This is a genomic window from Curtobacterium sp. VKM Ac-1376 (assembly GCF_015351025.1).
Lineage (GTDB): Bacteria > Actinomycetota > Actinomycetes > Actinomycetales > Microbacteriaceae > Curtobacterium.
The window spans coordinates 1-53,941 of record NZ_JADKRV010000017.1; the positions used below are offsets into that span (position 1 = coordinate 1).

At 68.0% G+C, this 53,941-nt stretch carries 54 protein-coding genes; 30 read left to right on the forward strand and 24 right to left on the reverse strand.

Annotated features, from left to right (window positions below):
* Nucleotides 1-365: 365 nt before the first annotated feature.
* Nucleotides 366-908: a TetR/AcrR family transcriptional regulator gene (locus ITJ56_RS15200; protein ID WP_194631472.1), complete on the reverse strand. Its 543-nt coding sequence runs from the start codon at nucleotides 906-908 to the stop codon at nucleotides 366-368.
* Nucleotides 909-998: 90 nt separating this feature from the next.
* On the opposite strand from ITJ56_RS15200, the gene ITJ56_RS15205 reads away from it, so the two are divergent.
* Both ITJ56_RS15205 and ITJ56_RS15210 read left to right on the forward strand, forming a co-directional pair.
* Nucleotides 999-2,009, forward strand: a complete 1,011-nt coding sequence (locus tag ITJ56_RS15205) for an NADP-dependent oxidoreductase (RefSeq protein WP_228518001.1) — start codon at nucleotides 999-1,001, stop codon at nucleotides 2,007-2,009.
* On the forward strand, nucleotides 2,006-2,425 hold the full coding sequence (locus ITJ56_RS15210) for a nuclear transport factor 2 family protein (RefSeq protein ID WP_194631473.1): 420 nt from the start codon (nucleotides 2,006-2,008) through the stop codon (nucleotides 2,423-2,425). Before ITJ56_RS15205 ends, ITJ56_RS15210 begins: the two co-directional genes overlap by 4 nt.
* A gap of 371 nt (nucleotides 2,426-2,796) precedes the next feature.
* Here ITJ56_RS15210 and ITJ56_RS15215 read toward each other — a convergent pair whose 3' ends face one another.
* The 4 genes from ITJ56_RS15215 to ITJ56_RS15230 form a co-directional block, all read right to left on the reverse strand.
* Nucleotides 2,797-3,702, reverse strand: a complete 906-nt coding sequence (locus ITJ56_RS15215) for an alpha/beta hydrolase (RefSeq protein ID WP_194631474.1) — start codon at nucleotides 3,700-3,702, stop codon at nucleotides 2,797-2,799.
* Between the two features lie 215 nt (nucleotides 3,703-3,917).
* Nucleotides 3,918-4,835 carry a hypothetical protein gene (locus tag ITJ56_RS15220; RefSeq protein ID WP_194631475.1) on the reverse strand — a complete coding sequence of 306 codons (918 nt, stop codon included), beginning with the start codon at nucleotides 4,833-4,835 and terminating at the stop codon, nucleotides 3,918-3,920.
* Complete coding sequence (locus ITJ56_RS15225) at nucleotides 4,832-5,350, reverse strand: hypothetical protein (RefSeq protein WP_194631476.1); 519 nt, start codon at nucleotides 5,348-5,350, stop codon at nucleotides 4,832-4,834. The genes ITJ56_RS15220 and ITJ56_RS15225 overlap by 4 nt, the downstream gene beginning before the upstream one ends.
* A complete protein-coding gene (locus tag ITJ56_RS15230) occupies nucleotides 5,347-6,036 on the reverse strand; it encodes a helix-turn-helix domain-containing protein (RefSeq protein ID WP_194631477.1) in 690 nt (229 codons plus the stop codon). Before ITJ56_RS15230 ends, ITJ56_RS15225 begins: the two co-directional genes overlap by 4 nt.
* A gap of 431 nt (nucleotides 6,037-6,467) precedes the next feature.
* Here ITJ56_RS15230 and ITJ56_RS15235 point away from each other — a divergent pair, with 431 nt between their 5' ends.
* The 15 genes from ITJ56_RS15235 (at nucleotide 6,468) to ITJ56_RS19040 (ending at nucleotide 19,425) form a co-directional block, all read left to right on the forward strand.
* A complete protein-coding gene (locus ITJ56_RS15235; RefSeq protein ID WP_228518003.1) occupies nucleotides 6,468-6,989 on the forward strand; it encodes a hypothetical protein in 522 nt (173 codons plus the stop codon).
* Nucleotides 6,986-7,339, forward strand: a complete 354-nt coding sequence (locus ITJ56_RS15240; protein WP_194631479.1) for a hypothetical protein — start codon at nucleotides 6,986-6,988, stop codon at nucleotides 7,337-7,339. Before ITJ56_RS15235 ends, ITJ56_RS15240 begins: the two co-directional genes overlap by 4 nt.
* A gap of 25 nt (nucleotides 7,340-7,364) precedes the next feature.
* Complete coding sequence (locus tag ITJ56_RS15245) at nucleotides 7,365-8,141, forward strand: hypothetical protein (protein WP_194631480.1); 777 nt, start codon at nucleotides 7,365-7,367, stop codon at nucleotides 8,139-8,141.
* Nucleotides 8,120-9,511, forward strand: coding sequence for a hypothetical protein (locus ITJ56_RS15250; RefSeq protein ID WP_194631481.1), 1,392 nt, complete (start codon nucleotides 8,120-8,122; stop codon nucleotides 9,509-9,511). Before ITJ56_RS15245 ends, ITJ56_RS15250 begins: the two co-directional genes overlap by 22 nt.
* Entirely contained in the window at nucleotides 9,504-11,030 is a 1,527-nt protein-coding gene (locus tag ITJ56_RS15255) for an SCO6880 family protein (protein WP_194631482.1), read from the forward strand. Before ITJ56_RS15250 ends, ITJ56_RS15255 begins: the two co-directional genes overlap by 8 nt.
* 82 nt (nucleotides 11,031-11,112) lie before the next feature.
* Nucleotides 11,113-12,630, forward strand: coding sequence for an ATP-binding protein (locus ITJ56_RS15260; protein ID WP_194631483.1), 1,518 nt, complete (start codon nucleotides 11,113-11,115; stop codon nucleotides 12,628-12,630).
* 26 nt (nucleotides 12,631-12,656) lie between these two features.
* A complete protein-coding gene (locus ITJ56_RS15265; RefSeq protein ID WP_228518004.1) occupies nucleotides 12,657-13,979 on the forward strand; it encodes a MinD/ParA family ATP-binding protein in 1,323 nt (440 codons plus the stop codon).
* A 4-nt stretch (nucleotides 13,980-13,983) separates the two neighbouring features.
* The gene (locus tag ITJ56_RS15270; protein WP_194631484.1) at nucleotides 13,984-14,442 is read left to right on the forward strand and encodes a hypothetical protein; all 459 of its coding nucleotides are present in this window, start codon (nucleotides 13,984-13,986) and stop codon (nucleotides 14,440-14,442) included.
* 4 nt (nucleotides 14,443-14,446) lie between these two features.
* A complete protein-coding gene (locus ITJ56_RS15275) occupies nucleotides 14,447-15,535 on the forward strand; it encodes a C40 family peptidase (protein ID WP_194631485.1) in 1,089 nt (362 codons plus the stop codon).
* A 35-nt stretch (nucleotides 15,536-15,570) separates the two neighbouring features.
* Entirely contained in the window at nucleotides 15,571-15,876 is a 306-nt protein-coding gene (locus ITJ56_RS15280) for a hypothetical protein (RefSeq protein WP_194631486.1), read from the forward strand.
* Entirely contained in the window at nucleotides 15,843-16,262 is a 420-nt protein-coding gene (locus ITJ56_RS15285; protein WP_228518007.1) for a hypothetical protein, read from the forward strand. Before ITJ56_RS15280 ends, ITJ56_RS15285 begins: the two co-directional genes overlap by 34 nt.
* A gap of 11 nt (nucleotides 16,263-16,273) precedes the next feature.
* Entirely contained in the window at nucleotides 16,274-16,486 is a 213-nt protein-coding gene (locus tag ITJ56_RS15290; RefSeq protein ID WP_194631488.1) for a hypothetical protein, read from the forward strand.
* Complete coding sequence (locus ITJ56_RS15295; protein ID WP_194631489.1) at nucleotides 16,483-17,229, forward strand: HNH endonuclease family protein; 747 nt, start codon at nucleotides 16,483-16,485, stop codon at nucleotides 17,227-17,229. The genes ITJ56_RS15290 and ITJ56_RS15295 overlap by 4 nt, the downstream gene beginning before the upstream one ends.
* A complete protein-coding gene (locus ITJ56_RS15300) occupies nucleotides 17,229-18,854 on the forward strand; it encodes a type IV secretory system conjugative DNA transfer family protein (protein ID WP_194631490.1) in 1,626 nt (541 codons plus the stop codon). The genes ITJ56_RS15295 and ITJ56_RS15300 overlap by 1 nt, the downstream gene beginning before the upstream one ends.
* 238 nt (nucleotides 18,855-19,092) lie before the next feature.
* Nucleotides 19,093-19,425 (forward strand): DUF4913 domain-containing protein, encoded by a 333-nt coding sequence (locus ITJ56_RS19040; RefSeq protein WP_323749836.1) that lies wholly within the window; start codon nucleotides 19,093-19,095, stop codon nucleotides 19,423-19,425.
* 54 nt (nucleotides 19,426-19,479) lie between these two features.
* Here ITJ56_RS19040 and ITJ56_RS15310 read toward each other — a convergent pair whose 3' ends face one another.
* Nucleotides 19,480-20,673: an ATP-binding protein gene (locus tag ITJ56_RS15310; RefSeq protein ID WP_194631492.1), complete on the reverse strand. Its 1,194-nt coding sequence runs from the start codon at nucleotides 20,671-20,673 to the stop codon at nucleotides 19,480-19,482.
* Between the two features lie 852 nt (nucleotides 20,674-21,525).
* Here ITJ56_RS15310 and ITJ56_RS15315 point away from each other — a divergent pair.
* The 5 genes from ITJ56_RS15315 to ITJ56_RS15335 all read left to right on the forward strand — a co-directional run bounded on the left by ITJ56_RS15315 (nucleotide 21,526) and on the right by ITJ56_RS15335 (nucleotide 27,036).
* Nucleotides 21,526-22,581, forward strand: a complete 1,056-nt coding sequence (locus ITJ56_RS15315; RefSeq protein ID WP_194631493.1) for a LacI family DNA-binding transcriptional regulator — start codon at nucleotides 21,526-21,528, stop codon at nucleotides 22,579-22,581.
* A 110-nt stretch (nucleotides 22,582-22,691) separates the two neighbouring features.
* Nucleotides 22,692-24,014: an ABC transporter substrate-binding protein gene (locus ITJ56_RS15320; protein WP_194631494.1), complete on the forward strand. Its 1,323-nt coding sequence runs from the start codon at nucleotides 22,692-22,694 to the stop codon at nucleotides 24,012-24,014.
* Nucleotides 24,015-24,137: 123 nt separating this feature from the next.
* Nucleotides 24,138-24,992 (forward strand): carbohydrate ABC transporter permease, encoded by an 855-nt coding sequence (locus tag ITJ56_RS15325; protein ID WP_194631523.1) that lies wholly within the window; start codon nucleotides 24,138-24,140, stop codon nucleotides 24,990-24,992.
* Nucleotides 24,992-25,906, forward strand: a complete 915-nt coding sequence (locus ITJ56_RS15330; protein ID WP_194631495.1) for a carbohydrate ABC transporter permease — start codon at nucleotides 24,992-24,994, stop codon at nucleotides 25,904-25,906. The genes ITJ56_RS15325 and ITJ56_RS15330 overlap by 1 nt, the downstream gene beginning before the upstream one ends.
* A gap of 32 nt (nucleotides 25,907-25,938) precedes the next feature.
* Entirely contained in the window at nucleotides 25,939-27,036 is a 1,098-nt protein-coding gene (locus tag ITJ56_RS15335; RefSeq protein WP_194631496.1) for a glycoside hydrolase family 172 protein, read from the forward strand.
* A gap of 19 nt (nucleotides 27,037-27,055) precedes the next feature.
* Here the strand turns inward: ITJ56_RS15335 and ITJ56_RS15340 are convergent, their stop codons facing one another.
* Complete coding sequence (locus ITJ56_RS15340; RefSeq protein ID WP_194631497.1) at nucleotides 27,056-27,769, reverse strand: helix-turn-helix domain-containing protein; 714 nt, start codon at nucleotides 27,767-27,769, stop codon at nucleotides 27,056-27,058.
* Complete coding sequence (locus ITJ56_RS15345) at nucleotides 27,766-28,857, reverse strand: substrate-binding domain-containing protein (protein ID WP_194631498.1); 1,092 nt, start codon at nucleotides 28,855-28,857, stop codon at nucleotides 27,766-27,768. The genes ITJ56_RS15340 and ITJ56_RS15345 overlap by 4 nt, the downstream gene beginning before the upstream one ends.
* A gap of 118 nt (nucleotides 28,858-28,975) precedes the next feature.
* On the opposite strand from ITJ56_RS15345, the gene ITJ56_RS15350 reads away from it, so the two are divergent.
* The 3 genes from ITJ56_RS15350 to ITJ56_RS15360 all read left to right on the forward strand — a co-directional run bounded on the left by ITJ56_RS15350 (nucleotide 28,976) and on the right by ITJ56_RS15360 (nucleotide 31,916).
* Nucleotides 28,976-29,569, forward strand: a complete 594-nt coding sequence (locus ITJ56_RS15350) for a 6-phospho-3-hexuloisomerase (protein WP_194631499.1) — start codon at nucleotides 28,976-28,978, stop codon at nucleotides 29,567-29,569.
* Entirely contained in the window at nucleotides 29,566-30,933 is a 1,368-nt protein-coding gene (fucP, locus tag ITJ56_RS15355; RefSeq protein ID WP_228518012.1) for an L-fucose:H+ symporter permease, read from the forward strand. Before ITJ56_RS15350 ends, fucP begins: the two co-directional genes overlap by 4 nt.
* Nucleotides 30,934-31,031: 98 nt before the next feature.
* Entirely contained in the window at nucleotides 31,032-31,916 is an 885-nt protein-coding gene (locus tag ITJ56_RS15360) for a carbohydrate kinase family protein (RefSeq protein WP_194631500.1), read from the forward strand.
* Between the two features lie 179 nt (nucleotides 31,917-32,095).
* Here ITJ56_RS15360 and ITJ56_RS15365 read toward each other — a convergent pair whose 3' ends face one another.
* The 3 genes from ITJ56_RS15365 to mobF form a co-directional block, all read right to left on the reverse strand.
* Entirely contained in the window at nucleotides 32,096-32,494 is a 399-nt protein-coding gene (locus ITJ56_RS15365; RefSeq protein WP_228518013.1) for a hypothetical protein, read from the reverse strand.
* A 53-nt stretch (nucleotides 32,495-32,547) separates the two neighbouring features.
* Entirely contained in the window at nucleotides 32,548-33,741 is a 1,194-nt protein-coding gene (locus tag ITJ56_RS15370; RefSeq protein ID WP_194631502.1) for a hypothetical protein, read from the reverse strand.
* Nucleotides 33,742-33,982: 241 nt separating this feature from the next.
* Nucleotides 33,983-38,434, reverse strand: a complete 4,452-nt coding sequence (gene mobF / locus ITJ56_RS15375) for a MobF family relaxase (RefSeq protein ID WP_194631503.1) — start codon at nucleotides 38,432-38,434, stop codon at nucleotides 33,983-33,985.
* A 436-nt stretch (nucleotides 38,435-38,870) separates the two neighbouring features.
* Here mobF and ITJ56_RS15380 point away from each other — a divergent pair, with 436 nt between their 5' ends.
* Nucleotides 38,871-39,311 carry a hypothetical protein gene (locus tag ITJ56_RS15380; RefSeq protein WP_194631504.1) on the forward strand — a complete coding sequence of 147 codons (441 nt, stop codon included), beginning with the start codon at nucleotides 38,871-38,873 and terminating at the stop codon, nucleotides 39,309-39,311.
* Nucleotides 39,312-39,638: 327 nt separating this feature from the next.
* On the opposite strand, the gene ITJ56_RS18555 is transcribed toward ITJ56_RS15380, so the two are convergent.
* From ITJ56_RS18555 to ITJ56_RS15420, 8 genes are all read right to left on the reverse strand, one after another.
* The gene (locus ITJ56_RS18555) at nucleotides 39,639-39,914 is read right to left on the reverse strand and encodes a hypothetical protein (protein WP_228518015.1); all 276 of its coding nucleotides are present in this window, start codon (nucleotides 39,912-39,914) and stop codon (nucleotides 39,639-39,641) included.
* 226 nt (nucleotides 39,915-40,140) lie between these two features.
* A complete protein-coding gene (locus tag ITJ56_RS15390; RefSeq protein WP_194631505.1) occupies nucleotides 40,141-40,824 on the reverse strand; it encodes a Fic/DOC family protein in 684 nt (227 codons plus the stop codon).
* Between the two features lie 24 nt (nucleotides 40,825-40,848).
* The gene (locus ITJ56_RS15395) at nucleotides 40,849-41,055 is read right to left on the reverse strand and encodes an antitoxin VbhA family protein (protein WP_194631506.1); all 207 of its coding nucleotides are present in this window, start codon (nucleotides 41,053-41,055) and stop codon (nucleotides 40,849-40,851) included.
* Nucleotides 41,056-41,204: 149 nt separating this feature from the next.
* Complete coding sequence (locus ITJ56_RS15400; RefSeq protein WP_228518017.1) at nucleotides 41,205-41,657, reverse strand: hypothetical protein; 453 nt, start codon at nucleotides 41,655-41,657, stop codon at nucleotides 41,205-41,207.
* Nucleotides 41,654-41,902, reverse strand: coding sequence for a glutaredoxin domain-containing protein (locus ITJ56_RS15405; protein ID WP_194631508.1), 249 nt, complete (start codon nucleotides 41,900-41,902; stop codon nucleotides 41,654-41,656). Before ITJ56_RS15405 ends, ITJ56_RS15400 begins: the two co-directional genes overlap by 4 nt.
* 352 nt (nucleotides 41,903-42,254) lie before the next feature.
* Complete coding sequence (locus ITJ56_RS15410) at nucleotides 42,255-42,689, reverse strand: hypothetical protein (protein ID WP_194631509.1); 435 nt, start codon at nucleotides 42,687-42,689, stop codon at nucleotides 42,255-42,257.
* 111 nt (nucleotides 42,690-42,800) lie between these two features.
* Complete coding sequence (locus tag ITJ56_RS15415) at nucleotides 42,801-43,352, reverse strand: LPD29 domain-containing protein (protein ID WP_194631510.1); 552 nt, start codon at nucleotides 43,350-43,352, stop codon at nucleotides 42,801-42,803.
* Between the two features lie 82 nt (nucleotides 43,353-43,434).
* The gene (locus tag ITJ56_RS15420) at nucleotides 43,435-43,641 is read right to left on the reverse strand and encodes a hypothetical protein (protein WP_194631511.1); all 207 of its coding nucleotides are present in this window, start codon (nucleotides 43,639-43,641) and stop codon (nucleotides 43,435-43,437) included.
* A gap of 363 nt (nucleotides 43,642-44,004) precedes the next feature.
* Here ITJ56_RS15420 and ITJ56_RS15425 point away from each other — a divergent pair, with 363 nt between their 5' ends.
* On the forward strand, nucleotides 44,005-44,349 hold the full coding sequence (locus ITJ56_RS15425; protein WP_194631512.1) for a hypothetical protein: 345 nt from the start codon (nucleotides 44,005-44,007) through the stop codon (nucleotides 44,347-44,349).
* A 1,276-nt stretch (nucleotides 44,350-45,625) separates the two neighbouring features.
* On the opposite strand, the gene ITJ56_RS15430 is transcribed toward ITJ56_RS15425, so the two are convergent.
* From ITJ56_RS15430 to ITJ56_RS15440, 3 genes are all read right to left on the reverse strand, one after another.
* Entirely contained in the window at nucleotides 45,626-46,399 is a 774-nt protein-coding gene (locus tag ITJ56_RS15430; protein ID WP_194631513.1) for an RES family NAD+ phosphorylase, read from the reverse strand.
* Nucleotides 46,396-46,773, reverse strand: coding sequence for a hypothetical protein (locus ITJ56_RS15435; RefSeq protein WP_194631514.1), 378 nt, complete (start codon nucleotides 46,771-46,773; stop codon nucleotides 46,396-46,398). Before ITJ56_RS15435 ends, ITJ56_RS15430 begins: the two co-directional genes overlap by 4 nt.
* A 582-nt stretch (nucleotides 46,774-47,355) precedes the next feature.
* Nucleotides 47,356-47,751 carry a MarR family winged helix-turn-helix transcriptional regulator gene (locus tag ITJ56_RS15440; protein WP_194631515.1) on the reverse strand — a complete coding sequence of 132 codons (396 nt, stop codon included), beginning with the start codon at nucleotides 47,749-47,751 and terminating at the stop codon, nucleotides 47,356-47,358.
* Between the two features lie 639 nt (nucleotides 47,752-48,390).
* On the opposite strand from ITJ56_RS15440, the gene ITJ56_RS15450 reads away from it, so the two are divergent.
* Both ITJ56_RS15450 and ITJ56_RS15455 read left to right on the forward strand, forming a co-directional pair.
* Complete coding sequence (locus tag ITJ56_RS15450; RefSeq protein WP_194631516.1) at nucleotides 48,391-48,930, forward strand: hypothetical protein; 540 nt, start codon at nucleotides 48,391-48,393, stop codon at nucleotides 48,928-48,930.
* Between the two features lie 120 nt (nucleotides 48,931-49,050).
* Nucleotides 49,051-50,034 (forward strand): hypothetical protein, encoded by a 984-nt coding sequence (locus ITJ56_RS15455; protein WP_194631517.1) that lies wholly within the window; start codon nucleotides 49,051-49,053, stop codon nucleotides 50,032-50,034.
* Between the two features lie 772 nt (nucleotides 50,035-50,806).
* Here the strand turns inward: ITJ56_RS15455 and ITJ56_RS15460 are convergent.
* Nucleotides 50,807-51,847 carry a PDDEXK nuclease domain-containing protein gene (locus ITJ56_RS15460; RefSeq protein WP_194631518.1) on the reverse strand — a complete coding sequence of 347 codons (1,041 nt, stop codon included), beginning with the start codon at nucleotides 51,845-51,847 and terminating at the stop codon, nucleotides 50,807-50,809.
* 107 nt (nucleotides 51,848-51,954) lie between these two features.
* Between ITJ56_RS15460 and ITJ56_RS15465 the strand changes: the two genes are divergently transcribed.
* Nucleotides 51,955-52,299, forward strand: a complete 345-nt coding sequence (locus tag ITJ56_RS15465; RefSeq protein ID WP_194631519.1) for a histone-like nucleoid-structuring protein Lsr2 — start codon at nucleotides 51,955-51,957, stop codon at nucleotides 52,297-52,299.
* A 139-nt stretch (nucleotides 52,300-52,438) separates the two neighbouring features.
* Here ITJ56_RS15465 and ITJ56_RS15470 read toward each other — a convergent pair whose 3' ends face one another.
* Nucleotides 52,439-53,749, reverse strand: coding sequence for an ISL3 family transposase (locus ITJ56_RS15470; RefSeq protein WP_194631520.1), 1,311 nt, complete (start codon nucleotides 53,747-53,749; stop codon nucleotides 52,439-52,441).
* Nucleotides 53,750-53,941: the final 192 nt, after the last annotated feature.

The window sequence follows — 53,941 nt, forward strand, 5'->3', positions numbered from 1 at the left end:
ACTCCTGCTGAGGTCTTCGCCGACCAACTACGCTCGAGCCAACAGACCACTGTTGCGACGACCGGTTGAATACGGCCCCAACTGCTCACCGATCCGACGCAACGCGCCAGCTCTGGTGCTCGGACCGCGGCGTGCTTCCACTGCGAGCCGGACCGATCGCTCCCGAAGCTCCTCCGGGTACTTCCTCGGTGCTCCCATGACTCTCATCCTCCCGTGGATTGAGAGCCTCCATCAGACTCGGGGCGGAACACACGGCGTTCAGCCGGTTCGACGCGGTCTCATCGCGATCAACCGTGGTCGAACGTGAACCAACTACTCCGCGTTTTCCGCCGGCCATGGGTGTTCGTCACGATACAAGCTGGCGTTCACGTCACGAGCGATGCGAGCTGCACGTCGAGAATGTGCTCGCGGCGGGCGGGTGAGGACGCTTGGCCGCGCGTCCACGCGAAACCGGCGGCGAGGAGGAACAGGTCTGCGCCGTCCAGGTCCGATCGAGCGACTCCGGCCTGCTGTGCACGCGCGAGCAAGTGGGCGCCCGACGCCCTCATCTCGACGCACGCCGCATGCAGTGCCGAATCAGGGTTCTCGATCGCAGCCGCCATGACCTCGACGACGCCGCCGTAGACGTCTGCAGATTCGACGAACTGCCGCAACCAGATGAGAAGCGCGGCGCGGGGATCCGCAGCCGTCATCAAGGCCTGCCCCTGCGTGGCTAGTTCCGTGAAGCCGTTGCGCAGCAGCACCTCCAGCAAGGCATCCCGGGTCGGGAAGTTCCGGAGCAGCGTCGCTAGGCCGACGTCGGCGCGACGGGCGATGACGCGGAGGGATGCGTCGGCGCCCTGGTCGGCGAAGACGGCGGCGGCCGCCTCCAGGAGGGCGTCGTGGTTCTTGCGGGCATCCGCTCGCATCAGGTCACCTCATTTGCTATTCGGACCACTGCTCCATATATTCGGACCACTGGTCCACTTCGCCAGTGTAGACGACCACAGGAGAGCCCGATGACCGAGCCAATGATGCATGCAGTCCAGATCCACAGCGCGGGCGGGCCGGAGGTCCTGCGATACGAGCAGGTGACTCGGCCGGAGCTGCAGCCGGGCGAGGTCCTCGTCCGGGTCCACGCGATCGGGCTCAACCCGCCGGACTGGTACGTGCGGGAGGGCATGACGAATGTGCCGGAGGAATGGCGGCCCGTGTTCTCCTATCCTCTGATACTGGGCTCGGACATCTCCGGCGTGATCGACGCGGTCGCGCCTGATGTCACGGACTTCGAGCCTGGAGATGAGGTCTTCGGCCTGATCCGCTTCCCGGACAGCCTTGCGAACGCCTACGCGGAGTTCGTCGCGGCACCGGCGACCGATCTGGCGCGGAAGCCCGCGAGCATCGATCACGTCCACGCGGCCGCCGCACCGATGGCGGGGCTGACGGCCTGGCAGTTCCTCATCGAGCGCGGCCACGACACGGTGCCGCCGTTCCAGGCGGAGCTGCATCATCCGGTGCCTTTGCACGAGGGGACCCGGGTGATGATTAACGGTGCCGCCGGCGGGGTGGGGCACATCGCTGTCCAGCTGGCCAAGTGGAAGGGCGCTCACGTCCTCGCGGTCGCGTCGGGAGCGCATCGATCCTTCCTCGAGCAGCTCGGGGCGGACGAGGTCCTCGACTACACCGTCACTTCCCCCGAGGACTCGGGCGAGGTGTTCGACCTCGTCCTTGACAGCGTCGGCGGGGCGGATACGGGCCGGTTCATCGCGAACGTCACGCGTGGTGGTGCGCTCTTCCCGGTCTTTTTCGGGCCAGTGGACCCCGAGCGGGCCGCGGCGGAGGGCGTCTACGTGTCGAGCACGCAGGTGCGAGCGAGCGGGGCTCAACTCGCCGAGCTCGCCGAGCTCCTCGACACGGGGACCGTTCGAGTCGCTATCGACAGCACCTACCCGCTGGCCGACGCGCAACTTGCGCACGAGCGGGCCGCCGAAGGCCACCTCCAGGGCAAGATCGTCCTCACCGTCGCATGAGCTCTACGACACACGAGATCCAGCAGGTCATTGCGCGATACGGCTCGACGCTCGACGCGCACGACCACGACGCCCTCGCCGGGTTGCATCGTGTCGAAGCAGAGTGGACGTTCGCGATCGGGTCCCAAGTCGTCATCGGCCCACTCCGCGGACGAGACGCCATCATCGACTTCGTTTCCAGACCCCCGGACGGCCCACCGGTCCAGCAGCGTCACGTGCTGACGAACATCAGCATCTCGGGCACCTCGAACGAGACAACCCGGGCGACCGCCTACCTGACCCTGATCGCCGCCCATGACGCCGCGCCTGTCATCGTCGCCACGGGCACGGCCACCTTCGTGCTCAGGGTGACCGAGGGGATGTGGAGCATCGAAACACTCCTCATCTCCTTCGACAATTCACCGCTCCCACACTGACCGCACGGGAGCGCGCGAGCGACCCGTCGCGCTCCCGGGTAGGTCCTTGACAACGGTAGAGAAACCATCGCTGTTGGGACTCCAGCCCCGCCGGTCGCGACACCAGCAACAGTCGTCGCTGGGTTGCAGGCCAATTCACTCACGGCACCGGCCGCGTATCCGGCCAGGGACCCTCACCAGAGCACCGTTAGTTGCGTAAAGCAACGCCCCGAGGTTGAACAGGAGGTGAAGGGCATTCGCGCCGTAGGGAGGGTTGGCCATCGCCGGCGTATACGTGCGGTTGCGGTTGCGGTTGGGGCCGACGGGTGCGTCGAGGGTGTCGCGTTCGACCCAGCTGCCGGTGACGTAGCTCCAACCGGTACAAGCGTGCCTTACCCGTGCAGCCGAGGCGCCTTAGATAAAGCAGAAGCCTGGGAGAGGAAACGGGCAATTGAGCCATGGAACATCTCGGGTTCGCGGTTCAGCTCCATACCGTGCGGGCAGGGTGCGATCTCCACGAGGGTGGCCGTAGCGCCGGGCTTGGCAGCGAAGCGTTTGGACACCTCGAGAGGGACGTCGCGGTCGCCGGAGCTGTGGAGAAGGAGGGTCGGCAGCCCAGGTGGCGGGGTCGGGCGCATCCAGCGCATGGGGATGGCTTTCCGGAGGCCGGCGAAGCGGGCGAGACCCGGGATCGTGAGAGTGAGGGCGCCCAGGGACCCAAGGAACCCCGGGAAGCCTGCCTTGGATGCGCCGGCACGCAGGGCGGCGAACCAGTCGAGTGCTGGGCAGACCAGGATCATGGCGTCGATCCGGTTGCGGAGGGTGGAGCGCGCGGCCGCGTGGAGAGCGATCGTCGCGCCCATTGACCATCCGACGAGCACCAGGCGCTCGGCTCCGTGGTCGACAGCGTGGCGCATCGCCGCGTCCAGGTCGTGCCACTCGTCTGTGCCGAACGTCGCGGGCAGGCCGCGGCCGTCTTCGATGTCGCCGCGGTATCCGATGACGAGGGAGCTCATGCCGGCGGAGAGGGTGTCGGGTACTGCGCGGAGGATGGCTTGCCGGCCCGAGTGGATCCCGTGCACGTGGATGGCCCAGGTGGTGGCGCCGTCGACGGGGAAGTACCACGCCTTCCGGGTGTCGCCGTCGGCGGTGATCGCAACCTCCTCAAAGGAGGACGACACGGCTGCTGGTGTGTCGAGGAGGTATCCGCTCCAGACGAGCGTGTCCTTCGCTGCCGGGACGATCGCGGGTTCGCCCAGGATGGTCCGGCGGACGTGACGGCCGTCGTCGTCGAGCACCTCCCCGACAAGGACGCTGTGCTGGCCGTCGTGGAAGTACACGCGGTACTCACCAGGGCACCGAGTCTGCTCGTCCGATGGGACGGTGATGCTGGCGGAGTCGACGGCGACGACGGTGACGGTTCGCTTCGGCCGCGGGTGAATTGCCTTCTTCGCGACCACCACGCCCGCTGCAGTCGCCGCCGCGATGACCGTCAGGGTCGCCGCCCCTGCTGCTACACCGATAACGCCCATGCCGTAACTCCCTTCGCGAGCCGTTCGTCGACGCGCTGTAAGTAGCGCTGCTCTTGTTCTGTGACCTCGAGGCGGCCGGCGACGATCTTGTCGCGGAGCTCGATGTACCGCTGCGCTGCGACAACCTCAGCGCTGCCCCGGAGGCGCAACGACAGCCTGCCGGCGCTCTGGTCGCGGGCTGACATGACGAGCAAGCGGAGCGAGATTAGGCGCCACCCGAGGACAGTGATGAGCCGGCGTAGGGTCCGCCATCCGTGTGCGACACCGATGGCGACGATGCCGGGGTAGAAGAGGCTGTTGAACACGACGAGCATCGCCCGCGAGAAGGGGGTTTGCTGTCCGTCGATGAACACTCTGGTGACGTCGACGAGCTCGGCGATGATCGCGAGTACCACGAGCGCAAAGCCGATGATGAACAGGATGTTCACACCGCGCGGCTGGGGCAGAAGCACGCCGATGGAGTCGGCGGCGAACCAGCCCATCGCAACCATGTAGATGACGATGTGCGCCCACGTGGCCGGGTACTGCAGGTGCTCGTGGATGTAGGTCGTCGGTTCCCCGTTGTGATCGGGGATCGCGATGAAGGTGGCCGTCTCCGCGATGAGCACGGTGATCAGGATGGGCAGGCGCGATCGGGCTTCCGAGCCAGCGTGAGCGCGTGTGGCGTCCCGCAGGAACCAGAACGCTGCCGTCGCTGCGAGTACCTGGATCAAGTCGATCGCGTTGACGTCGCCCAAGAGCGCATCGATGTGCTCGACGGGCCAGACGACGCCCACCGTGGCGATCCCGACGACGGCCAGGGCTGCGGCGAGGAACGCCGGACGTCGCGCTGCGCTACCGATCGCATTGACGCGGAGGAGCAGGAGTCCAACGGCAGCCCAGAACGCAGCTGGGATCACGCGAAGGCTTCCTCGCTTGCAGACAGCGTGGACTTCTGGAGGCGTTCGAGCAGGAGCATCGCTCCGCGCTCCGCCACGATCTCCTCGACGTCGACAGCGTCAGCGTCCTCGAGGGAGGTCCGCACCGGAACGCGTGCCCGCGCCGCGGTGATCTCCGCGGTCACGCCGGCATAGCCCCGCTCCATCACCTCGACAGGCACGTGGCACCCTCCGTGTCCGGCGGCAATGTGCATGAACTCGTGCAGGATCACGAACAGCTGGTAGAGGCGGGGATCGTCAGGGTGGAAGTACACCCGTCCGGCGTCTGCGGTGTCGAGGTACAGACCCGTCACACTCGCGGGGTGGTCACGCGGAGGGAGCGAGTTCAGCGGATCGATGATGAGCGGCTTGCCGAGCCAGGTCGACACGGCCGTTCGCAGCGTCTCGAACGTGAGTGGGCCGGCGGGCAGGGACAGCCTGGCGATAGCGTCCTCAGCAAGCTGGGTGGTAAGTCGTTGCGTCCGGATCTTCTTCATTCAGTACCTCCTCGCTCGTTCGGCGCCGCGGCGCGGATCGCTTCGGCGATCGCCAGGAGCTCGGCCGGAGATGCTGCGTTGACCGAGCGCGCTGCGATCCCCACACCAGTCTCTGCCAAGGCGATTTCCACTTCCAGCCGTGCGTCGACGAGATCGACGACGCCGGGGAGTGCGCTACGCAGCAGGTACTCCGATGGCACATCGAAGAAGTCCGCGATTGCACGCAGGTCATCACTGGTCACGTCTGTCGGCTCTCCGGCGAGCAGACGGTCCCAGTCGGCGCCGGCCAGGAGACGTCCTCGCTTCGCGAGTGCGGCACGCACAGCGCCGTCGACAGGGGGAGCGGGTGTGCGGGCGACGTGCAGAGCGACGAGCTTTCGAAGCCGGTAACCGAGGAGCGCAGGTTTCAGACGTTCGTCCTTCGGAGCGTGCAGCCGCTCCATCTCGGTGATAGCCGGTTCGAGAAGCTCGCCGACCGACACACCGAGCGCTTCGGCGAGCGTCTGCACGTCGTTCGTGTTGAAGGAGGTCTCGCCGCGGGTGCGCTTGTAGTAGTAGCCGCGGCTGAATCCAGCCTGCGCGATGAGGGCCGGAGTCGTGATGCCTCGGCGGATGCGGAGGTCGTCGACCGCGTCAACGAATGCCCTCGAGAACTCGTTCGGTTCACCGCTGCCCTGTCTACCCACGCGACGACCCTATTGGCGTACTGGGGGAACGTGCTACGCCTGACTTAGAGCATTCCGTCAACCGCGTAGCTCTAAATAGGGCATACTGCGAGGAGCGTTCTTTTACCCCCCGTTGGAGGCACACGATGGCGAACCTCGCCGCAGCAAGCTCGGACTGGTCCGATCCTTCGCTGACCCCCGGTGGCGACAGCGCTCGAACCTGCCCGCAATGCGGGAGCGCGAAACTCGGGACCAGGTACTGCACCGAGTGCACAGCGGAGCTCGTCCCACCGGTCGCCGTGACGCACGCGTTCGGCCCGATGTGGGCAGTTGACGGCGACGTGCTCACCGTTGCACCGGGGGAGGACGTCCGACGAACCCTTCTCGACGCTGTCGCTCAGATGGTGAACGCGACGGCGCCCGTACGCGTCGTCGTGACTGACGGTCAGCTAGTGACCAAGGTGGTCCTCCGGCTCGACGGCAGCTCCGTCGCCGAGGGCGCTGACGCAGGCTCCTGGGCTGGCCCCGGCCGGACAGACCTCCCGCCGGCAGTCGCCGCGCAGCAAACGTCGATCGTGGGCGTGCACCCCGGCGCCGGTGTGAGCACCTGGGCGCAGCTGCTCGACCTGCCCGAAGCGCAGCTCACGAACGAGCTGCAGGGCCCGGTCGTGCTGGTCTGCCGGTCGACACCCGCTGGCATCGACGCGACCAAGGCCGCGATCCACTCGCTCGGTCCGGCCGCGGTCGACGCGGTTCTCGTCGTTGCCGATGCTCCCGGCAAGCCGGTCCCGGCCGCCGCGCGTGAGCAGCGCGTGCTCGCGGGCGCCGTACGGGTCGTGCCGGTGCCGTGGCTTCCACGCCTCCGGGCGGTGGCAGAAATCTCCCCTGCGTTGGCCGGGCAGCTCGCCCGTCCCGTGCAACGGGTCACCAAGGCGCTCCTGGGGGCGCAGTCAATCAAGGAGAAGGCCGAATGATCAGCAACGCCATCTACGCCGTCGTCGCGAAGTCACCGCGCGCTTTCGACGCCACCAACCGCGCCGGCATGGTCGTCGCGCAGGCCTACTGCCTGCCGGGGAAGGCGCAGGACGCCCTCGACACCGCCACCCTCTGGACCCGCATCGCCGCGATCGCCCTCGGCATCATCGCGCTCATCATCCTCGGCATCGGCATGTTCTTCTCCGGCCGCCGCCACGACGGTGGCGAGACCCTCAAGGGTCTCGGCTGGTGGATCGGCGGCGCAGCCCTGATCGGCGCGGCCTCGGGGGTGGCATCGATCTTCCTCGGGTCCGTGTCGGCGAACTGCAAGACGATCCCCAGCGCGTAACCGACACCAACCCCGGGAGGCCGTCATGGCACCGTCCAATCGCTACACCAACCGTCGAGGCTTCGGCGCAGCGCTCAAGCGTGGCTGGAACTCCAAGCCCGCCGGGATCGCCGCGGTCATGGTTCTCGTCCTGGTCATCATCGTCGTGCTGATCTCCACCCTGCTCGGCGTATTCGCTCCCGCGAACACCGGCGACCAGGGGACCGCGAGCAAGCCTGCTCCGACCTCGAGCACGTCGGCGGCCGCGGACGGTCCGTGCAACGTGAAGGTCACCGACACATCGTCGACGCCGAAGGTCCCGTCCGACCTCACCTGGAAGACCGGGCAGGAGGGGCTTACGTGGCCGGTATCCAAGTCCGTCGGTCCCACGAAGACCGTCGACGGGTTCGATGCCTGCTTCGCTCGTTCGCCGCTCGGAGCGGCACTCGCGGCAACAACCGCGATCTACGACCAGTACGGCACGCACTCCGCGGCGGACTCGCTGGACTTCTACATCGCCGATTCCGCTGGCAAGAAGAAGAGCCTCGAGGTCGCACCGCAGCAGTCGGATCCCCAACAGATGCGCTCCTCGGGGATGAACCCGGCTGGCTTCTCCATTGACGCGTTCGCGAAGGACCGGGTTGAGCTGACGCTCGTGTACTCGTACCCGAGCTCGTCGACGGGCTACTACGGCATGCCGATGACGATCGTCTGGGTCGACGACGACTGGAAGATCGCCGTCCTCGACAACGGGGCCACCTCGAACACCGGCACAACGCCGAGCGACGGGGACTTCATCAAATGGACGGGGACGAAATCGTGAACCCAGGAGACACCGCCCTCTGCATCGCGAGCCCGGCGCTCTGCGCGGTCAAGCAAGGTGTGGGAGCCGCAGCATCGTCAGCCGCATCGAACGGTTTCAAGCAGGCCGCCGAGACGATGTTCGCTGCGTACGACGACATCATGAAGCAGTTCCTGACCAGCTGGGTCGGGGCGAGCTTCAAGGTGGATCTCGACAACAAGGCCACGTCCTGGTTCCAGGACACCACACTGCCGATCACGATCGTGCTGCTCACGTTGGGCCTGGTCGTCGCCGGCGCGCGGGTGATGTACTCCCACCGCGGCGAGCCGTTCCAAGAGGCGATGGCGGCACTCGGGAAGGCCGTGGCTGTCATCACCCTCGGCACCGCGGCAATCCAGATCTTCGTCTGGGGCGGGGATGCGTACGGGCAGTGGATCCTCAAGGTTTCCGGGACAACGGCCACCGCTGGCTACGTCGATGCAGCGTTCGCGACGTCGTCACCGGGGTTGGCGCTGATCTTCGGCCTGCTGGGCGTGCTCGCGGTCGGGATCCAGTGGGTTATCATGTTCGTCCGGCAGGCGCTGATGCTGCTGCTAAACGCGTTCTGGCAGGTCAGCGCCGCGTACGCGGTGCTCCGACGGGGTGAGCAGGCTTTCGAGAAGATCACTGCCTGGATCATCGCGTTCATCATCTACAGCCCCCTCGCCGCATCGATCTACGCATTCGCCTGGCGGTTGAAGAACGGCCAGGACGGTGCCGGCGGTGTCATCTACGGGCTCATGCTGATCGGCCTCGCCGTGATCGCACTCCCGGCGATCATGCGCCTGCTCGTCCCGGCATCGGGCGCGCTCGGATCCGCGATCGGCGGGGCGATGGCGATGGGTGTCGCCGCGGGCGTGGTCCAGGCAGGTGTCGCCGTCGGCGCGGCCGTCGCCACGGGCGGCGCATCCGCGGGCGCATCGGGTGCCGGCGCAGCCGGCGCAGGTGCGGGCGCAGGTGCCGGTAGCGGTGCTGCTGGCGGTGTCGCGGGAGGCGGCGAAGTTGCCGCCTCCGGTGGCGGCGGAGGCGCCGGCGGTAGTGACTCGAGCCCGGTCGCGGGTGGGGGCAACAGCGATGCCGGGTCCTCCGGTGGTGATGGTGCCGGCGGGATGGTCGGTGACGGCGGTGCCACCGGCGCACCAGCAGACAGCGGCAACAGTGCCGGCGGCGCGACTACCAGCAGCGGCGCCGGGAGCGGTAGCGGCGGTCCCGATGGTGGGTCGGTTGTGGGCGGAGCGTCGCCGGACTCGGGCCAGTCGGCCGGGTCGAAGGCTTCATTGGCGGCCACTCAGGTCGTCGCGAGTGGCGCGGGCGATGCACCGGCCACGGCGGAAGGAATGATCAGTGAGTGAGACAGCGCAGAAGGAACGCATCCGGTTCGGGAACTGGTTGCCGTCCACGAAGGGCACCCTCGGCGGGCTGACATTCTTCGGCTGGGCGATGCTGCTCGGCGGCGTAATGGTCGGTGTTGTCTGCGTCAGCGTCGCCTGGTGGGCCGGGGCGATCCTCGCCCCGCTCGCGGGCATCGCCCTGAACGCTGTGTTCATCGTCCGGTGGGGCGACCCGACCTCGGGCCGCACCGCCGCGGCGACGCTGTGGGACCGGCACGTGAACGCCAAGCGCGATCGCGCCGGCACGAACAGGTACAAGACGGGCCTGTTCACGAAGTTGCCCCCCGAGTCGCTGACGGCGCTACCCGGGATGCTGGCCGACCTCGACGAGATCACCGGCGCCGACGGGGAGGGGGAGGAGTACGTGCTCCTGCACCACCGGAAGAACTCCCGGAAGCCGCTGCTCTCCGCGACGTTCTCTTGCCACCCCGATGGCACCGCGCTGCTGCCGCAGGACAGCATCGACTCGCAGGTGTCCTCGTTCGGCGGGTGGATCGCGTCCCTGTCGCAGGACACCGCGATCGAGGGCGCCGTGATCGTGGTCGATTCCGCGCAGGAGTCCATCGAACCGCTCGTGCAGAAGATCGACAACGAGGTCTCCCCGAACGCACCGGAAGCCGCGCAACGCCAGCTCCGCGAGGGCGCACGGGCACTGTCAGGCACGTACGCGGACGTGGAGGTGTTCGCCTCCGTGGTGTGGAACGTGAACAAGCTCGCCGACGACGTCGAGGAAGCAGCAGCCGATATCGCAGCGAAGCTGCCCTACCACCGGGAAGGGCTCGCCGAAGCAGGCGCCGGCTCACCGGTCGTGGCCACCAGCAGTGAGCTCGCCCGCGCGGTGCGGGTGGCGTACCTACCGGAGCGGGCCCGTGAGTACGGCTCCGACGAGCTCACCGGCAACCCGTTCCACATGCGGGTCACCCAGGCGGGCCCGGACGAGTTCGACGACAGCGCCCGGCGGATTTGCTACCACGACGGGGTCGCATCGATCACGGCGATGATGGTCGCCCCACCGCAGGCGCTGATCACCGAGGATCTGCTGAACCGGTTGTTCCGCCCGAACGGGAAGTTCCTCCGCAAGCGTGCCGCGGTGTTCTACGGCCCCGTGGACCCCGGCAAAGCGTTCAAGCTCGCGAAGAAGATGCGCGGCAACGCCAAACGCAACAGTCGGGGCGTCCGCGGGGAAGACAACGAGATCGAGAAGCGCCGGGAGACGCTGGCACAGAAGACCGAAGTCGACCTGATGACGGGGGCTGCGATGACAGCGTTCGCGATCGAGGTCACCGTCACCTTCGTCCCCACCAAGCGCAGCATCAACAACGCGATCAGCGAGCTGAAGCAGATCTTCAATGGCACGAACATCTCGTACCGGTTCATCGAAACCGACACCTCCGCAGCGTTCCACTCCACCCTCCCGATCGGCGTCCTGCCGTGGGAGTACGCCACCGCCATGCAGAGCGTCACCGATCGGACCGAATGATGCAGCACAACGAAGGTCCCAACCACTGCACCCTCGGCACACCCGATGTGCGCCACACGGTGCCGACACAGGAGATGCGCTCATGACTCGCGAATCGACGAAGACGCAGACGTTGACCCCGTCGGGGTTCTTCGGACCCGGTGGTGGCGGGTGGGAGCAGATCCCGCAGCCGCCACGGTGGTTCGCAACGAGCGTGCAGGTGTGCGGGATCTACCCGTTCGGTGCCGGCACGGGACGACCGATCAACGGTTCCCCGCTCGGCCGCGACATGCACACCCACTCAGCGGTCTGCACCGACCACGACGCCCTCTACCGGGCGAACGTGATCTCCTCCCCGTCAGCGATGCTGTTCGGGTTGAACGGGCTGGGTAAGTCCAGCACCGCGCAGACGCTCCTCGGTGGCCAGGTCGGCCGTGGCCTCACCCCGGCGGTGTTCGACCCGATCAAGGGTGAGCACGTGCCGTGGATCGAGGAGCTCGGCGGAACCGTGTTCTCGATGGGTCCCCGCGCCCGCCACCAACTGAACCTGCTGTCGCCCGGCCCCCTCGGCTACGCGGCCCGCCAGATCGGCGGACAGGTCGGCGAGGAACTGCTGATCCTGGCGCGGGCGAAGACGATCAACCTGGTGAAGCTGGTCGTCCGGATCAGCCGCGGCCGAGACGAACCGGTGAAGGACTTCGAGAAGACCGCGCTCGAGGCGCTGGTGGACACCATCCTGCGTGCCGCCGGCCCGAACGACGTGCCGGTGACCGCGGACCTGATCCGCGTCTTCGACCACCCGTCGGACCTGGTGCTGCAGCGGACCGGCACCACCACGGCGGACGAGTTCCACGTCGAGTACAAGCGGCTCGGACAGACCCTCCGGTCGCTGCTGACCGGGGAGATGGGGCAGATACTCTCCGGCACGAACTCGGTGGAGTTCACCCCCGGCAACCCGGGCGGGTTCTGCTTCGACACGTCCTCGATCCACGAGTCCGACACCGAACTGCTCTCCGCCGCGATGCTGTCGACCTGGTCGCTCGGCATGGACGCGATCGACGCGCACTGGGAGCTCGCGCAGCACGAGAAGCGCAAGCAGCAGGAAGCCGCCGACGAGGGCCAGCAGTACACGCCGGCGATCACCTGGGGCGGTTACACGACCCTGATGGACGAGTTTTGGTACCCGCTGCGGGCCTGTGAAGGGATGGTCGACCTCGTTGACTCCCTCTCCCGCACGAACCGCAGCGTCGGCACCGCGGAGCTGAAGATCACCCACTCGCCGAAGGACCTGCTCTCGCTGCCGAACGCGTACGACCGGGAGAAGGCCAAGGGCTTCATCGAACGCTCCGGCCTGCTGCTGCTGATGGGTCTCAGCCGCGATGACCTGCTCGAGCTGAGCAAGGCGCGGCCGTTGACGCCGAAGGAAATCAGCATGGTCGCCTCGTTCTCCCAGTCCAAGGACTGGATCGGCTCCCGCCGGCAGAAGGGCGCTAAGGGTGCCCCTCCCGGAGCCGGGAAGGTGCTGCTGAAGATCTCCGAGCGCGTCGGGATCCCGGTCAAGATGCTCCGCACCGCCACCCAGATGGCCGTCCACGACACCGACAACCGGTACCAGCAGTAACGACTGAAGAGACAGGACGACCGATCATGCCCAGCAGCACCGTGCACGTCGACTACACCCTCATCGCCGATCAGGGGACCCTGACAATCGGCGATGCCACCTTCACCGACGACACTGCCTACCCGGACGCGATGGACTGGCTCCGCGACGTCGCCGGGAACCTCGGCGCCGCCGTCGTCGTTCGTAGCCACGACCGCGCCACCGGACAGGACACCCTCTTCAGCATCGACGGCCACGGCGCGATCGCCCCCGTCACCGGCACCGTTGACGGCGGCCTCGACGACCCGCCGGCGGAGGCGTCGACGTCACCGTGGCTCTCCGCGGCCGCCGGGGACCGCGGCCAGGAAACCGCCGCAGCCCCTGTCGCCCTGCCCGTGTCGCCGCCGACCGTCGCGGTGGCTGATGAGGCCCACGTAACGCGTCGGGAGGCGCGGCAGTCGTTCCTCACGCAGGAGCAGGTGGAAGAGCCCGCAACGACCGGGTTCCGCGGGTTTCTCAGCGGTCTCGGGCTGCGCATGGCGCCGTCGGCTGCGGAGCGGCTGCACCGGGAGCAGGTGCACCTGGTCAGCCAGCACCACGTCGGCCCGCGCACGATCATGCTCGCCAACGGCAAGGGCGGGGCAGGAAAGACCCTCGCCACGGTGTGCCTGTCGACCGTCCTGACTCGGCACTCCGGTGCGGCGACCGTGGCATGGGACAACAACCAGACCCGTGGCACGCTCGGTTGGTCGACGGAGGCCGCCCGTCACGATGCGTCCGTGCTGGACCTGCTGCCGGAGATCGACCGGCTGTTGGGTACCGAGGCTCGGTCCGCGGACATGGCCGAGTACGTGCACCACCAGACCCGTGACCGGTACGACGTCCTGAAGTCCAAGCCCGACATCCTCGCGGCCGAGCAGCGGTTCGGCGCCGAGACGGTCGACCGGGTGCACAAGGTGCTGGCGAAGTTCTACCGCCTGGTGCTCATCGACTCCGGCAACGACGAGACCGACCCGATGTGGCTCGCGGGCCTGGACCGTACGGATCAGCTCGTCGTCCCGACGACCACCGACGACAAGTGGTGCGAGTCCGCAGCGCTCCTGCTCGAGCAGCTCGTCGACGCCGGCGGCCGCTACCGGGAGCTCGCCGAGAACGCCGTGGTGATCGTCGGCGTGGAGACCAGCGACGTGAAGCCCGAGAAGGTGACCGAGCAGGTGCGCCGCTTCAAGGGCGCCGGCCTCGGCCGCGATGTCCTGACGATCCCGTACGACGCGGGGCTGAAGGCGCGGATCATCAACTTCGACGCCCTGCAGGAGTCCACCAAGCTCGCCTGGCTCGCCGCCGGCGCCGCCGTCGCGAAGGGGCTGTAGTCCGATGACGTGGAAGCGGGTGCTCGCGGTCCTCGCGGTCGCGGTGGTCCTCGTCGCGGCCGTGGTCGTGGTGAAGGTCGTCTACGAGCTGCAGCACACGCACACCAACCGGGCGACGTCGTCGACGCCGATCCCGACGCGCTCGGCCGCGCCGACGTCGAAGGAGATCGCGTACGCCGTCGCGGACCGGTTCTGCCAGCCCGACAAGGCGAAGAACGCGTGGCAGCGCTCGCTCACCCCGTACCTGACGCCGGAGGTGTGGCAGCTGTACTCGGCCGTGCGACCGGGGAACGTGCTCTGCGCCGGCGTCCACGACGACGGGCAGCCGGTCGGGGATCAGCAGACGTCGACGGACCAGGCGTTCCAGTTCACGGCGTCGACGGGCGGCCCGGTCACGGTGACCCTGCACCGCGACACCAAGGCTGGTCCCTGGCTGGCGTCCTACATCAACGCGGGGAAGTGAGCGCGTGGGTAAGGGTGGGATGCTCGCGGTCGCCGCGCTCGCACCGATCATCGGCGTCGTCATGGTCGTCGTGCTGCTGTTCACGATCATCACCGGCGCCGGTGACGACGACCAGGCCGCGGCCGCCACCTGCGGTGCCGCCGGCACCGTGTCCGGCCCCGCCATGTCCGTGCAGAAGGGCACCCTGCCGGCGAAGGTCGGCCCGTACTCCGGTGATCAGGTGAAGAACGCCGCGGCGATCATCTCGATCGGCAAGGAGCGGGGCCTGACCCGGCACGCGCAGCAGACCGCACTCATGGCGGCGATGACGGAGTCCACCCTCAACAACCTCTCCGGCGGCGACCGCGACTCCGCCGGCCTGTTCCAGATGCGCCCTTCGATGGGGTGGGGCACCCTCGCGCAGGTCACTGACATCGACTACGCGATCAACCTGTTCTACGAGCGCCTGGTGAAGGTGCCCGGCTGGGACACCATGAGCCCCGGCGAGGCCGCGCAAGCGGTCGAGGGGTCCGCGTTCCCGGATGCGTACGCGACGAAGTCGGCGTACGCGGTCGAGATGTTGAACGCCCTCTCCGGCGTCACCGTCTCCACGGTCTCGCAGACCAACGAGGGCCCCAGCTGCACCGCCGGCGCAGGTGCCGCGGCCGGTGGTGGCGCCGGCGGGACGAAGAACGTCCTCGCCGCGGGTGAGCAGCCCGCGACCGGGCCGCACGCGGCGAAGATCAACCAGGTCATCGCGTTCGCGAAGGAGCAGCTGGGCGAGGACTACGTCCTCGGCGGCGCCGGCCCGAACGTGTGGGACTGCTCCGGGCTGACGAAGGTCGCCTACGCGCAGATCGGCATCAACATCGACGCTGGCCACTCCGCGACCACCCAGTGGCGCAACGGCGTCGCTCGAGGGCAGATGCACCCCCTGTCCGAAGCGCAGCCCGGCGACCTCATCTTCTGGGGCGGCAACGACGCCTGGCACGTCGGAATCAGCCTCGGCGGCGACATGATGATCGCCGCTCCGAAGCCCGGCGACGTCGTGAAGATCCAGAAGGTCTGGGGCACCCCAAACGACCAGGTCTGGCGCCCCGTCGACGGCCTCTAAACCACCGAGCGAACGAGCAGACGAAGGAGCACACGATGAGCGACGGACGACTGTACGAGAACGCACCTCGGCCCGTGTGGCGGCGCCGTGGGCTGGTCTTGGTGCGCAACGCCGGCGTGGGATTCGCCGGCGGGATCGCGCTGTGGATCCTCGCCCTGCTGGCTGCGAGCGGCCTCGCGTTCGTGACACCCAGCATGGGTTCCGGGGCCGCTGCAGGCGCGTGGCAGGCCGCGTGGACCCCGGCCGGGTTCCTGTTGGCCGGGGTCCTTACGGCGGGCCTCATGGCGATCGTGACGGTCACCGTCTGGTGGGCGATCGACCGGGACGGGGCGACGTCGTGACGGCCGTGCAGCCGCTCGTCGACGCGGCCGCGGTAATGCTCGAGGACCTCGCGTCCCTTGAGGCGGGGACGACGATCGTGTGGCGAGGCCACACGGCCCCGTACGGCGCCCCGTTCTCCGCGCTCGATCGGGAGACACCGCCGAACCTCCTCGCTCTCACCGGGACGGAGCACACCGTCGACCTACTGCAGTACCAGCCGGGCCACCGCTACCGCCTCGTCGCCGCACTGAACGAGGATGCCTGCAGTGTCGCCGTGATCCTCGACCAGCTCGCTGCGCTCGTCCCGGCGGAACCAGTGGCCCGGTTCGCCGGCGGCCCGGAACTCGACGGGCCGGGACTGCGGCAAGTGCCGGCGGTGGCGCTCTGGACCGGACGGACGTGGTGAGCATGGCCGGGATGAGCCGCACCATGTCCGGTGTCGCGGAGACGGTGCGCGACGTCGTCGACACCTACAAGGAGGCCCGCCGGGACCGGGACGCCACGATCGTGGCAGCCGTCGAGGTCCTGGGGCAGAAGGGCGCCGCGGAGGCATCGGGCCTGTCACGCCGCCGGGTCCGGCGGATCGTCGCCGAAGCCGAAGCAGCCGCCCGGCAAGGGGACCTCCGATGAGACGACGAGTGCAGCAGCAGCAGCTCGTCAGGGTGGCCGCCCTCGTCGCGGCCGCCGGCATCGCCGCGATCGCCGCGCCGTACCTCCACCAGGGCACCGCTGCCGGTGGGAGCGTGTTGCCGTCGACGGCGGGGCCATCCACCTCGAGCACGGTGTCCGTGGCGCCGGCGGCGGAGGCACTGCGCGAGCTCCGGGCACTGCCGGTCTCCGACGCCTACGTGCCAGCGCACTACGACCGGGACGCGTTCGGGCCGGCGTGGGCCGACACCGACCTCAACGGCTGTGACACCCGCAACGACGTCCTCCGACGGGACCTCACAGCCGTTGTGACGAAGCCGGGCACCAACGGGAGCGTGGTGCTCTCCGGGACGCTCCACGACCCGTACACAGGGCGAATGATCCCGTTCGAGCGTGGGAACACGTCGAGCCTGGCCGTGCAGATCGACCACCGAATCCCGTTGTCCTACGCATGGCGGCACGACGCCGCGTCGTGGACGGCCAAGCAGCGGGAGCTGTTCGCCAACGACCAGGCGACGAACCTCGACGACGTCTACGGGCACGCGAACGAAGACAAGTCCGGCTCCGGGCCGGGGGAGTGGATGCCGGCGAACACCGCCGACGCCTGCAGCTACGCGGCGTCGTTCGTGAGCGTGGCTAGGAAATGGCGACTGTCGATCGCCACCGCCGACGAACACGTACTCGACCGCACTCTCACCGGATGCATGAGCAAGGGGAGCAGCTAATGAAGACGACGACACCGGACCCGTTCCAGACCGCGATCGAGCAGCTGCAGTGGCCCTGGTGGGGGAACCCGCTGATCGTCGCCGTGGTGGTGCTCGTCCTCGCCGGCGGGGTGCTCTTCCTGCTGCGCAGGCGAGGCAGCAATCCGGTGGACCGGATGCAGCGACACCTCCGCGCGGGCAACAACCTCGCACCGGTGCTGCACCCACGTCGCCGGAAGGATGCGCAGCAGTTGCACCCCAACGCGGTCGACCTGCCACCCGGGCAGAAGATCGGCACCCTCGTCGGGACGAACTCGGCATGGGTGTGGCAGGGATGGCGCGACATCGCGATCTACATCTTCGGTCCCGGCCGCGGCAAGACCACCGGGTCGGTCGTGCGGCACGTGCTCGAGGCACCCGGCGCCGCCGTGATGACCTCGAACAAGGTCGACGGTGTGAAGGAAGTGCTTGCCGGGCGGAAGCGCAAGGGTGACGCGTGGGTGTACGACCCAACGCAGGTATACCGACGCGACCAGCGCCCCGACTTCACCTACGACCCGCTCTGGGACATCGAAGACCTCACCACCGCGCAGGAGCTCGCCGCGATCTTCGAGGCCAGCACCAGGGACGCCGACAGCAAGAGCGATGCCCAGTTCGACTCCCAGGGCCGCGACCTGTTCGCCTACGCACTCCTCGCCGCGAAGCTCGAGGGCACCGGGCTTGGCCAGGTCTACAGCTGGATCACGAAGCAGGAGCACCTGGAGATCCGCGCGATCATGCAGAAGCACAGCCAGACTGGCCCGGCGTCGGCATTGATCGGCCTGCAGGGGCAACCCGACAAGACCCGCGGCAGCGTCTACGCTACCGCCCAGCGCATGGCGTCGGCGATCGCCAACGACAATCTGCTGGCGTGGACAAGCGCGCCGGGCGTACGGAAGTTCAACTCGGAAGCCTTCGTCCACAGCACCGACACCGCGGTCCTGATCTCCCGCAACGGACCCGGATCCGGTGGCGCGTTCGTCGCGGCACTGGTGCGGTCGATCGCCCGCGCAGGAGAGCGTGCGGCGGCGGCCGATGGCGGCCGCATCACGACGCCGATCGTGTTCGAACTCGACGAGGTCGCGAACATCGTCCCCTGGCCGGAACTGCCCGACGTGGTGTCGTTCTACGGCTCGATGGGGCTGATCCTCGGCATGTACTTCCAGTCGTGGGGACAAATCGTCCGCGTGTTCGGCAACGAAGGCGCCGACACCCTCTGGAGCGCATCGTCCATTCGCGTGTACGGCGGCGGAGAGTCGACGCAATCGCCGTTCCTCAAGCGGTTCTCGGAGAGCATCGGCCCCTACGACGAGTGGACCACCAACACGTCCTACGGCCGTGGCGGAGCGACGAACTCCCGCACTGCGCGGTCGAAGCCGATCCTCCCGCCCGACGTGCTGGCGCACCTGCCGAAGTGGCGAGCCGTGTTCGACGCAACCGACGTCGGCCCGGTGCTGATCCGCACCCGCCCGTGGTTCCTCGACAAGGTCCTCACGGCGATGATCGAGGGCCGCGAGGTGAAGAACGGAAAGATCGTCAAGGCGAAGAAGACCCCGGCTCCGCACCCGTCAACGTCGAATGGGACTGGTCGTGTCGAGCCCGTTTGATCCCGACCAGTGGCCCGCCGGGTACGGCCCCGGCAACGGTCATACGGGCGGTGGAGGTGGGGATGTGCCTCCGCCGTACGACGACCACGATGTCCCGTCGCCGCCGGACGATGACGACGCTCCGCCGGCGGATCCCGGGACGGGGGAGGTCTTGCCCGCCGGTGCGACCTCTGCCGATCCGACTAGCTCGCCGGGTCGGAGGCCGAGGCAAGATCCGCGCGCAGCGTTCCTGCAGTGGGTGTCCGAGCAGATCGGGCAGGTCGAGGCGTACCAGCAGCCGATCGCACAGCAGCCCGCCTGGTGCCCGGAGTGGTGGAAGCACCCCGAGGTCGTCCAGCGGCTCTACGTTGCGTGGAAGGCGTACCAGCAGGCAGTCGAGCGGATGCACGAGGACAAGGGCGCGAAGTCAGCCTGGTGGGTGCAGCACTGGGACCACCACGCCCGGGTCCTCTTCGACAAGCAGCAGGGACCGTTCCGCGCCTGCAACAAGGCCGGCCACCTCGCGGACAACGACAACAAGCCGCTACCGATCGTGGTCGAGGTCCCTGCGGACGACGTCACGCTGTTTTGAGCTTAGACACGGCGGGTAGCCGGAAACCTGCGTTTCGTCTGTGTCAGCCGGAGTTCAGTCGTCTGAACTGTCGTCGAGCTCGTCGTGGTGGCGGTCGACGTAGCCAGCCATACCGGGGACGGTGAAGGCGATCTGTCCGTGCTCGGGCGCGTACACCAGCCCCTTGTTGATAAGCGCGGCTCGGTAGGGGCCAAGACTGCTGGGCTGGATACCCATGCGCTGGGCGACGAACGAAGTGGGGGAAGGGCCCTCACCATCGGCAGCCATGGCGTGCAGCATGCGCCGCTCCGACCGGGTTGCGCGTTGCCACCGAGATCGGAAAAACCCGGCGTCGAGTTGTTCGGTGCCGTATTGCACCGCGGCAGTCGCGTCCGCGTCCGTGACGAGACGGTCCGAGGAAAGGTTCCATGCTGCTTGCCCGTACTCCTGGATGAAGTAGGGATAGCCGCCAGCGGCGTCGAGGAGGATCTCGAGCGCGTGCGGCGCATACTCGGCCCCGAGGCGTTCCGCTGGTTCGCGGAGCGCTTGGGCGGCGTCTTCGCGGCTGAACTTGCCGATCTGGCGGTAGTTGAACAGCCGCTCGGCGTACGAGCGGGTCTCGGTGAGCACCCGGGGCAGGTTGGGGAGGCCTGCGGCGATGATGTAGAACGGCCAGTCACGTTGGTTAGCTGCGTGCTGGGCGGCGATCAGTGCTCCCATCGTTTCTGCATCAAGGTCCTGCATCTCATCGACGAAGACGCCGAACGCTCGCCGACGTTCTCCGAGCGCAGTGGAAACATCCTCCACCAGCTCGAGGAGATCGACTTCAGCGTCTCCCGAATCGGCCCGGCCCATGCTGCGCTCGACGCCGAGTTCGATGCCTGTTGCGCCGACCTTCGCGTTGAACGACGAGATGGTTCCAAGCGCTTCGCGCATTCGCGCTGTCAAGGAGGTGCGCGTGAGCTTGCGCGCGGAGACGACGAGCTCGCGTGCGAGCGCTCGGCGCACCGCTTTCGCCCCTGCCTCATCGCGGCGCGCTTCGATCCGGACGGTCAGCCACTCGAAGGAGTCCGCCATTCGGTGCATCTCGTTCAGGAGAACGGTCTTGCCAACGCCACGGAGGCCGGTGAGCACCACCCCGCGATCGCCCAGCCCGTTCGTCACCCTCGCGCGAAGCGTGTCGAAGGCTTTGAGCTCGCCTGTCCGGCCAACTAGCTCGGGGGGACGGCGGCCGGAACCAGGACTGTACGGGTTCTGCTCGGGAAGCATGTAACCAACGATAGTCCACTATTGGAAAATTTCAATCCACTGCTATCGATCACAATCGCGATACCTGGTGCGCGGGCAGCGCACGGAGACCACCCCTCTGGGTGCCGCCGACGCCCGCACCTCGACGCTCGAACCCAGTGCAAAGCTCAGGCCCCCTCGAACACCGCAGCGGCAATCACGCATCACGCCCAGATGCGCCGCGGGAGGGGGATCGGACCCGAGTCGGTGGAACGCCAGGGGCGACCCCAATCGTACTTTGGCCGATAACGTGCGTTAGGTCACGGAGGCGATGACCGCGAGTCCCGGCTTGGAGCCGGACAGTCGCAGTGAGCGCCCACCGGCGGCCGTTGTCACTGAGCGGAGGCGCCGTCGTGCGCGTAGTGGGCACGACCGCGATCATCGGCACGCACCTGATCTGTGCGGATCGTCGAACTCTGCGTTAGCTCGAAGAGCCACGCGCTGGCAATCCGAGTGTGGACCCACGCGTCAGGATGGAGTGCTCCACGCGGACGTGCTGGTCCCGGAGCCGTGGGAGGAGCAGATCCGCAGCCCGCGCCCCTATCGGCTCGAACGACTCCGCGACCACGGTCAGGGGCGGGGTGGTCAGTGAGGTCTACTCGTCGTCCTCGACCGAAGGGACCGGCCCGGACCCGGACCTGTTCAACGAGATGTGCCCAGGAGGACGACGGCGCTCGTGCGCCGTCGAGGCAGACGGGCCGGGGCACACCGGCCCACCTGTCGTCGTCTTCGTCACGATTCGGTAACAGCGTTTTGCGTCAACGCGTTTGACGCTCCTACCGTCGCATCAATCGATTGACGGCCCCCGTCAACCGATCGACGCGAAGGAGCGACATGCTGACGATGAAGGACATCGCCGCCCAGGTGGGCGTGTCCGTGTCGTCTGTCTCGCTTGTGCTCAACGACCGCGACGCCGGTCGCGTGAATCGCGACGTCGCTCTCCGCATCCGGGAGCTCGCCGACGCGTTCGGCTACGTCCCGAACCAGCTCGCGCGTTCCCTCAAGTCGAAGCAGACGCAGACCATCGGCCTCGTCTCCGATCGTGTCGCGACCGTCCCATTCTCGAGCGCGATGCTCGCCGGAGCCCAGGAAGCGGCGTGGCGGCGCGGCTACGTGCTCATGCTCGTCGACACCGGCGGCGACGAGGACCTGCAGACGACCGCGGTGCAGTCCCTGATGCAGCGGAACGTCGACGGCCTCATCGTGGCAGCCACCTACCACCGCACAGTCGAGACACCGCGGGTTCCGGCGACGACACCGGTGGTGCTGCTCGACGGGCGACCCGAGACGGAGGACGCCTCCGCGCTCCCCGCCGCCGACTTCGTCGTCCCCGACGAGGAACGTGGCGCGCGCGACGCGGTGACGCACCTCATCGAGGCGGGGCACCGCCGCATCGGTTTCTGCACGGTCAGTGCCTACCCGATCGCGGACGCGCTACGCACCCGCGGGTACATGCGCGCCCTGGCCGACGCGGGCCTCCCGGTCGATCCCGATCTGATGGTGACGGCCGCCGACGCGGCGACCGCCCACGGGATCGCGCCGGCCCGGGAGCTGCTCGACCGGCCAGTGGACCGCCGCCCCACCGCGGTGTTCTGCTTCGGTGACCAGATCGCCGTGGGCTTCTACCAGGTCGCCCGCTCGCTCGGGCTCGTCGTGCCCACCGATTTGTCCATCGTCGGCTTCGACAACCAGGAGTTCGTCGCCGAGGCGCTTGATCCGGGGCTCACTACCATGCAGCTCCCGCACCGCGCGATGGGGGAGTGGGCGGTCGAACGGATCCTCGACCGCATCGGTGGCTCGACGGAGCGCGGGAGCGAACCCGTCGGCCTGCGCATGCACTGTCCCCTCGTGATCCGCTGCTCGGTGAGTCCGCCGCGCGATCCGCCCTGATCCCGCACCACGCACCCGCACACCCACCCGAACGCGACGAGCACCGCACGTCGCGGTGGTCGCATGCGCCCTTGCGCGCGCCGCCACGACACCAGCAAAGGAGCTGCACCATGCACCGCATCACGCGACGACGGTCTTTCCGGGCCGCCGCCATCGCCACGATCGCAATCACCGCGGCCGCCCTCACCGGCTGCAGCGCGTCCGGATCGGGCTCCGACGGCAAGACCTTCACGATCCTGCAGTACGAGGACAAGACCACTGCGCAGGGCCAGGGATGGCAGCTCGCGCTCGACATTTTCAAGAAGAAGCACCCCGACGTCACCGTCAAGTTCCAGACGACGAGCTTCGACGGGTTCCGCAAGAACGCGAAGCTCGTGCTCGGCGGCAACAAGGTGCCCGACGTCGTGGAGTTCAACAAGGGCAACGCCGACGGCGGGCAGCTCGCCAGCCAAGGCCTGCTGGAAAACCTCGACGACGCAGTGAAGAAGTACGGCTGGGACGACAAGGTGACCGGGTCCATGCAGTCGTTCGCGAAGTACGACCAGCAGGGCAAGGCCGGCAGCGGGAACTGGTACGGCATCCCGAACGTCGGCGAGTACGTCACCTTCTACTACAACAAGGACAAGTTCCAGCAAGCCGGGATCGCGAACGAGCCGACCACAATGGCCGAGTTCACGACCGACCTGCAGAAGCTCAAGGACGCTGGCATCACCCCGATCTCGTCATCGGCCGCCGTCAACCAGGGCTTCAACCAGATGTGGATCTGGTACTCGCTCGTGTCGGCCGTCGCGGACCGGAAGCAGATCGACGACTTCATGTTCCTCAACGGCAAGGTCGACTTCTCGAAGGACCCGTGGAAGACGGGGACGAAGGAGTTCCAGGACTGGATCGACAAGGGTTACGTCGGCACCGAGCTCGGCGGGCTCAACTACGAGCAGGCGAACGTCAACTTCCTCAGTGGCAAGACCGGGATGCTCATCTGGAACAACGGCGTGTTCGCCCGCGTGAAAGACCAGTCCTCGTTCCCGTGGGGCTCGTTCACGCTGCCCGGCGCGAATATGTCGATGGGGTCGTCCGGGCACCTCTGGGGCGTCCCGGCGAAGTCCGCGAACAAGGACCTCGCCTACGACTGGATCAACACGACGCTGAGCGCGAAAGTGCAGAACAAGATTGGCGACCTGGGCGGCCTGCCGCTCGCGGGTGACACCGCCGCGATCTCAGACCCGGTCACGAAGGCCTACACGGAGCGCTTCGACCAGGTCGTGAAGGACGACACGCTCACCTTTTACCCGGACTACCCCGTCCCCGGCTTCCTCGACTTCATCCAGAACAACATGTCGGCGATGTCGAACGGCAACGAGACCGCGGACGAGTACCTGTCCAAGCTCCAGTCCTTCTACGACGACGGCAAGAAGACCGTCGACCAGGGCTGACCTCGACCCCACCCGGGCAGGCGCCGGACCGGCGCCCGCCCCCGTCAGGAGATCGTCATGACGACACTCGCGCTCCGCAGACCGCGCACCCGCCAGCACTCCTACTGGTGGTACCTGGTGCCGATGATCATCGGCACGCTCGCCATCGTGCTCGTTCCCTTCGCGATGAACATTTGGTACAGCCTCTTCCAGTGGAAGGGCGGCCTCGCGCCAATGCGCTGGTACGGGCTCGGCAACTACGTCGACCTGTTCGGCGACGCCCAGTTCTGGCTGGCGTTCAAGAATTCGGTCTTCATGATCGTCGGCATCGTCGTGGTGCCGACGCTCATCGGGCTCGTGCTCGCCGCGATGCTGTTCGACTATCTGGGCCGTGAGTTCGGTCCGAAGGTCGCGGCGACGCTCCGCGCCCTGTACTACCTGCCGCAGATCCTGCCGATCGCGGTTGCCGGCTTCGTGTGGAGCTGGGTCCTCGCGACGCAGAACGGCCTGCTCAACAGCGTGCTGGCCGCCGTCGGGGACACCAGCCCCCCGGACTGGCTCGGCAATCCGGACATCGCCATCTACGCCGTGATGCTCGTGCTCGTCTGGCTGCAGGTCGGCTACCCGGTCGTTGTGTTCATGGCGGCCCTCCAGCGGGTCGACCCCGAGCTCTACGAGGCGGCGTCGCTCGACGGCGCCGGGTGGTGGCGTCGCTTCACCGCCATCACGCTGCCGCAGATCCGGCCCGAGGTGTTCGTGGTCGTGATCACCGCCACCGTCGGCGCACTCAAGGTGTTCGCGCCGATCCTAATCCTGACCGGCGGCGGCCCGGAGGGATCCACTGTCGTGCCGTCGTACTACTCGTACCGGAACTTCTTCGAACTGTCGAAGGTCGGGTACGGGTCCGCCATCGCGACGGTCATGTCGATCGTCATCTTCGTCATCGCGGGCGTGCTCATGTGGCTGCAGCGCCGCGACGCCGAGGGAAAGGACGCCTGATGAGCGCCGTACTGTCCAAGTCCGATCAGGCCAGCCTCGATGCCGCGGGGCGAACGACACCGCCCGTCGAGGGCCGTGGGCAGCGCCGCCGCGGTCGCGGTGTCGCCCGCTGGGTCGTCCTCGCGATCGCCGCGGTATTCGCTTTGCTCATGCTGGCGCCGCTGCTGCTCCTCGTGCTCAACGCGTTCAAGTCCGGAGCCGACTACTCCGAACACGGCCCGCTCGCGCTGCCGACACACTTCAGCGTCGAGGCGTTCCAGCAGTACCTGTCGCTCGTCGACTACCCGCGCGCGCTCGTCAACTCGATCGTCATCTCGGGGCTCGTCGCGCTGCTCGGCACCGCCCTGGCGCTGGTCACCAGCTACGGCATCGGGATCGGGCGCATCCGCGGTCGCACCTGGATCCTCGCGGTGTTCCTGCTGGCGACGATGCTGCCGCAGGAATCGCTCATCTACCCGCTCTTCTACGGGGCGCAGGCGACCGGACTGTTCAACACGATCTGGAGCGTCGTGATCGTGTTCACCGTGCTGCAGGCCGCTTTCGGCACCTACCTGCTGTCGAGCGTGATGAGCACCATCCCGCAGTCGCTGCTCGAAGCCGCCGCGCTCGACGGCGCAGGACGCTTCCGGATCCTGTGGTCCGTCGTGTTCCCGGTGCTCCGACCGACGCTGTCCGTTCTCGTCGTGTTCTTCTTCGTATGGACGTGGAACGAGTTCTACATCCCGCTCATCCTGCTCAGCGACCAATCCGTGCAGACCGTGCCGATCGCCCTCGCCACCCTGCAGGGACAGAACAGCATCAACCTCACGGCACTCAACGCCGGGTCGCTGCTGTCCCTGCTGCCAACCCTGGTCTTCTTCCTGATCTTCCAGCGCACCCTGAGCCGCGGCGTCACTGTCGGCTCGGTCAAGTGAACCTTCCCAACCCATCAAACCCCGGAGGCTCCATGCTCCCCGCCCTGTCCGAACTCGCCCCGCCTGCCGGTGTGCGGTCCCGCTCAATCAACGCCGAGAACCCGACCGGGGCGATCGGCTCCGCCGCATCCGCGTCGTCGCACCTCGGGCGGGGTCGGAAGGGCAGCGCCTGGGGTTCCCTGCCCGCCGGCGGCACGCTCGACCTGGTCGACATCGACGGTCCGGGCGTCATCCGGCACATCTGGATCACCGTGCCCGACCGGACCGAGGCGGGTCCCTTCGTGCTCCGCGACCTGGTGCTGCGCGCGTACTGGGACGACGAGGACGAGCCCTCCGTCGAGGTGCCGCTCGGTGACTTCTTCTGCAACGGATTCGCGACCAGGGCGCTCGTCACCTCCGAGCCGATCGTGGTGGCACCCACCGGCGGGATGAACAGCTACTTCCCGATGCCGTTCCAGAAGCACGCCAGGTTGACCCTGACAAGCGAGCACGGCGCGGACATCGAGCACGTGTTCTTCCAGGTCGACCTCACCACTGGCGACAACATCGGCTCGGAGACGCCGTACTTCCACGCCCAGTGGCGTCGCTCGAACGCAACGACGGCGCTCGGCGAGGACCACGTCGTCCTTGACGGGGTGCGGGGTAGTGGGCGCTACGTCGGCACGTACGTCGCTCTCGCGTCGCTCAGCCGCTTCTGGTGGGGCGAGGGCGAGGTCAAGTTCTTCGTAGACGGGGACGACGAGCTGCCCTCGCTGTGCAGCACCGGGCTAGAGGACTACGCGGGCGGCGCCTGGGCGTTTCAGGACGAGCTCCGCGCGGACCCGGAGCCGGTGCCGATCACGTTCAGTGCCCCGTACTTCGGGTACCCGTTCTGCAGCAGTCGCGACACGACGGGTGCCTCGGAGTTCATCCACGCCGTCGCGCCGATGCACGCCCTGTACCGCTGGCACCTGCCGGACCCGATCTGGTTCGAGCAGGACCTGCGGGTCACGGTGCAGCAGATCGGCACCTGGCAGCACGGGCTGTTCGAGCGGTCCGACGACGTGAGCACAGTGGCGTACTGGTACCAGTCCGAACCGCACGCGCCGTTCCCGGTGCTGCCGGGCGCTGCGGGCCGCGTCCCGCGGTGACGCCGGTCGGTCGGCAACGTCAGGACCGGATCAGACTCGCCGCGAGCTGGGTGAGTGCCGACCGGAGGCGGTCTCCGTCGACCTCGAGGTTCGGCGGCAGGTGCAGCGTCAACGCGACGAGCGGCACCGACCCGTCCGACAGCCGGACGCTTAGCTCGTGGTTGCCGCTCGCCGCCGGCGCCGGACGGGTCTGCACACCCCGCGCGTGCTCGGTCGCCCAGGCCCGGACCGCCTGGTCGTCGACCGAGTACCCGCGGAACACGTCGAACGACCGGGCGAGTTCGTCGGCCGTGAAGCACTGTAGGACGGGTTCGGCGCCAGCGGCCGTCCACACCGCGGAGCGCATCCCGGCTCCGGGTCCGAGCGGGAGCAGGTGCACGCCGACGTTGACCTCAACGCACAGGCTCCGCGTGCCCACGAGCGACTGGATGCTCACCGTGTGCTCGTGCAGCACGGGGTGGCGCTGCCAGCGTCGGCGGAAGTCCTCGAGCGAGACGACGCCCGCTGTCAGGCCGGAGCTCAAGCGCGAGAACGCCTCGCCCACGACAAGGCCGTTGCCGGACCGACGGAGCATCCCGGTCTCGAGCATCGTCCCGACCAGGTCCGAGACCGTGCTCTTCGCGAGCCCGAGGTCGTCGGCGATCGCGCCGGCGGTGGTCACGCCTGTGAACGCGACGTGTTCGACGACGGCCATCGCGCGGCGAACCGCGGGCACGGGCGCTGCGCCGCTCACCCCCATGATTCGTACCGTTCCGCGTCGGCCCGGCTGACGACCCGCACGGGGAGCGTGACGACCCGCTGTCGCGACCAGTGCCCCTCGCTGAGGTCACGTGCGGCGACCAGGGCACTCCGGGCAAGACCCGCGGGGTCCTGGGCGACGGTAGCGACGAACGAGTCGTCGGCCATGATCTCCTGGACGGCGCGGGATCGGCCATCGACAGACGTGACCAGGGTGCGGTGCGGGCGTCCGACGAGCTCGGCGTGCACGCCGAGTGCGAGCGGGTCGCAGACGGCGAAGACCCCGTCGAGGTCGCCGTGCTCCGCGGTCAGGTCGCGTATCACCGCGCGTCCGGACTCCTCGTCCTCCACGCGCCCGCGGGCCCGGGCGACGAAGTGCAGGTCGGGAAAGTCGCCGAGCACGTCGAGGAACCCGGCGATCCGTTCCGCATTCGCGTTCTTCTGCAGGCCGTCCACGACGGCGATCCGCGCACCTGGTGGTAGGGCACGCGCGAGTTGGAGGCCCGCGAGCACCCCGGCTTCGACGTTGTCGCTGGTGACGGATACGTCGACGCCGCCGATCCGGGTGCCGATCGCCACGACCGGGACACCGCGGTCCCGTGAGCCGTCGACGAGGTCCTCGAACCCGTGGGTCGCCACCGAGTCGACAAGGACAACGTCCGCCCCGGCGTCGAGCAGCTCCACCCACTGTGCGCGCTGCCGTCGGACACTGCCGCCCGCGGACCGCACGACGAGCCGGTCTCCGGTCGCGGCGACGTCGAACCCCGCCGCGGTGAGGAAGGCGCTGTAGTACGCGTTGTCCTGGTCGGGCACGAGCACACCGAACGTCAGGGCGCGCGGCCGGGTGGCCCGCGCAGTGGCACCGAGCGCGGCGACCTCGGGACCGAGCCAGTACGTGCCGTCCGTGCCGCGCGTGAGGAGTCGCTCGACCCGGAGCGCCTCGCAGGCCCGGTCGACGCTGGTCCGGGGCAGCTCGAGCTCCCGCGCGACCGTTGTGACGGTCATTGGGCGGGCGCGCTCGGCGATCAGCGAGAGGACCGCGACGGCGTGGGCGACGGCAGGGGCCTTGACGCGTTCGCCCACGTCGGTACCCCCTGCTCCTTGACACGCCCTGTCGCGCCACCTAGCCTACAGCTACCCACATACCGAACGACAGTTCGAGATGTGGGTAAGAGAACTGTTAACGTCAAGGAGGACGAGCATGCGCTCGCAGCAGGCGGACATCGTCGACGGGCCACCCGGCGGCGCTCGGGGCGGCGGGGCACAGGTCGTGCGGGAGCTCGACGCGGTGCTGCGCCGCATCGACGACGAGCGTGTCGCCGCGGTCGCCCGACGGATCGTCGCAGCCCGGAACGTCGTCTGCGCGGGCGCCGGCCGCGAGGGGCTCATGATGCGCGCCCTCGTGATGCGCCTGTTCCACGCGGGCGTCGACGCACACGTGGTCGGGGACATGACGTGCCCCGCCGTCGGCCCCGGCGACCTCGCAGTGCTCTCCCTCGGCCCCGGACGCCTCCGCACGATTGAGACGCTCGCCACGATCGCGAAGGACGCCGGCGCCGACACCGTCTGCCTGACCGCCGAACCGGACCGCGTGCCGATCGGGCTGTTCGACGAAGTCCTCGTCGTCGAGGCGCAGACCATGGCGTCCGACGCCGGATCGACCTCCGTGCTCCCGATGGGCAGCGCGTTCGAGATCGCCGAGCTCGTGCTGACCGACCTCATCACCAACCAGGTGCGCGCTGCGCTCGGCGAGGACGTCGACGCTATGCGTGCCCGCCACACCAACCTCGAATGACCCGCCGAACAGAGAAGACCATGACCTCCAACCCGAACCCCGGCGCGAAGCAGCGCTTCTTTGCACCCGGCATGGTGGGACCCTTCGTCCTGCTCGCCGTGTGCTTCGCCTCGTGGGGCCTCGCCCAGGACCTCACGACGCCGCTCGTCGCCGCGTTCAAGGGCGTCTTCACTATGAGCACGTTCGAGGCCTCCCTCGTGCAGTTCGCGTTCTACGGCGCGTACTTCCTTCTCGCCCTGCCGACCGGGTTCATCAACCGCCGGTTCGGGTACAAGGTCGGCGTCCTCACTGGGCTCGGCTTGGCGATCATCGGCGCGCTCGGCTTCATTCCGGCCGCGCAGTCGCTGACGTTCTTCGCGTTCCTCATTGCGCTGTTCGTCCTCGCCGCCGGCCTTTCCATCCTCGAGACCTCGGCGAGCCCGTTCGTCATCGCGATGGGGCCGGAGAGCTCGGGGACGCGTCGCCTCAACCTCGCGCAGGCCTTCAACCCGGTCGGCACGAACCTCGGCGTGCTCATCGCCGCCGCGCTAATCCTGCCCCGACTGAACCCCGCCACCGATGCCGAGAAGGCGGCCATGCCGCACGCCCAGCTCCTGGCGATCCAGAAGTCCGACCTGCTGACGATCATGGGCCCGTACGTCGGGCTCGCTGCGCTGCTCGCCGCCGTCTGGCTCGGCATCGCGTTCGTCAAGGTGCCGGGGCTCCGCGGTGACCAGAAGTCGGAGCGGGCCGAGGGTACGTTCCGACAGGCCGCCGGTCGGCTCGTCCGGAACTCGCACTACCGCTTTGGCGTGCTGGCCCAGTTCGCCTACGTCGGCGCCCAGGTGTGCACGTGGACCTACATCGTGATCTACGTCGAGAACCTGGTGCCCGGCGGGGACTCCGTCGCCGGTGCCTGGTTCCTGCAGGTCGCGCTCATCGTGTACCTGGTGTTGCGCTTCATCATGACCTGGCTCATGGGCTACGTCCGGCCGACGAAGCTCATGTCGGTCCTGGCGGCGCTTGCCATCGTGCTTTGCGTGTACGCGGCCGTGTTCCCGGGCACGGGTGGCGCCTGGGCGCTCGTCGGGGTCTCCGGGTGCATGTCGCTCATGTTCCCGACGATCTACGGTGTCGCACTGTTCGGGCTCGGCCCGGACACCAAGTTCGGTGCCTCGGGCCTCGTGATGGCCATCGTGGGCGGGGCGATCATGCCGACCGTGCAGGGCTACCTGACCGACGTGATCGGCAGCGCGCTCGCGCTCGTCGTGCCGATCGTGTGCTTCGTCGCCGTGCTCGCGTACGCCGTGTACGACGTCCGGTCGAAGCGCGACTACTCGGGGACCGCCGAGATAGCCGCGCCCACGTCAGCCGAGCGGGTCTGACTGCGAACGGACGGACGGACGCCCGTGGCGGCGCCGCCACGGGCGTCCCGTCCATCGGCTCGCAGGGACCGGCGCGGCGAGATGGGAGAGATGAGGACATGGACACAGCAGTGGTGGTCATCGGTGAGGCCCTCGTCGACATCGTCGACGGCCCGGACGGCCGGACCGAGCACCCGGGTGGCAGCCCGATGAACGTCGCGGTCGGGCTCGCCCGGCTGGACGTGCCGACGCGCCTCGTGTGTGCGCTCGGCGACGACGAACCGGGTGCAGCGATCCGGGCGCACGTCGGGGCCAGCGGGGTCGTGGTCGACGCAACGACGATCGACCGGACCTCGACGGCCGCCGCGACGATCGACGAGCGCGGGAGAGCGACGTACGAGTTCGACCTTGACTGGCGGCTCGCTCCCGTCGAGGTCCCCCCGGGCACGCCGCTCGTCCACGTCGGGTCCATCGGCGCCGTGCTCGCACCGGGAGCGGATACCGTGCTCGACGCGGTCCGCCGCCGGCCCGCGGGCGCGCTGTTCTCGCTTGACCCGAACGTCCGGCCGTCGATCACGCCCTCGCGCGACGACGTGCTGGCGACCCTGAAGCCGCTGTTCGAGGCCGCCGACGTGGTGAAGCTCAGCGATGAGGACGCCGCCTGGCTCTGGCCGGACCGCGACATCGACGCCGTGCTCGACGGGCTCCTCGCCGCGGGTGCCGGGCTGGCGGCAGTGACCCTCGGTGGGGAGGGGTGCGCGATCGCGTCGCGGAACGCCCGGCGCAGGCTGCGCGCGCCCACGGTCGACGTGGCGGACACGATCGGCGCGGGTGACTCGTTCATGTCGGGCTTGCTGACCGGCGTCCTTGCCAGCGAGGACGACCCGGGTGATCTCGATGACGCGAGCCTGGAGCGAGTGACAAGATTCGCGCTCGCCTGCGCGGCGATCTCGGTCTCACGGCTGGGGGCAGATCCGCCCGGACGGTCTGAGGTTGGGCGGTAGTCGCAATGGGATGCAGCCGAGCTGAGCCGAGCCGATAATGTACCTTATGTCAGATACATGGCTGCGGGTCCGATACCCGCCGCTTTCGCTTCAACCCCTCCCCCTGGTCGAGACAGCTTGCGGAAGCCGCTCGAGCGCCTAGCGTTTGACGCCCCCGCGCCTGGGCGTAGCACCGGAACCTATCCGGCTGAACGGTGCACGAGGTGGTGCGCCCACAACAAGACGGCCGTCAGCGCACCCGATAAGGCTGCCTCGACAATGACGACCGGCAGGTAGTTCGGCGTCCAGGCAAGAAACAGGAACAGAGTTGCTGCGAACTCGATGACCACCGCGATGACGAGCACACTTCGTCGAGCCCATCGGGACCTGACGTGCACGCTGATAGCTCCGATACCCCAGGCCGCTGCGGAGCCAAGGAGCGAGAGCGGGAGCGCTAGGAAGATCCCCAGTCCAAGGACGGCACCAACGCCCTCTTCGAGGACGTCGCGCCCGGTCACGCCGACGACGATCCAGCCCAGAACCAGATAGAGGACGATCTGGAGGGCGCGGACCCCGAGCCAGACAAAGAACCGGGACACGGCGTGGAGCCGAGGCCTGAAAGTCTCACGCCCCGGCTCCACGTTCACGCTGTTCAGCTGACCCAATGCCAGCCCACACCTGCAGCGGACGCGCCGTGGAAGGACGCGTACGTGCTTAGCATCGATCCCCACGTAGCCTTCGCACCGTTGGAGTACACCGCTCGTGGAAGGCCACCCGGGTTCGAGTTCACGACACTTCCGTACACGTAGAAGCGCATTGTCTCCCCGGGCTCTCTGGATACATCGCTGGGTGTGCCGACGAAATCGAAGCTGATGACCGAGCCGACTCCATCGATGTGCCCCTTGTCCGCGTTGAACACCCATCCTTCGTCGCCAGCTGGGTACAGCGGTGTCGCCCCTGCAGCGAGCCACTGCTCGTACTGAAAAATGCAGTTGAAGTTCGCCGCGATGGGGAAACCGATCGTCGGTCGCACGACGAGTGGGAGCTTCTGCCCCTCCTTAGGGAACGCCTTCGGCGCCCCCTCGACGGGGAAGATGCAGTTGAAGCAGGAGTGAAGACGCTTGTGCAGATCCGCCACTGAACCGACCGTGAGTACCGCGGTGTAGGTGTACTCCCATGCCGGGTCGGCAACAACCGGGAACGTGGCGTCTGCAGGCACATGCACTGTTTGCTCCAGCGTGTTGCCGGACCACCGATACGCTGTGGTGAGTGACTGCCCAGATGCGTCTTTAGCCCAAGGCGCGAGGATGACCCCAACAGGCGTCCCGTTCGACATCAAGTACCAGTCACCGTTTGGTCGCTCCTCGGGAACGGTCCCCGCCGGTAAGTCGAACGTCGTACGGCTCACGTAGGACGCTTGCGGCTGCTGGTACGCAGTGAGAACACGAGCACCAACAGCGTTCTCGGTAACGTAGCGCGCAACCGCGTCCGACGAGGTGGCGAGCGTCGTGGTTCCAATCCCGCTGCTCGCGACGCTGCGAGCACCGTCAACATGGAACGTGAGGCTTTCTGGAGTGCTGTCAGCGTCAGGTTGAGTCGTGACGGTGACCTGAGGACTCTCCGCGACCGCCATCCGCGCCTTCGCGGGTGACGACGGCGTGGTCACAGCGATCCTGGTACTCGACGTCGACTGGCCTGCTGCTTCGGGAGCTACCGCGGAGAGCGTTGCTTGGGCGTCAAGTACCGACGGAGCGGCCGCCATGCTCGGCGCGGCGCCGATAAGCGCCGTCGAGATTGCGACCGCAGCGACGACAGCACCGCCGGTGATCGTTCGTAGTTTCCCCATAAGAACCCCTTAGTTCGTGTACAGGCCTGTCTACCGGTACCGGGATGGAACTAAAATAGCTGAAGGTCACAGTCCGATCACGAGTCGCGACCCCACCTCGCTGCGTTGGCTGTAGACGATGCCGTTGCTCATGACCCTCAGACCCCTCCCGATCAAATTTTTTTGACCGTGTCCGGCTAAGGGACCGAATGCGAGCGGGAGCGGCGGTGTCCAAGCGAGCTACGAGCGCTCGGCCGAGAAGTTAGCGCTCTAGCCCGTCGTTGCCCCGGGACAGGTCGGGCGCGGGCGACGGGTCGATGCGGAGGGAGCTGTCGGCGTTGGTCGACGTCGATATCTCGTCCGGGTCGACGCCGGCCTGGCGGAGCATCTCGCGGTCGCGGAGCTCGAACTCGTCGTACTGCGTCTCAGTGCCTTCCCCTTCAGTTGTGTCGATCGTGGCTGTCTCCGCCGCCATCTCGTCGGGGACGTCGGACTGGATCGCTGCGGTGTCGCGGTCGGTAGCGTTGTCGATCGCGTCAGCGGCCGCGGCGCCGAGGACGGCGCCGGTCACAGCGGCGGCCGCCGCGTCCTGCTGCCGGTCGGCTTCGGCAGTCGGGTAGTGGCGCTCCAGGCGGTCGGCCTGATCCTTCTCACGCTCGGCCTTCCGCTGGGCCTCACGGACGGCCTGCTCGCGGTCGCGGTCGGCCTTGCGCTGGGCGTCCTGCAGGGCGCGGCGGCGTTCGTCGTTGGCGCGCTGGATCTGCCGGGCAGCCTCCGAGGCGATGGTTTGCCCGGACCGTCCGGCATGGCGGCCAACGTGGTCGAGTGTGTCGTCGATGGGGTCACTCATGACGGTTCCTTCCTGTGCGGTGGTGGGCGACACGGAGGCCACGGGGGTGGTCTGGGTGCCGGCCGGGGCCGCGGGTGCGGCCTCGGCGGTGGACGCCGGCGGAGCGGTCGCCGCGGCGGTCTCGGTGCTGGTCTCTGCGACGACGTCGGTGGCGGTGGCCACGGCCGGCGACGTCGCCTGCTGCACGCCCTCCGCAGCTGCGACTAGGGCGGTGCGGGCGACAGCGGTCTGCTCGGCTGCGTGGGTGGCGTAGTGCTCGCGCGTGGCCACGGTGACCTCGGGTGCGGTCGACAGGGCAGCCGCCTTGTGGAGCGCGGTCACGCGCTCCTGCAGGTGGTCGGCGACCGGGTTCCCACGGAGCGTGTCCGGGAGGGCCTGCGGCTCGGACGGGTCGATGCGGTACTTGGTGCGGAGCACGTCGACCTCGGCCGCGGTGCGGTGCCAGTCGAACATCCGCCACGGCTCCGACGGGAGCCGTCCGAGATCCTGCGTCCACGCCGGCTGCTCGAGGGCGAGGGCCGCGCCCCGCTCTTTGAGGCGGACGCCGATGTAGTGGTGGCGCTCGGCGAGGTGGTCGCGCCACTCGGTTGGGAGGAGTTCGTCCTGGTGGCGGCGGCCGTCAGCGATCCATGCCGGCACCCCGTCGACGGGTGCGCGATCGACGACGCGGACAACGGGCTGGTCGAGGCCCTCGAGGGCCTTCTCGATGCGCCAGTGCAGCACCGCTGGCACGTCGTCCGCGGTGGCGAGCTCGCGCTGCCCGTACGCGTCGCGGAGGGTCTGGACGGGGTCGTGGCCGTAGTCCTCTGCGTGCCGGAGCGACGAGGCGAGGGCGCCCCACGACTCCTGCTGCTCGAGGGACGTCGCGAGCTCGCGGCCGAGGGCGCGTTCGACGATGGCGCCGGCGCGGAGCTCGTCGGCGCGGGTGGCGACGTCGGCGTGCTGGTCGATGAGCGTGACCAGGTCCTCGACGCGGTCTTGCTCGGCGCGGATCGTCTCGTGTGCGGACAGCAGCCGCTCGGAGCGGGCGACGATCTGCTCGAGCGCGTCGGGGACGGTCGCTGCGTCGTCGAGGGCGAGGTAGAGCCGGTTGCTCTCCTTCCCGCGGGACAGGGCCGTGTAGGCGTCCTCGCGGCTCATGGTCGCGTCGCCGAGGACGTGGGTGTGCTCGGTGGTGAGGCCCTGGGAGCGGCTGATGGTGCGGGCGTAGCCGACCTCGACGTGCTGGGCGACGTAGCCGGCGGGCAGCTGGATCACGGCGCCGTGCTCGGCGTGCGCGACGTCGAGGGCGCCGTTGTCGCGGATCCCGGTGACGGTCCAGAGGTCACCGTTCTTCACCCGGTCGCGGCCGCCCTGGATCCGCAGGTCGGATTCATTGCGGCGGGTGACGATCGTGTCACCAACGTGCGCGGCGAGCCCGTCACGCAAGGGCACGGACCGGGACGTGTCGACGTCGCCGGCAGAGATCCGGAACGCCTGCGCGCGGGCGTTGAGATCCGCGACCGCCGTCGCGGTGGGGGCGAGCATCAGGGAGCGGGTGCCGGCAAGGGTATCCCGCTGCCACCCCTCGAACACCGCTGCGGTCATCCGCTCGCTGTCACCACCGACGACGCGGGCGTGCTCCTGGTACCAGGAGAACGGATCTCCCGGGCGCATCGGGTCGCGCAGCCGGAGCGAGGCTTCTGCTTCCTCGGCGTCTGCGAAGCGGTGCACGTGCTCGAGCTGCACGGAACCAACCTCACGGTCGATTAGACGGAGCGCGCCGCCGGCCTCGACGGCTGAGAGCTGCCGGTCATCACCGATGAGGCGGACGAACGCCCCGTGCTCCTGCGCGAGCTTGGTGACGTCGCGGAGGCGCTTCGTGCCGGCCATGCCCGCCTCGTCGACCACGACGACGTCGCCCGGCTCGAGGACATACTTCGCGGACACGTCGTCCTGCTCGTGTGCGGCCAGGAACCCGTGGATGGTGGTCGCCTCGATGCCGACGGCTTCGGAGAGGACCGCGGCCGCGGGTGCGGAGGGGGCGAGTCCGATCATGCGGACACCGCCGACGGTCAGGGCTTCGTTGGCGAGCTTCAGCGCGGTGGTCTTGCCGGCGCCGGCGGGGCCGATGCCGGCGACGAGCTCGACGTCGGACGTGGCGAACGTGCGCGCGAGATCCCGCTGTCCGGCATCCAGCGGCCCCGTGCTCGCGGCGGCGACGCGTTCGAACACGTCGCGGGAGACCGGCGCCATCTTCCGGTAGCGGGCCGCCTGCAGCAGCTCGTTTTCTGCCTGGAGGATCCCGCCGGAGGTGTAGGCGGTCTTGCCCTTGTGCTCGAACACTGACTCATCGCTCGAGCGGGTGAGCGGCTTGAACGCGCCGTGTGGGGATGGTGGGGTGAGTGACACCGACGACTGCAGGGCGGTCTTCGCGACCTGCTGGACCAGGGGCTCGGCGACGTCCTGGTCCGGGATGATCTGCGCCAGCTGCCGGCGGGCTTCGGCCTCGACGACGCCGACACCCCAGACCGCGTAGTGCTCTTCCACGACCTGGAGGACGAGGGCTGCGCGCTCGTCGACGTCGACCGTCGGGGTGCCGAACCCGTCGCGGGCCCGCACCGCGGCGATGCGCTGCGCGGCGGGGAGGACCTGGGCTGCGCGGTCCTGCCCGACGCGTGCAACGGCGTCGTCGTGGGTGGCCTGCGGGGAGCGGCCGTGTTCCTTCTGCGGCCGCGTTTCAAGCGTCGCCTGCTGGGCAATCTTGATCTGGGTCTTGGTGTCGGGGGCGCGGCCGTGGTCGCGCTGATACCCGGCGGTGAGGCGTTCCACCTCGACGCGGATCGACGCGGAGCGGGAGGAGAACGTCTCCAGCAGGTCGGTGTCGACGCCGGCGATCTCCATAACGGGACGCTTGCCGGCGGTGACCGTGCGGGCCTCGGTGGTGACGTCGAGGGCCTTCGTGACCTCGGACATGATGGCGGCGTTGTAGAACTCCGAGATGGGCACGTTCATGCGGTGCAGCAGCTTGGAGTCGATGGTGCGCCACTTGCCGTCGGAGCCCTGCACCTTGTTCGCGACCACCAGGTGGTCGTGCAGCTGGGGGTCGCCGTTGCGGGACTCGAAGTGCCGGAACGCGGTCACCGCGACGCCGCCCTCAACCTCGATCTGCTCGACGCCGTTCGTGCCGGCGCGGGTCGCCAACGCCTCCCGCTCGAGGTACGCGATCGTCGACGCGACGGCGCGGTCCTGCGCCTGCTCGATGCTCTTCCGGGTGTCGTCATCGCCGAGCGCCCAGAGAACGGACACGCTCTTCGCGGGTGAGCAGACCAGGTCGAACCCGGCGACGGCCTGCTGGTCGGGGCGGGTCGCTGCGGTGATGTAGCGGCCGAGTTCTTCCTTGTCGGCGGGCTCGCGGCCCTTCGCGTCGCGGAACGCCTGCGCGCCCTCACGGGAGCGGATCAGGCGCCGTTCCTCGGTGTTCGGCTCGTAGCCCTGGATGCGCTGGAACGTCGCGTATCCGGCCTGGATGCGGTCCTGCAGGGAGTTCTCGTCGGCCTTGTAGACGTAGTACGACCGGCCGAGTTTCGCGGCCTCCTGCGCCTGCTTACCGGTCTTCCCCTCCGCGATCGCCTCGGCGATGATGCGGTCCGCGTCGGGGTGCAGCCCCTCGCCGAAGAGGGCCTTCATCTGCTCCTCGGTGACGGTCCCAGAGACGCCAAGCACGGCGGTTCCGCCACCCATCCAGCGTCCGGGTGGGTTCCCGTCGGCGGTGTAGTAATCGCCGAGCTCACGGTCGTGATCGCGCCGCGCATCCCCGGTTGCGACCTCGGACGTGTAGTACGTATACCCGTCGCCGGCGGACAGGACGTGCATGGTCATCATGCGCCGTCACCGCCCCGCTGGAGGCCCTTCAGGCGGCGCTTGACCCAGCCATGGTGCGGGCTGGTGACGGTGCGCATGGGGCGAGTCTATCCTCGTTCATTTGTAATGCCTGAGGTGTGGCGCGATGATGACTGAAGACCGGAGCGAGGAACGAGCGCAGGTTGGAAGGAGGGATGCGTGGCCGGGAGGATCGGAGTCGGTGGAGCGAAGCGGAGGCGACGGAGCGACGAGCGCGGTAGACAGGTGGAGACCGGGAGCTGCGGCCAGCGACGAGGAACGAGGAGCGTCGGGCCGTCAGCATCCGGGTCGAGAGCTGTCACCGTCCGCGCCGCTGGCGCGAGCTACACTGCGACGACAGGAGCGCCACATCGCGCCGCCGGCAAGGCGGTGCCGCCCGGACCAGACGGGTGATGGCCGTTAGGGATTGGGGAACGAGATGGCTCAGGTTCGGACGTCAGGGAAGCAGGCCGCGGCGCGCAAGGCTGCACGCGAGCGGGCCGTGGAACGGGCGGCTGAGTTCCGCCGCCGGCAGGAACAGCTCGAAGAGCTCGCCGCCGAGTACTTCGTCGCGGCCGACGCTGTCGACGGGATCAACGAGGACGCCGAAGCGCGCATCCAGAAGATCCGCGACGAGGCAGCCGTGGCGGTCGCGGACGCGGAGCAGCAGGCCCGGGCGATCATCGGTCGGATGCTCGACACGAAGGTCACGCGCGACGAGGTCGCCGAACGGCTCGGGATCCCCGTGCGCGAGGTGAAGCGGAGCAAGCCGGTGGCCGCTGCAGCGGACTCGTCCCCCTGGGACGACTCCCCGTCGGAGGCAGTCCCCGACGTCGTCGACGACGCGCGGGGCGACGGACACGAGTCGTGCGCGGCGTAACGAACGCACCCACGACGCGAACAAACGAAGCAGCCCCAGAACGTCAAGCACGACCAACCGAGCACGATGCCGGTGGCAGCGCGACCGGGCACGTCCGTGCCACGGGCGAGACCGACGATCCCGAACACGATCGCGAGGATCGGGATGATGAGGCCGAACAGGATGGACTGGATGCCGAGGAACACGCTCCACCGCGACAGCGTCGTACCGCGTTTCCGCACGTACACCGGCGGTGCCTGCTGCCACTGTTGCTGCGCGTAGTCGGTCATGGTCCTGCCCCCGTTCGTTGGTTGCGGCGACCGTACTGCCGGCATCCGACACCGACGCTCACCAGAGCGTCGGTGTGCCCGCCGCGATGCCCGTCTTGCACGTCCGCACCGCGGCCGCATCCCACCCGTTGTCGCGGAACGCCTCGCGGAGCTCACGCGACAGGCGCACGCGTTCGGAGCGGGGGAAGCTGATCGTTCGGAGCGCCGTCGACGCGTTCCGGTGCCGGCCGCGCTGCACCCGCTCGAGCATGTTCCCCCGATGCGTCCCCGGCGCCAGGTGCGACACCGACAGGTCGACGTCGACGTGGACGTGGACGTGGACGGCACGTCGCACGCGTGCAGGAGCAGCGTCGACGGGTGCAGGGTTGTGCCGGTCAGGTGTTCGAAGAGCCACCGCTGCGGCCGCATGGCGCGTTGCCCGCCGTCAGGCTGGGGCAACCAGAACCGGCCGTAGCCGTCGTTGCCGATAGCACCCGTCCAGATCCAGCAGTCCGACGGCGTCGGCCCTTGCACCACGTGCTTCCAGAACCGTTCTTCCGCGCTGACGGCAACGCGGCCGCTCATCGGTCGAACCCGAGTTCGGCGTCGCGCTCCTCGCCGTGGCGGTGGCGGATCGCCAGTCGGTCCGCACGCGCCGACCGGTAGTGGCGGTCTCGCTGAAGCGGCACGGCGATGCGATCGAACAGGGCCTGGAGCGGTCCGAGGTCTCGGGCCTCTGATGCGGTCCGGGATGCCTCGTCGTTGACGCGGCCCGAGACCTCTCGCCAGTCCAGCGTGTAGCCGGCGTCGCGGCTGACACGGTCCCAGAACACCCGCTGCGTTCGGCCGTTGCCCTCCCGGAACGGGTGGATGTAGTTGAATTGGTCGTAGTGATGCGCCAGACGCATCACGAACCGTTCCCGGTCCAGGCCGCGGAGCATGTTGTCGGCGCGGAGCTCGTCGGCGGCGTAGCCGGCGGAGCGGCCGATCATCGACGCGGGCAAGAAGAACTCGGCCCCCTCGACGTTCTTCCGCATGTCGACCGTGCGCACCTCGCCCGCCCAGTCGTAGACATCGCTGAATAGTTCGCGGTGGATTGCGCGCAGCTCGTCGAGGTCACCGGTCGCCGGCGGCGGGTACTCGAGCAGTTCCAGCATCCCCGCCCACGCTAGGTCGCCCTCTGCGACGTCGAGCTCGTGCTGGGTGCGAACACCGAGTCGGTTTCGGAGGATCCCGGTGTCAGGGTCGAGGTAGGGGTCAGTCACGCTGCAGCACGATGCGGCGAACCGTCACCGGACGCCGTGGCGGGCGCGAACACGGGCGCGAAGCTCACGGACACTGATCCGGCCTGCGACGTAGTCCTCAGCGTCGGCACGAGACGCCGGCGTGACGTGCAGGCCCTCCATCTCGCCACTGTGCGCAGCGACCTCAACCCGGCGTCGGCGCTCGTCGACGCCAGCCTGACCCGTGGTGCGGTGTGTGGTGCTGATGCTCATGGGAACTCCCCTGGTCAACGTCGATTCTACCAACCGCAGCTGTCTCGCAGCGGGTTGCGGCTGCTGGCGTCAGTCTCTTCGACCCCGGCGGTCACGTGGCCCACGAAGGTTGGACCAGCCAAGTACGGGACAGATCGGGAACCGTCCGATCATGCCCGGGCGTCGGCGTATTGGGGGAACATGCGGTCCATCGTTGCTTCGTGGCGGGCGGCGCGGTCGTGCTCGCCGCGGGCGCGGGAGATCTCCGCGAACGTGGGGTGTTCCGGCTCGGCGGGGGCGGGTCGGCGGCACATCTCGGCGTAGTACCGGTCGGCGTCGTGCTCGGCCTGCTCGAGGCGGGCCCGCAGCGAGGCGACCTCGGCCATGAGTGCCGGGGCAGCCATCTGGAACCCGACCATGTAGCCGGCCTCCCACACCTGCCGTTGCTCGTCGCTGAGTTCCCATTCGTGGACGTGCTCGGTCGGGTCGGCGGTGGCGGCGTCGATGGCGCGGAACGCGGCCACGGTGTCGCCGGCGTAGAGCCCGTCGACGGCGTCGCGGGTGGACTGCTGCACGATGTCGGGGCGGATGGTGGTCGGACGCTCGAGGGTCATCGTCATCACGCGGCCGCGCTCGAGGCGAGTTCGCCGATCTTGTCGGGGCGGAACCCGCTCCAGGAGCCGGTCTCCGTGTCGGTGACGACGATGGGGGCGTTGGTGCCGAGGGTGGTCTTCCACTCTTCGATCTGCGCCTTGTCGACGTCGTCAAGGATCACCTCGGTGTACTCGATGCTGGCGGAGTCGAGAGCGCGCTCGGTGGCCTTGCACATGCCGCAGAACCCGAACTTGGTGTAAACCGTGATGCTCATCGAAATCACCTTTTCGTAATGTTTGTTATGCCGGGGCCCTCCCCCGTTGCATGCTTCTATTCTATAACGCGCGGGCCTATATGGGTACCCTTTCCGCACATTCTTTGAATCTTTTTCTGCCGGTCGGCACACCTGTTGCCACCGTATGCATCTGCATTGTTTGGCACCAGGGTATGGCGTTTACGAACGCACGGCTGGGGCATCGATAAGAGCGGGAGGGCTGGGAATCCCCAGGAGCATTAACGCCGTGCTGCTATTGCTGCCACCCGATAGTAATAGCGTGCTGCGCTTTCTCTAACTGCGTCGTCCCGGCGCTTTTCACCGCGTGGAGACAGCCACCGCCGGCCGCGGCTCAACCCGTGACGGGGTGCGGAGTGCTGGTCGCGGTGGTGGTCACGGTGACGTCGTCGTGGTCGCACTCCCAGAACGCGGAGCGGATCTCGTCGGCGATCGCGGTGGGCAGCTGCTCGTTCGTCCATGCCGTCGACGGGAACGAGACGGTGACTGTGGTGATGGGGTCGGTGGAGGACGGGCCGTGTCCGGCACCGCCCCACTCGTACTGCCAGGCGAAGCCGACTTCGCCGGTGGGTCCGCCGCCGTGGACGTCGAATGCGGCGCGGTGTTCGTCGTCGGTGTGGTTGGGGCGGCGGGTGCAGTGCCATTCGAGGCCGCCGACGTCGTACGTCGTCGCTGCGCACTCGGCGCCGGTCGGGTCGAGGTCTGCGGCGGGTGCTGCAGGGTCGATCTGCTCGCCGATGGTCGTCGGGCGTTCGTAGGTGATGTGCATGAGGGACGTTCCTCTCTAGGCTTCGTGGCCGGGTGCCCGCTTGGTCGGCGGTCGCACCTGTGGGAAAGGGGGCCGCGTCGCCGTCGCTATCGGCGGCGCGGCCCGTCCGGGCTAGTGGTGGGCCGGGGTGGGGGTGAGGTCGACGCGTTCGAGAACGAACCGGACCGCGGACCATGCCGACAGGGCCGGGTGCGCCCACCCGCGGCCACCGACGCTGAAGTCCTCAGCGCGGCCGTCGGTGAGGTCGTGGTGGCCGTTCAGGGTGCCGTGCTCGTCGCAGATGACCAGGTGCCGCATGCTGCTGTCCTCGCGGATCACACGTTGTGCGGCCAGGTGGCCCGCAGGCGAGTAGTTGCGGGTGACGATGATGCCGTCGCAGCTGTACCGGACGGTGGTCGGCATCTCGTCGGCGTCGCCCGCGACAAGGGTCGTGCCGTTGTCGTCGTAGCTGTCGGTCTGGCCGTTGAACGAGCGGCCCTCGAACCGGCCGGCGATGGCCTGAACCTGCTGATGGGTGGGGCCGTCGTCGTAGGTGACGTTGATCCACGCGGCCGCGGTGCCGGTGGCGCAACGAACGGAGAACTTCACGCCGGAGAACGTGGTCCGCAGCTTCTTCCGGAGCAGCGCGGCGACGTCCTTGGTCGGGATGATGGTGCTGGTCATGGGGTGCCCTTCGGTGAGTGCGATCGGTGATGATGGGTGGAGCGGGAGGGGGCAAGTTCGAGTTGTCCCCTCCCGCGTTGGGTCACTCCGCGGGTGGCGTGTAGGTGATCGTGTCGACGAACGTCGCGAGTTCGATCCCCTCCAGAACGGCCGTGTTCGTGAGCGTCCAGCCCAACGAAGCGGCGGTCTTGAGTTCCGCCTCCCGCTCTCGCAAAGCCGCTGTCCTCGCTTCCGTTGCGTCGTCCGCCTTACTGACTGCGGTGACAATGGTTTCGATCTGGTATTGCATTTGTTTTTCCTCTCCCTCTCGTTTTTTTGCCGTGAAGGCGACTTGTCGCCGCTAGGACGGGAGGGTGGAGTGCAACCCAAAGGGCGGCGGGGGAGAGAATTTCGTCGCGAAATAAGGGAGCTTGCGACCGCGCGCCGAAAATCTCTCCAGGAGCCGGCGGCTTGCCGCTTGCGCGGAGCCCGGACGTCCGTACGCTGCCGAAGGCTTCACGGCAAAAAGAACGGGCCGCAGGCCCAGACAGTGCCGGCGGAGCCGGTTCCACCCGGAGCGCAGCGACTCCCGGCCCCGGCCGGAAGCTCTGGACGTGCCCGACCCCGGCGGGTCCGGCAGGGCGGGGACCGGTGCTGCTGGCAGCATCCGGGCATGAGATCTCGCCGCGGCGCCCGGAAGGGCCGGCCCAGGAAACAGGGCAACCCGATCGACGTCCTGCTCGAGCAGGACGACACCACTCCCCCGGCACCCGCCGCCGTCGATGCCGGCGTTGGTCGCACGATCGAGGTCCTGCACTCGTTCTGGGTGCAACCCGCGGACCTGGTCCCCTGCGACGTCGACGGATGCACCGATCCCGCAGAACCGGAGGCATGGGAACCGGTCGACCTCGACACCGGCGACGAGCTGCCCGGCCGGTTCTGCGACGAGCACCAGCTCGCCTGGATCACCCGCCCCCGTGAGACGACGCCGACCACCGGGGACCTCGCCTCCCCCTGAGCCCTCTTCGCCGCGGCGCCGCTCTGCGTGTCGTCGCGCTGTGAGCGCCATCGAGCAGCGCCGAGAGCGGAGAGGGGCGGAGCCCCTTGCCGTCGCGGCGGAGCCGTGACGCTGGCCACAGACACCGGGACGGCCCAGATGAGACATTTACAGGTCGCGACAAGGCACGACCCGGTGCAGGGAGTGGACGTGGATGCCGCTGGCTGCGGAGGAACACGCCGTTGCCATGCAAGGGGTAGCCCGCCGGAGGCCCAGGTGGCGCCGCCCGCGCCGTGGGCTCCGACCGTGCGATCGCCGCAGCCTTCGCAAGGGAACAACCAGCGCTGCAAGGTTGGACAAGCGCAACGCCGGAGTGCCGGCTCCGATCAGACAGACAGCCCGCCAGCGGTGGCCACTGCCGCTCGCGAGCGACGGGTACGAAGAAGGCCTCGGCCTGTTGGGGGAACAGACCGAGGCCGACTGCGCGGAGGTCTTGGAAGACCATCACGCGCAGGTGCTCGAGCGCGTTGGGGGGAACGACCCGAGCAGAACCAACGATAGGTCCACAATGTTCGACAGGTGTTGGATTTCGCTGTCAGCTCACGGGGGTTGCCGCGGGGTCCGCGCGATGCTTCACCGCCGCGCGCCATACCCACGCCGCGGTCTTGGCCTGGCCGCTTCCCCACTCGATCAGCACCGCGTCGTTGGTGGCCGCGATCGCAGCGCACCGCACGCGGATGTCCCGGCCGTGCAGCGTTCGGATCCATGCCCACACCGGTCGCTGTGGATCCATATCGACGACTGGACCGCGGCGTGCTTCAACGGGAAGCGACACCCCCTCCGGTGGCCGCCACCGGTCAGAACGACGCCGCGCCATCACTCCCCCGCGGCACCAAGCACTTCCGACAGCCCGGCACGGCTGCGACGACGTGTGCTGTGGGGTGAGAATTGCATGCGGTTGAGGGTAGGGGCGTCCGCCGACGTCGCCGGCCGTGAGGGACGATAGAGGCGTGGCAATTCATCCGGCGATCGTTCTCACCTGCGATGGGTATCAGTGCGGCGAGAAGCTTGCGCTGATCGGCCCGAACGCCGTGAGCTACCGCGGTGCGCGCAGTCACGCGGAATCGTACGGCTGGGACTGCTCAGCCGAGCACGTGGACTGGTGCCCGAGCTGCCGCGCCGCGCAAGCATCGTTATAAATCGCTCGTTTCATAACAGATCATCGCAACGACACGGCAACGGCCCCGTGACCACCGAACTGTGACGGCCAGGGAACGTCGTCCTGGCGCCGGCGCTTCTAGAACGCGCGGATGCCGAAGCGGCGGGTTGCGGTGAGGAAGTCGGGGTTGTCGAGGGTGATCGGCTCGGTGCCGGTGACCGTGAGGTCGCTTGCGGCGCGGTCGAGCCAGAACGCTCGGCACCACGAGCCGCCGAACTTGCTTCCGAAGTGGATGCCCATCGGCTGGGAGCCATCGTCGAGGCTGGCGTCGTGGACGATGTCGGCGATCGCGGTGGTGAGGGCTCGATCGTCGCTGCGCAGCGCGGCGGTCGTGAAGGTGGCGTAGCCGCCGACGAGGAGGTGCGTTGTGAGAATCGGCTCGAGTGCGCTGATCGAGTCGGGATGCTCGACGTCGACCAGCCAGCCCCCCGCGGGCTGGCGGATCAGCAATGCGGCGCGGTCGTCTCTCCAGGATCGGGGCAGGGCACCGGTCTGCATGAAGGATCGCTCCTCCCACTCCGCCGCGACGTCGACGAGAAACTCTTCGAGCGTGAGTCCTAACGCACGAGCGTCGACCTCGAGCGCGCTGCCGGTCCCGAGCGGCAGCTTGAAGCTCGAGAGGACTTCGGCAAGCGCTCCCGTGCGAGAGCCCGCGGTGTAGAGCGTCTCGGTGCCCACTGAGTCGTAGCGGCCCCAGCTGGAGCGCTCAGTGTGGTTGTCACCAGCGTCATGGCGAGTCGGCGCGGATATCGGGGCGTAGGTGCTCTTCGCGATGCGGTGCCCGATGTCACCAGTGCATGGAAGCAACCGCAGCCCGGTCGCGGTGCACGTCCGCGATACACGGACGGTCACGCGTCAACAGTGCCGTCGATGAAGGCCTGCGCGGCACGGCCAAGCTGAGCGGCATCGTCGTCACGGATCGCGGTCAAGGGCGTGCGCTCCCCGAGGAAGGGGTTCGCGCCAATGAACCAGGCCCGAGCGACGTGGGCGCCTTCGTGCTCGGCGACGACGCTCCACGTTCTCGACATCAGGCGGAGACGGCGTTCGAAGTCCGCGCCGGGGCGGGGGCCCTCATCCTTGGCCCATTTGATCGGAAGCTTGCGGTCCTTGCTTCCGGTTGCGGCCGCAACCAGTGTCGGACCGAGCGCACCGTTGAGTTCACGGACGAGCTCGTGGATGTCAAGCCGCGTGACTCGACCGTGCTGAACCTCGGTTGCTACCGTCATGCCACCAGTCTTACACCATTTGCTTCCCGATACTAGGGGGCGGTCAAACTGCCCTGGAATCTCACCTTTGCCCACAACCGGGATGACCGCTACCGATGCGCTCTCAGGCGGTTCGTCGGTTCTGACAACACGGCCGTCTCGCATTGCTCGTCATTTCCAACCTGAAGGGGCTTTCCCGATGCAGAAACCGAGCCGGAGTTGGTAATACATACTTTGTCAGCACAAGCAACCCCTATCATTTACGCTGTGGATCTGCTCAGGTAGGGAGGTCGTCGCGCGGATCAGTGCGACGAACGGTGGTCGGCCTGTGTTCGGGTCACGGGCCGGCCACCATCCGTTGTGAACGCAGTGACCGCAGCTGCACCAGGGAGCGGCGAACCGCCGCCAGCCTTCGCAAGACAAGTCGCGACGTTCAGCTCGGAAGGACCAGGGCGGTCTTTGCGCACGTTCGGCGATCGAGACGGCAGACTGGGGGGTAGCAGCGGGGTGGTTCCCGCTGCTAGTGGGGTGAGGTGTCACCTGTATCCGCGCCTCACCCCACGCAGTACATGCCGGTGCGGAGAAGCATTGCGGGATGCGCGGTTACCTGTCGTTGACGTTCCCCTCCGCGGCTGCGTTTTCTCGTATCGGCTCACTTGTCGCGGTCTCAATCGTTGCCGTAATGGCGGCGATGTCGCCGAGCACGTGGCGAAGCCGACGGGCGGCATCAGCTCTGTTCAACAGCTCCGAGTAGTCGTTTTCGATGGCATCGGCCAGGCTGCTGCCGGCTGGGGTGAGCGTGACCGTGACGCTGCGCCGGTCGGTAGAGGACCGGACCCGCTCCGCCAGGCCGCGCTCTTCGAGTTTGTCGATGACGCCGGTGGTGGTTCCGGAGGTCATTCCGAGAGTGTGCTGCAGCTGTCGTGGCATGCGCCCGCCCGCGTGCAGCGCTTGGAGAGCGGCCAGCACTGTCGGATGCAGTCCAGCGTCTGCTGCCACCCGTTGGGTGTAGCGCCAATGTGCACGAGCGAGCCGCTGGAGGACTGCGACAACCTCTGAGCTCTCAACCTCGTAGTGGGAATCGCCAGTCAACGCCGTCTCCTTCGACCGCTGACAGTGCGGTGCTCGTTCATCATCTGTCTCCTTAGCTGGAGCACGGCTGCAGTGTGCGCTCCAGGATAGGAACCGTCCGCGTACGAGGACACATGCCGCGCAGGGCCGTCAGGTGTTCATTGGCCTCGGGCCGCTTGGAGGTGTGCCGTGGGAATTCGCCGAACTCGTCCCGGTAGGCGCCCGCGAACCGTCCGCGGTGCGCGACGCCTGCTCCCCGTGCGATCTCGGCGATGCTCCGGTCGAATCCGGACTGCAGGTCCTCGCGGGCGAGGAGGAGTCGAGGGTCGAAGCCGCTCGCAGCGCCGGCCTGTTCACCGCCTGTGGCTGCAGTCCTGCGCAGCACCACACCTCCTTTGGGGTCATACAGGTTCGGGCTGTCGTGCCTACACTATGAGAGTTGACGACCGGACATCACGGACGACGGATGATCGTCGACAACCTTGCGCCGGCACGAACAAACACCCCCGGGAGTGCGTGCCCCCGCCGGGATTTTCCCTTCCAGTATCACCAACCGAAGGAATCCCCATGCGCAACATCATCAGGATCAGCGCCGGAACCGCAGCTGTGCTCCTCGCCGCGGGAACTGTCGTGTTCACCGCCTCCGCAGCTCAAGCTGCCGACGACACGACTGGCGCCAACGCTTCCGTGAACGGCGGCGTGCTCTCCATCTCCGCACCAACGGCCGTGACTTTCCCCCTCGCGAACCCCGGAACCACCAGCGAAGCCGCCGCTGAGGGTATCGCGGTGACGGACACCCGCGCCGGCACTGTCGGCTGGGCGGCATCTGTCAGCACCACCGATTTCGTGTCGGTTGCTGACCCCACCCGTTCCATCGGTGCCGGTGCCCTCGGATACACCCCCGCTACCGCTGTGGAAACGGGGACTCTGACGTTGGTGAAGAGCGACACGATCACGGGCTCAACGGCCGGTTCAGCCGTCCAGACCGCCTCAGGAGTGACCGGTAACAACAGCGCAACCTGGTCGGCGGCTCTCACCCTCACGGTGCCCTCGGACGCCCTCGCAGCAACGGACTACCAGGCCACGGTCACGCACTCGGTGCTCTAACCAGCAAGCAAGACAGTGATCGGGACTGCCCTCCCGGAGGGTGGGCTCAGGGTCCCCATCCTCCCCGGGACGGGGGCCCAGGCCCCTACCCCGGATCTCCTCTTGTCTGGAAAGGCCCCCGTGCGCATCAGCACCATCCTCGCCGCCGCCGTGCTCACGGTAACCGCGACCATCGCCCCTGCCACCGCGGCAGTCTCAGCCACGGCAGAGGCGTCCGCCAACGGCGGCGTAGGCATCCAGCTCGTGCCAGAAGCTGCGGGAGCAAGCGGCAGGGACCAGGCCTACATCGTCGCGCGACCAGACGCCGGCACCACCGTGAGCAGAACCGTCGAGGTGAGCAACACCAGCACCGTCACGCAGAACGTCAGCGTGTCCGTCGGTGCGGCGACCATCCGCGACGGATCCTTCGTCGGCCAGAACACCAACGCCACGAACGATCTCACGAAGTGGACCCGCTTGGACGCCGCAGAGATCACGCTCAAGCCCGGCGCGACGAAGCAGGTCGTCGTCGACATCAACGTACCCGCCACCGCAGCCGCCGGAGAACGGTACGGCGCGGTCTGGGCAGCCGTCCAAACACCAACTACGTCCGCACCAGTGACCACGGTCAACCGTGTCGGCATCCGCATGTACGTCAGCGTCGACCAAGGCGCGATGCAACCCGACTTCGCGATCCGGAACCTCGACACCTCTCACCACAACGGCCGTACGCGGATCACGGCAACCGTGGAGAACACCGGAGACCTGGCCATCGACCTCACCGGCGAGCTCCGATTCAAACGTTCGGGCCTCACCGCCGGGCCGTATGCCGGTACATCCGTCACGACCATCGCCCCTGGATCAACGGACACCGTTCGAATTACCGCCGGTGCAGCCCTGCCCGCCGGGCGGTGGCATACCACTGCAACCATCACCAACGGTTCCGTCACCAAGACCGCGACCGCGATGGTGACCGTCCCCAACGGGAACCCAACCGCCGATGCAGCCCCCGACAACACCCTCGCCATTTGGGTGATCGGATCAGCGCTGACGCTCGCCGTCCTCATCCTCGTCCTCGTCCTCGTCCTCCTCCGCAAGCGCCGACGCCAACTCCCCACGCCCTAACTGCCTCCAGCGACCTCGGCGCCGCATAGCGGAACTCGTTACAACAGTTGGACTCGCCGTCGCCCTTCTTCCCGCTGACCACTCGAACCGCACTTCTCGGTAGGAGGCGGAATCACCCGGGAAGGGCGTGATCCGCCTGGGTCGAGGATCGATTCCGGTGAATGCGAGCGTGCCACTACGGTCCACACCGAACTCCGCCAGGTACCTCAATTAGCACCCACGAGCGGCCGCCCGCGTATTGTGCGAACGATGACGCCGGATAGCCACCGTTTCCAACCCCGGAACAGGAACAGGGCCCGGCCGCCGCGCGGGTCCCGGACGACGCGCTGGTGGGAGTGGGCTGGGCTCGCAGCACTGGCCGGGGGAACTGGCGTGCTCGTCATAGCTGCCCTCGTACTCCGCTGACGGCGGGGTTGTCGGACCGGCGCGAGACTCCCTCGAATGCGGCGCCGCAATCGTGACATCCGAAGACATGACCACGCCCTACCGGCTCCTCCCGACCGAAGCACTCGCCTACTTCACCGAAACCACCGCGATACAGGTCCCAGTCGTGGCTCAGGGAGAAGCCGCCGCGACGCCGATGGCATGAGAGTCCGCGAGGAACTCAGCCACCCAGCCATGTTCCTCAACGCCGATCGAACTGTCTTGATCGAATACAAACGATGCCATGCGCGGCACCGTAGGACACGTGCTTGACGCGGTAGCGGTGTTCGCGGGACCTGGGCACTTCCGTCCGAGACGTGCCTCTGCGGGCACGTAGCCGTTGACGGCCCTATTCGTCCGGCTGATGCCCGGGATCGGCCTCTGCCCCCAGAGCGGAAGCGAGATCAGCCTCGGAAGGCAATGCTGCTTGGACCGCGGGCGGGAGGAGGTCGTAGCTGGCAACGCCGATCGGGGTCTGGTGTGCACCGAGCGAGTACCGGACGACGGCATCGTTCTTGTCCGCCACCAGCAACAATCCCACGGTGTCGGCATGCTGGGCCCGCCGGAGCTTGTCATCAACGAGCGCAACGTAGAAGCCGAGCTGGCCGAGGTACTCCGGCTTGAACTTCCCGGTCTTCAGCTCGACGACCACATATCGGAGCTGCTCGACGTGGAAGAACAGCAGGTCGACGTAGAAGTCGTCCCCGTCGACGTCAAAGTGCACCTGCCTGCCGACGAACGCGAAGCCCTCACCGAGCTCGCGGAGGGCGTCGATGATCCGGTCGACGAGTGCCTGCTCAAGGTGGCGTTCCTTCGCGTCGCCGTCGAGGGCAAGGAAATCCAGCACGTACGGGTCCTTCGTGATCTGCTGCGCCAGATCCGAGTCCCCCGGCGGGAGCACCTCGGCGAAGTTCGTCGACGCCGCCTGCAGGCGGGTATGCGCCTCGGAGCGGATCTGGTGCTCGAGGACGTTCCGCGACCACCCGCGCGCGGCCGCCTGGCCGGCGTACCAGTCACGGAGCTCGTGGTCATCGAGCCGGTCGAGGAGGACCGTGATGTGCCCCCAGGGCAGTTGTGCAGCAGCCTGTTGCAGAATCTGCTCGTCCGGCCAGGCTGCCGCGAACGCCCGCATGTATGCGAGGTTCCGCGGGGAGAACCCCTTCATCTCTGGGAACTCCGCACGCAGATCCGTCGCGAGCCGGCCGATGACGTTGCTCCCCCACCCCTCATCACCTTGGCGCTGCAGGATCGTCGCGCCGATCCCCCAGTACAGACGGATGAGTTCCGTGTTCACGCGGCGTTGCGCTGCGAATCGGGCAGCGCGCACTTGCTGCTTCAGCTCGGCAAGAGCAGCGGCATACCCGGATACGGCTGGCGACGAATCAGACATCACCGCTCAGTCTGCCCGACCAACCGATCTGCAAAAGAACGAACGAAGCGTTCTACTGACCGGTTATGCCAGGGTGGAGATGACCCCCGAGCGAAAGGCGACCTCCCATGGCGCAGAAAGTCACCACGCACCTCGTCGACGACCTCACCGGCGACACCATCGAAGACGGCAAGGGCCGCACCGTCACGTTCAGCTTCGACGGCAGCCACTACGAAATCGACCTCACCAACGACAACGCCGACGCGCTCCGCGAAGCGCTCTCCGACTACGTCGCCGCCGCCCGCAAGGTCTCCGGCCGCTCCGGCCGCACCACTGCCGGCAGCGCGCCGAAGCGCGGCAACTCGGAAGAGCTCGCGAAGATCCGCGAGTGGGCCAACGCGAACGGCCACGAGGTCTCCTCCCGCGGCCGCATCAGCCAGGCCGTCCGCGACGCCTACGACACCGCACACTGACGCCACTCCCCCAACGAAACAGCCGGCCATCCCTCGGGGTGGCCGGCTGCTTTCGCTCACGCGGCGGTGTTATGTCAACCATCCGGGCGACCAGAGGGTCTCGCCCATCTCACGCGTCGCGTCGTGACGGTTCTCGGGCTCATCGCAAACGAGGGGGTAGGTGGGGTCTGAAGCCGCCGGATTCGAGGAGGCTGCGGGCGATGTAGTTGGTGAGGTTCCGGAACCCGAGCGCTGAGCCGCGAAGGTGCTCGAGGCGGCCGTTGATCGCCTCCGTGGGACCGTTGGAGGTGCCGGGTCGGTCGAAGAACGCGAGGACATCGGTCGCGCGTTGTGTGGGGGTTCGGCCGAGTCGGCGGAGCTCGACCAGCGGCGCGGGGACGCCGTGTGTGACGGAGTCGATGACAGCTTGCATGAGGTGCTTCCCGGTGTTTTTGTCGGGGTGGCGGTAGGCGGCGACCATGCGTTGGTAGATGCCCCACGTCGCTTCGACCTCGACATGCTCCTCGACCTGGAACACAGCGTTGAGGCGGGCGTGTTGGCGGTCGGTGAGGAGGTCGGCGCCGGTGTGCAGGGTCCACCGCGCCCGGTAGAGCGGATCGGCTGCTCGGCCCCGGTGCCCGTGCAGGGTCTGCTGAACCCGTCTGCGGCATTGATCGATGGCGTCGCCGGCGAGCCGGATCACGTGGAAGGGGTCCATCACGGGCACCGCGTCGGGAAGCTCCTCCGAAGCCGCGGTCTTGAAGCCGGTGAACCCGTCCATCGCGACGACCTCCACCCCGTCCCGCCAGGCTTGCGGACGTGCCGCGAGCCAGCTCTTGAACACGGCCTTGGACCGGCCGGGCACCATGTCCAGCAGCCGTGCCGGCCCCGTCCCGGTGCGGTTCGGGGTGAGGTCGATGATCGCGGTCACGAACTTGTCGCCGTGGCGGGTGTGTCGCCAGACATGCTCGTCGACACCGATCGTGGTGACCGCGTCGAACCGGCTCGGATCATCGATCAGGACCCGGCGCCCTTCAGCGAGGACGGCGGTGTTCGCGGTGTGCCACGACACCCCGAGACCTGCAGCGACCCGGGACACGGGAAGATGGTCGACCACGATGCCGGCCAGCGCCCACCGCAGCCCGCCGCGAGAGAGCTTCGCCCGTTCCGGTGCCGCCCGGGACGTGTCTTCACGCCAACGGTGTCCGCAGTGCCCGCACCGATACCGGCGCACTCGGACCAGCAGCGTCGTGGGCCGGTGCCCGAACGGTTCGTGCGCCAGCCGCCGTGCAAGGGTTCCCCGCGACCTCGCTTCGGCGCCGCAGCGATGGCACCACGGGTCGGGATCAGTCAGTCGGCACTCGATCACCGCTTCGTCGTGGTCGAGTCGTTGCCCGACTGCGGTCAGGCCGAGCTCGTCGAGGCGGCAGAAGGATGTCAGGTCAGGGGTCGCGAAGGTAGCGTGGTGCACGTCGAGGTCTTCCGGACGGTGAGTGTGAGAACTTCCATCCTGGGAGACCTCGACCTACTTCCCCGGCTCGACCCGCCAGTCGTCACACCCCGGCCGTTACCCCCTCATATGCGAAGTGACGTGCCCCACGGTTTGGTTACCCGCAATCCTCTGCGGATTGGGCCCGTTCTGAGAGGCTCCAACCATGCCACG

Excerpts from the sequence above, each read along its gene's own strand:
- ITJ56_RS15280 (WP_194631486.1), top strand. The coding sequence starts at position 15,571 with ATGAGCGACGGACGACTGTACGAGAACGCACCTCGGCCCGTGTGGCGG.
- ITJ56_RS15270 (WP_194631484.1), top strand. The coding sequence starts at position 13,984 with ATGACGTGGAAGCGGGTGCTCGCGGTCCTCGCGGTCGCGGTGGTCCTC.
- ITJ56_RS15325 (WP_194631523.1), top strand. The coding sequence starts at position 24,138 with ATGATCATCGGCACGCTCGCCATCGTGCTCGTTCCCTTCGCGATGAAC.
- ITJ56_RS15320 (WP_194631494.1), top strand. The coding sequence starts at position 22,692 with ATGCACCGCATCACGCGACGACGGTCTTTCCGGGCCGCCGCCATCGCC.
- ITJ56_RS15405 (WP_194631508.1), bottom strand. The coding sequence starts at position 41,902 with ATGAGCATCACGGTTTACACCAAGTTCGGGTTCTGCGGCATGTGCAAG.
- ITJ56_RS15250 (WP_194631481.1), top strand. The coding sequence starts at position 8,120 with ATGGACGGGGACGAAATCGTGAACCCAGGAGACACCGCCCTCTGCATC.
- ITJ56_RS15315 (WP_194631493.1), top strand. The coding sequence starts at position 21,526 with ATGCTGACGATGAAGGACATCGCCGCCCAGGTGGGCGTGTCCGTGTCG.
- ITJ56_RS15370 (WP_194631502.1), bottom strand. The coding sequence starts at position 33,741 with ATGGGGAAACTACGAACGATCACCGGCGGTGCTGTCGTCGCTGCGGTC.
- ITJ56_RS15415 (WP_194631510.1), bottom strand. The coding sequence starts at position 43,352 with ATGACCAGCACCATCATCCCGACCAAGGACGTCGCCGCGCTGCTCCGG.
- ITJ56_RS15420 (WP_194631511.1), bottom strand. The coding sequence starts at position 43,641 with ATGCAATACCAGATCGAAACCATTGTCACCGCAGTCAGTAAGGCGGAC.
- ITJ56_RS15210 (WP_194631473.1), top strand. The coding sequence starts at position 2,006 with ATGAGCTCTACGACACACGAGATCCAGCAGGTCATTGCGCGATACGGC.
- ITJ56_RS15465 (WP_194631519.1), top strand. The coding sequence starts at position 51,955 with ATGGCGCAGAAAGTCACCACGCACCTCGTCGACGACCTCACCGGCGAC.
- ITJ56_RS15200 (WP_194631472.1), bottom strand. The coding sequence starts at position 908 with ATGCGAGCGGATGCCCGCAAGAACCACGACGCCCTCCTGGAGGCGGCC.
- ITJ56_RS15460 (WP_194631518.1), bottom strand. The coding sequence starts at position 51,847 with ATGTCTGATTCGTCGCCAGCCGTATCCGGGTATGCCGCTGCTCTTGCC.
- ITJ56_RS15410 (WP_194631509.1), bottom strand. The coding sequence starts at position 42,689 with ATGCACATCACCTACGAACGCCCGACGACCATCGGCGAGCAGATCGAC.
- ITJ56_RS15300 (WP_194631490.1), top strand. The coding sequence starts at position 17,229 with ATGAAGACGACGACACCGGACCCGTTCCAGACCGCGATCGAGCAGCTG.
- ITJ56_RS15330 (WP_194631495.1), top strand. The coding sequence starts at position 24,992 with ATGAGCGCCGTACTGTCCAAGTCCGATCAGGCCAGCCTCGATGCCGCG.
- ITJ56_RS15245 (WP_194631480.1), top strand. The coding sequence starts at position 7,365 with ATGGCACCGTCCAATCGCTACACCAACCGTCGAGGCTTCGGCGCAGCG.
- fucP (WP_228518012.1), top strand. The coding sequence starts at position 29,566 with ATGACCCGCCGAACAGAGAAGACCATGACCTCCAACCCGAACCCCGGC.
- ITJ56_RS15290 (WP_194631488.1), top strand. The coding sequence starts at position 16,274 with ATGAGCCGCACCATGTCCGGTGTCGCGGAGACGGTGCGCGACGTCGTC.
- ITJ56_RS15225 (WP_194631476.1), bottom strand. The coding sequence starts at position 5,350 with ATGAAGAAGATCCGGACGCAACGACTTACCACCCAGCTTGCTGAGGAC.
- ITJ56_RS15240 (WP_194631479.1), top strand. The coding sequence starts at position 6,986 with ATGATCAGCAACGCCATCTACGCCGTCGTCGCGAAGTCACCGCGCGCT.
- ITJ56_RS15265 (WP_228518004.1), top strand. The coding sequence starts at position 12,657 with ATGCCCAGCAGCACCGTGCACGTCGACTACACCCTCATCGCCGATCAG.
- ITJ56_RS15380 (WP_194631504.1), top strand. The coding sequence starts at position 38,871 with ATGGCTCAGGTTCGGACGTCAGGGAAGCAGGCCGCGGCGCGCAAGGCT.
- ITJ56_RS15310 (WP_194631492.1), bottom strand. The coding sequence starts at position 20,673 with ATGCTTCCCGAGCAGAACCCGTACAGTCCTGGTTCCGGCCGCCGTCCC.
- ITJ56_RS15360 (WP_194631500.1), top strand. The coding sequence starts at position 31,032 with ATGGACACAGCAGTGGTGGTCATCGGTGAGGCCCTCGTCGACATCGTC.
- ITJ56_RS15335 (WP_194631496.1), top strand. The coding sequence starts at position 25,939 with ATGCTCCCCGCCCTGTCCGAACTCGCCCCGCCTGCCGGTGTGCGGTCC.
- ITJ56_RS15260 (WP_194631483.1), top strand. The coding sequence starts at position 11,113 with ATGACTCGCGAATCGACGAAGACGCAGACGTTGACCCCGTCGGGGTTC.
- ITJ56_RS15395 (WP_194631506.1), bottom strand. The coding sequence starts at position 41,055 with ATGAGCATCAGCACCACACACCGCACCACGGGTCAGGCTGGCGTCGAC.
- ITJ56_RS15450 (WP_194631516.1), top strand. The coding sequence starts at position 48,391 with ATGCGCAACATCATCAGGATCAGCGCCGGAACCGCAGCTGTGCTCCTC.
- mobF (WP_194631503.1), bottom strand. The coding sequence starts at position 38,434 with ATGATGACCATGCACGTCCTGTCCGCCGGCGACGGGTATACGTACTAC.
- ITJ56_RS15295 (WP_194631489.1), top strand. The coding sequence starts at position 16,483 with ATGAGACGACGAGTGCAGCAGCAGCAGCTCGTCAGGGTGGCCGCCCTC.
- ITJ56_RS15350 (WP_194631499.1), top strand. The coding sequence starts at position 28,976 with ATGCGCTCGCAGCAGGCGGACATCGTCGACGGGCCACCCGGCGGCGCT.
- ITJ56_RS15425 (WP_194631512.1), top strand. The coding sequence starts at position 44,005 with ATGAGATCTCGCCGCGGCGCCCGGAAGGGCCGGCCCAGGAAACAGGGC.
- ITJ56_RS15435 (WP_194631514.1), bottom strand. The coding sequence starts at position 46,773 with ATGACGGTAGCAACCGAGGTTCAGCACGGTCGAGTCACGCGGCTTGAC.
- ITJ56_RS15205 (WP_228518001.1), top strand. The coding sequence starts at position 999 with ATGACCGAGCCAATGATGCATGCAGTCCAGATCCACAGCGCGGGCGGG.